A 57,671-nucleotide genomic window follows, 5' to 3' on the forward strand; every position below is an offset into this window, starting at 1 on the left:
TGTGGCCCGCAGCGCTGATTCGGCTTCCAGGCGCAGGGTTGCCAGTGGTGTGCGGATTTCATGAGAGGCATCTGCAGTGAAGCGTCGAATCTCGTGAATGGCCCGCTCGAGGCGGGCAATCAACGAATTCAGGGCGAGCGTGAGCTGACCGATTTCATCATCGGGATTGGTAACAGGAATCCGATGGTCGAGATTCGAAATATCGATGGTGTGTGTTTCATCCACAACCTGCTGTACCCGGCGGAGTGCCCGACCCGCCAGGAACTGACCGCTGCCGATTGCCACCAGGATCGCCACGGGTAACAGCAGGGCAACGACCCATTGTAAGGCCGCCTGGTCTCTATAGAGAGGCTGCAGCGAGGTCATGACGCGGACGTCCAGTTCTCCAAAGCTGCTTGGCATTCTGGTGCTGGCGAGGCGGTAAGGACCGAATCCCTCCAGGGTGACTGTCTGAAACTGGTTGCCTGATGAAGCAGATGTGTTTTGAGTAATTTCAGGGACCGGCGTGATTGTCGTCGCACTGGAAAAAATGATGTTTCCGTCGGGATCGGTGACAAGGAATTCGTAGAAATCATGTTGGGAAAAACGGGCAGCCGCCTGGGATTCGAACATGGTGGCGCTGTTCGCCAGGGCGACTTCGAGTCCGATTTCGCGGAGTTCTTCGCGGAGTCCGTTGTCGGTACGCGAGAGAACCTGTTCGCGGACCAGCAGGCAGAGCACGAAAGAAAAGATGCAGAGCATGATCGCCAGGGCGAGTGCATACCAGAGTGTTAATTGCCAGCGGATGGAAAGTCGCTTCATGGCTGTTCTCCCAGGCGATAGCCTTCTCCCCGGATCGTATGCAGAATGGGGGCCTGATCGGGGGCTTCAATTTTTTTTCGCAGCTGATTGATCTGGACTTCGATGACGTTGGTCCAGGTCGCGGTTGGTTCCTTCCAGACATCGCGGGCAATCATCTCTCGCGAGACCACCTGGTCGGCATGGGACATCAGATAGGCCAGCAGTTCCAGCTGCCGGTTCTGCAGGTCAATGGAGCGGCCGGCCCGCTCGACCGTGCGGGAGAGAAGATTAACCGTCAGATCCTGCCAGGTCACGATTTGTTCGACCGGATTCTTTTCCCGTCGCAGCAGGGCACGGATTCGGGCCAGCAGTTCATCCAGGGCGAAGGGTTTGACCAGATAATCATCTGCTCCCATATCGAGGCCTGTGACCCGGTCCTCGATGGAATCGCGGGCAGTCAGGATCAGGACGGGAGTCCGCGATCCCGTCTCGCGGAGTGCCTGGAGCCAGTTCAGGCCAGAACCATCGGGCAGCATCAGATCGAGGATGACCAGATCCACGTCGGCGTTCATCTGCCGTGACGCCTGGGACAGCGATTCTGCAGGTTCGGCCTGGTATCCCGCTTCGTTCAGCGCGCGGACGATGCTCCGCAGGAGATTCGTTTGATCTTCAACTACCAGTATCTGAGGCATTCCGGTGAGGCCCTGTTCCGTCTCTGAAGCTGCTGTGTTTGGTGACTGACTTGATTATCGACCAATGTAGGCGCAGTGAGAAGTCGCTTTCGCGTCATCTAAACTCGAATTAATCTCCCGGATTGAGCGAAATGGACGGGAGCCGGGAGACGATTTTTCGACTTGCCTGTTGACATACAACTGGCATGCCAGTAGCTTGAATGTCAGTTTGATTGATGTCTCCCGCCAAAGAAACGGTCCCGTCAGAGGAAACATCGATGTCGCAATCCCGTCCTGTCATGCAACGCACGTCGTCCCCGTTATCGCTCAAGGAGCAGGCTTACGGGGATCTCAAACGTCTGATTCTTTCTGGTGAGCTCCCCGCAGGAACCGTGCTTTCGGTGCGGCAGCTGGCGACGCAACTGGAGATGAGCCGGACCCCGGTGCATGCAGCCATTGAACGCCTGGAAGCGGATGGACTGGTAACACTCGCACCCCAGCAGGGAGTGGTGGTTTGCGAACTGAGTATTCAGGATATTGCCAATCATTATGAGATCCGTCAGGCACTGGAACCGTATGTAATGCGGCGGATGGCGGGCAAACTCTCCCCGGAACAGATCGCGTTGCTCCGCGACAATCAGGCGCGAAACAAAGCAGCCGTCAGAGAGCAGCGGATTGACGATCTGGTGAAGATCGACGCCGATTTTCATCAACTGATCTGCCATTTCTTTGGGAACGATGAAATCATCGATGTGATGCAGCGGCTCAGTGACAAAGTCTATCATGTGATTTATCGGATTACGCAGAAGTACCCCCAGCGCGCCAGTGAATCGTTTGACGAACATCAGGCGATTCTGGATGCCCTGGAATCCGGAGAGGCCGAGAAGGCCTCGCAGCTGGTCTATGATCATCTGGAAGATGGTTTACGTCGGTTTCGACCAGTCGATTCCCTCTAGAACAGGAAAGTGACAAGCATGCGCTCTACTCTGAAAGCGGTTGTAGTGGTGTTCTGTCTGTATGAGCTGTCTGGCGGTGGCTCTCTGCAGGCTGCGGAGGGTTCGCGGGTGACCCGTGATCTGCAGGTTCTGTACACGTTTGAAGCAGGCCAGGGGGATCTGATTCAGGATCGTTCGGAGGTCGGGGAACCTCTGGATCTGAACATTAAGAATCCGTCAGAGATCAAGTGGCAGGAGGGGGCATTGACCGTCAAGGGGTCGGCCCGGATTCAGTCCGCAGAGCCGGCCGGTAAACTCATCAAAGCACTTCGACGGGCGAATGCATGCACTGTCGAGGCCTGGTTGAAACCGGCCCATGATCGGCAGAAGGGGCCCGCGCGGATTGTTTCACTGTCGCGTGATCCGAATCAGCGTAATCTGACGCTGGGGCAGGAGGGCAGGCGCTATGATGTGCGTTTGCGGACAACATCCACCAGCGGGAACGGCATACCTTCCATGACGTCTCCGGATCGACTGGCCCAGCCGCGGCTGACGCATGTGGTCTATACCCGCGACCCGGCGGGAAAGGCACTGCTGTATGTGAATGGAAAGTTGCAGGCCGAGAAACGAATTCGGGGGAACCTGTCCAACTGGGATCAGTCCTTCTCACTGACACTGGCCAATGAAGCGACCGGCGATCGTCCCTGGCAGGGGGATCTGTTTCTGGTCGCCGTTTACAGTCGGGCGCTGACCAAAGCGGATGTTGAGCAGAATTATCGCGCGGGAGAAAAGGGGAAACCTTCCGAGCAGGATCTGTTGGCGCTGGCCCAGGCGAAGCAGAGAAAGCTGTTTGAAACGAAGGTCGCACCGCTGCTGGCACAGAACTGCCTCGAATGTCATGACGCCGCCAGCCGGAAAGGGGGGCTGGACCTCTCGCACAAAGCGACGGCCTTCGCGGGTGGGGAGAGCGGAAAAATCATCGTGCCGGGGTCAGCGGAGAAAAGTCTGCTGTGGGAACAGATCGTCTCGGGTGATATGCCGCCCGGAAATACGCCCCTCAAGCCGGCTGAGAAAGCGTTACTCAAAGAGTGGCTGAATGGCGGCGCACACTGGTCGGTGAACATGATTGACCCCGCCATCTATAACGGGAACAGCAGTGCGCAGGAGATCTGGGTGCAGCGGCTGACGATTCCGGAATACATCGAAACGGTCAAGAGCACTGTGGGGGTGGATATCAGTAAAGAGGCGTACGAACTGCTGCCGCCCGATTTGCGGGCCGATGGTTTCAGCAATACCGCGTACAATCTGAATGTGGACCTCAAACATGTGCAGGCTTATGCACGGCTGGCGGAACTGATTGTCCAGCGAATGGACGTCCTGAAATTCGCGCGGCGGTTTTCCAGTTCGCGGAGTCTGAATACGGATGCCACGATGCGAAAGTTCGTGGGGGCGATGGGACAGCGGCTATTCCGTGGTCCACTGGACGAGCGTGAGATTACGAACTTCAGCGGGATCGCGACGACCGTGGCCAGCGCTGGAGGCACCTATGAAGAGGGAGTCTCGCTGATTGTGGAAGCGATGCTGCAGTCGCCGCGGTTCATTTATCGGATTGAATCGCAACGAGGGGACGGGGTGGCGTTTACCGCCGGGAATTTTGAACTGGCATCGCGATTGAGTTACATCATCTGGGGCGGACCTCCCGATGAGGAACTGCTCAAGGCGGCGCAGGCAGGGAAGCTGACCGATGAGGATGTCTGTCGGAAACAGGTGGCGCGGATGCTGAAAGATCCGCGTGCGGTGGAACGCTCGGCTCAGTTTGTTTCCGACTGGCTGAACCTGGATCGGCTGGCCAACATGCGACCCAACGAGGTGCGGTTCCCGGAATGGGATCCGCAACTGGGGCTGGATATGCGTGAGGAGACACTGGCGTTCTTCAAGGAGATTGCCTGGAGGGAGAACCGACCATTGTCAGATCTGTTCAATGCCCAGGTGACCTTCGCGACGCCACAACTGGCCCGGCATTACGGTTTGACACCGCAGGGCCAGGGGCTGCAGCGGTACGATCTGTCGAAGGTTCCCGCACGAGGCGGCTTGCTGACGCAGGGGAGCATCCTCACGATGGGTGGGGATGACGCTTCGATGGTGACCCGCGGGCTGTTTGTTTTGAAAGATCTGCTGCGTGGCGTGATCGGTGCACCGCCGCCGGGCGTGGATACTACACCGGTGCCTTCGCGACCGGGACAGTCACAAAGGATGATCGCCGAAAAGCGGATGGCCAACGAGGCGTGTGCGGGCTGTCATACGCGGTTTGAACCGCTGGCATTCGGGCTGGAGCAGTTCGATGGCATCGGTGCGTTTCACGAGATCGATGAATATAGGAACCGACTGCGGAGCGATGGAGAAATCCTGGTTCCGGGGACGGCGAAACCGGTGGCATTCAGCACGCCTGCGGAGTTGATGGATCTGCTGGCCGAAAGCGAGCGAGTGCGTGAAACGATCACCTGGAAGCTGACGCAGTTTTCGCTGGGGCGCCCGCTGGGTCCTGCGGATGCGTCGACGGTACAAAAAATTCATGAAACGTCCCAGCAGGGGGGCGGTACCTATCCGAGTCTGCTCACCGCGATTGTGATGAGTGATCTGGTGCAGAAAGTGCGTACCGAGGTGAAGAGTGACTAAGCTGGTGGAACTTCTTGTTTGGAAATTACTGGTGTCCTGATCTCAGGCGTTTATCATATTTGCATTATCAACCACAGGCGGGAGACGTTTCTATGAGTCATGTGCTGCTCAATCGTCGGATGTTGCTGAAGGGACTGGGGTCGGCTGCGATCGGCTTACCGCTGCTGGAGGAGATGATTCCGTCCAGCCTGGCCGCTGCGGCGCAGCCACAGGTTCCGGTGCGGGCGTTTAACGTCTTCTTTGGTCTGGGAATTCCCGCTCCGCTGCAGACTGAAGGCTTCGACGATGTGCTGGAGCCGCTCAAACCGCTGCAGGACAAGCTGCTGATCATGCGGAATGTGGATCAGGTGCGCTGCGATGAAAAAGGGATCAACGCCCATTACGACGGTGCTTCCGGTGCCTTTACGGCTGAGCCGCCCGATGGGGAAGCCAAAGCGGGCGGGCCGTCGATTGACCAGGTGATTCGTCAGACGCACTACCCGAAAGGGCTACCGAGCGGGATGGTGCCGACGCTGATGGGGGGGACGTTCTTCCGCCGCAGCCGCGTGGGCCGTTATGTGCACAGTTACAACATGGACGGCACGGTGGCCGCGACGATTCAGGAAAAGCCCCGCGATCTGTTCGAGCGGGTGTTCGGGACGGTTTCTGCCGGAGGTTCGGGGAACGATGCAGCGCAGCGACGGCTGCGCCGGAGCGTGCTGGATACGGTCGTGGAGGATTACCGGTTCTATACGGGACAGAATTCGCCCCTCGGTTCGGCATCGAAAGCGCGGGTGGCCGATCACCTGGACCGGATTCGCGAATACGAACGGCGGGCGTTTGCGATGCAGCACAAGAACCGGAATGCACCAGAGCCGCCGCCCCGTTCGAAGATTCCGCATGGCGGTCCGGCTGATCCGGGCGGGCAGGGGATTGACATCACGGTGGATGAACTCACCAGCGAATGGCGACTGCTGGCGGACATTTATGCCCTGGCAATTCAGATGGATCGGGTCCGCTTCGGTTCGCTGACGTTCCTGGCGGCGGGCGAGCGGATTCGTCTGACCGGCGATTACGAGTATAACGGCGAGAAACGCTGGACGTTCGATGATCCGAGCCAGTTGAGAGCGAGTGGCGACAAAGGCTGCAGCCACGAGTGGTGGCATAAGTTCAACGAAAAGAAAAAGAACGAGGCCCTGCGGGCACACGCGCATCTGAAGATGCGGGAGGTTTCCTATTTCCTGCAGGCGCTGAACAGTGCCGATGCCCGGGAAGCGAACGGGCGGACGATTCTGGAGAACTCGCTGATCACGATCTCAACCGAATCCGGCGACGGGCGGCACAACGATGTGAAACGCGAACTCTCGGGCGTGTTCCATTGTATTACCGGTGCCAATGGCCGGTTCAAGACCGGACAGATCATGGACGTGGGCCAGGAGGGGCTGGACGTGTATAATACGCTGCTGGACGCCTTCGGTGCGAAGGTGAAACTGGGACCAGCGAAACGTGACGCGACGGCTGTGGATGCGATCCGTGCTTGAGGGGCGTGCCAGGCCAGTTACTATCATGGTGTTTGTGAATAACCTGTTCCTGATTTACTAAAACCTCCGAAATAGAATAGCCCCATGGTCGGTATTCAAGATGAATTTCTGCCTTTGAGTGTGATCTCGGGATTTCCTCCTGTACTAGCTCCGGAAGATGCTCTCGCGCTGATTCGTCGGTGCCGGGAACAGCAGGTGCGGGTGCTGGGGATTGATGGCTTTCATGTGTTTGATCAGAGTCAACAGCCTGACATGGGGGAAAGTATCGACTATTCCAGGCTGGGTGATACTGTTGAGGACTGCTGGAACGCAGCCGAACAGTTTCTGTCTGAGCGAATGCGGAGCGGGTTATATTTTGAAGTGGTGACCGCGGACCAGTAAGGGATCCACTGTCCTTTGCGGTGGTTGAGCTATCTGCCCTTGATATGTACTGGTACTGGGAATGCTTCGATTTCGAATTTCAAAATATGATCCCCGCTTACGAGATAACCAGGGGAGGTATCTTAAGCCAGAATGGACGAGTATTTCTGATATTGGACGAACGTTTGCAGGAGAGGTGCTTACGGCTGAGGCGTACTTGAAGGTCGAAGATGCCTATGTTGTGGCGATCAGGGATTTCCTGTCTGCGTGCCAGATTGACTTGGTCAGGGTGACGGATCTGGAAACGCGGGCGGATCTCAGTTCCGACTGCGACAGACTCACGTTGGCTGCCCGGGGAGTTTCCCTTTCGGATGTGCAAGCTCTCCGAGAAGGGGCATTGATACCTGTCGAGACGCTGGAGCCGGTATTGCGGGCGGCCCTGCGGGAACTGATCTGGTTTCGCTTGTCAGGACGCGACGGGGGCTATGTGCATTTCGGGTATGACTATTATGTCTATTTCGGATGCGAAATTGATCCCGGGGAAGTGACCCTCACGGAACCTCCCGCGGACCTTTTTCGCGAAGCGTTTACATCGCCTTATGCTTGAGCTGCGCGAAACGGACTCTGATTGCCGTTCCTGCTTTGACTGGCAGGATGCATTTGTTTATTATGGGGCAATGTCTGGCCAGCAGGCTGGAATCTCGGTTCGAAGACATCTTTCCTGAAAAGGTGATGTCGGTCAATCAGCAGTTGTCTGAAACAGGGGGCAGGGAGTGATGGAAAACGAGCGGCCTGAGAAAATTGCCATTGAACATGATGATTATCATGCCAGGCACATTGGTCGGACCGGCGATGGTCGTCAATTCTTTCTGACGACGCCGTTTGAACCAGCTTACCCGAACAGGGAGGGATGCGAGTATATCGCCCTGTTTCTGTTTGACCTGGACGGGAATTTAATCGAATCCCGGGTTGATACCCTGGGCCCGCGGGCGACCCTGGATGCCGATGCCTGTCGCGAAAAGTATGATTCGCGTCTGAATGAACTGGGGGAAGTGGACTTTCAACGAATCGAAGTCAAGCCGTTCGCGATCAATCACAATGGTGTCGAGATGGGGCTGATTGTCCGCGAGCCCGAAGAGGAAGAAGATGAATGGGCGGTCGAACTTCAGCCGGGAAACTATATGGCTTTTTTCGAGCCCTGGGACAGTGGTGTTTATGATACCTGATTTTATTATTCAGACTTAACAGAACTGCAGTCTAGCTTGATTCCAAAAAAGGGATGTAGGGAATCTGACTGAGGGGGTTTGGAATGTCCTTTATCCATGTTGAACGCCCGACAAACGGTCATGTTATTACCAGGTTTTATAAATGGCACAACTACAACTACCGCTTTCCCGATGGATGCGAACTGCCTCTGCAGGTCCAGTATGCCTGGTGTCATGGTTGCGAGTTATTTGTCGAAGCAGAGAAGCTATTTACAACGCAAGAGATACAGCAGAAAATTGAGAATCTGAGTATCAAGCCGGAAGAATGGCTGCAAGACATTCAGAGTAAAATGCCGGAGTTCGCGGAATGGATCCAGACGCAGGAAATCGATGGAAGACCAATGTTGGAAGTTCGAGTTGAAGAACGCAGACAGCGGCGCGAATCGTGGATCTCTGCCCTGAACTGGTTCGATAAACGGAAGTCGACAGCACGTTGTCTCGAATGTGGCTCGATGACGGCGATCAAGGTGCTCCCTTGGCATGAAGTGATCCCCCACCCCTATGGTGAGGGGGTGGTCGAACTCACATTCGATGCTACGATTGTAGACGGACCTTTACCGACATGGACTCCGCCTCCAATTTATTTTGATTTAGAGGGAAACAGGCTGACTGCTGCAGAGGACGATTCTGATAAGGGTTAATCAATCCTTCCCCACGTTATTGCAGACCGGTAAAATGGTTCCTGTCGGCAACTCTTTCCTGATTCTATTAAAGGCGTGGATGCCGCTGATGGAGCGTTTTCTTTTTCTGCTGCGGGTGCTGTGGGCACTGCCGAATACGTTGCATGGGCTGGCGATCGGCGGGGTGGGGCTCTGCTTTGGTGGACGGGCGCGTGTGCGGGGGCCGGCGATTGAGTTTTATGATGGTGGAGTCAAATGGTTGATTCAGCGGCTGCCGCATGGTCAGTTTACGCTGGCGTTGACACTGGGGCATACGATCCTGGGACAGACGGATGCGTCGCTGGATATTTCACGGAAGCATGAAGCCGTGCATGTCAGGCAGTACGAACGCTGGGGGCCGTTCATGCTGCCCGCTTACTTTCTGTCGTCGGTGTATATGTGGCTGACTGGCCGTCGATTCTATCGTGATAATCCGTTCGAGCGGGAAGCCTATGACGCCGACGGCGGGGGGCAGGATGCCTGATTTCCTCCGTGAAGATGACGAGAAACGTTGCGAGGCGATTGTCGCGTGGGGCTTTGAGTGTTAATCTCAGGGGCAGGCTCGCACATCTTTATGCCAGGTAGTGGTTCTTATTTCGAACGGTCCAGACCAAAGTCGTTTCAACCGGGGCTAAGGCCCTGCGGCTAATTTGGATATTTCTGTAGATGCAGTCCGGCAATCGAGAGTAACAGCAGACCCCTGGACTCGTTGCATACAACTAAATAAACACTACCGGGGCGATTCCTGGTCTCTAACGGAAAACGAACGACATGTGGCTGCACGCTTCCTGTAAACTGGACTTTGAAATTCCCGTCGCGACTCCCTTTATTCTGATGCTGCGTCCGCGGAGTGGCAGTCAGCAGTGGGTGGCCCGCGAGCAATACATGTTGAACCCCGGTACCGAGGCGGTTGAGTTTACCGACCAGTTCGGTAATCTGTGTCAGCGGCTGGTGGCGCCGGCGGGTTTCTTTTCGATTCAGACCGCCTTTGATATTGAAGTGGCCGACAGCTCTGATGTCGCGCACGGGGCACCGTTTGTGCCTGTGGAACAGCTGCCGGATTCGACGCTGCCGTTCCTGCTGCCCAGCCGGTATTGTGAATCGGATCGCTTTACGCAGATGGCAGCGACACTGGTGGAAGGTGTGAATCCGGGTTATGACCAGTGCGCCAAAATTGTGGAGTACATTCAGAATTCACTGGCCTATACACCGGGTGAGGGGCAGGAAATCATCAGTGCGACTGAGGTAAATCAGAAAACACAGGCCGTCTGTCGTGATATGGCACACCTGGGCATCGCCTGCTGTCGGGCGCTTTCGATTCCCGCGCGGATGGTGGTGGGCTACCTGGAACCACTCCGGCCGATGGATCTGCATGCCTGGTTTGAAGCGTATGTCGGCGGTCGCTGGTACACGTTCGATCCAACACAGACGACGCTGGCCGGGGGACGCGTGGCGATTGCCTATGGCAGAGATGCCGCGGATGTCGCCGTCTATACGCAGTTTGGAGATCCAGTGGAGATCTTGAATATGGAAGTGCATGTGGAGCAGATTTCGGCACCGACTGACTGAGGTGGGGGCGATTGACTCACTGAACTTTTCTCAGGCAGGCGTGTCAGAGACACATTGTGCAGGTGAAAAGAAATGAACCCCGTGAAAGTCAGAGAGAGAACAGAGATGTCTGATCCGATTGATCCGAATAAAGTTGTGGTGTTGACGGGGGCCGGGATCAGTGCCGAGAGCGGGTTGGCGACGTTTCGGGATATGGGCGGTCTGTGGGAGCAGTACGAGATCACCGAGGTGGCATCGCCCGAGGCCTGGGAAGCGAATCCGCAACTGGTGCTGGATTTTTATAATGCGCGTCGCACGCAGGCGGTGGCGGCTGAACCGAATGCCGCACATCGCGCGCTGGCGGAACTGGAGAGTCGGTATAACGTGGTGGTGATTACGCAGAATGTGGATGACCTGCATGAGCGCGGGGGTTCCTCGAATGTGATTCACGTGCATGGCGAACTGGTGAAAGCCCGCAGTACGGCTGATCCTTCGCTGGTTTATGAAATCGGCGGTAAAGAGATTCAGCTGGGCGATCTCTGCGAAGCGGGTTCGCAGCTGCGGCCGCACATTGTCTGGTTTGGGGAATTCATCCAGAACCGTGATCTCGCAGTTTCGGAAATACGGAGCGCGGGTAAGGTGCTGGTGGTGGGGACCTCGCTGTCGGTGTACCCGGCTGCCGGCCTGCTGAAGCTGGCGCGTTACCAGGCGCAAAAAATCATTGTGAGCCCGGATTTGGACCATGAACCTTATGGTTTTCGCTGGATCAGGGGGACTGCGGTGAAACATGTGCCGCGGATTGTGCAGCGGTGGCTGGAGGGGTAGGGAGGAGTTCTGCGGGTGTTGCCTGTGATCTGCGACTGCCCCTGAATCTTATCTCCAAAGAGAGATTGATCAGGCTGCCTGTCGCCAGGCGGGCGGCCACACAGGGCCGCACCCTACGAATGGGGTTGGTGATCTGATTCTGAATTGTGCGGATTAGCTGGGACCTCCTGTTGCCTGTGGCAATCCCGGATTGCATCCGGGACCACCCCCTGATCAAGGGGATGATTCTGGTTGTGGAGTTTTTTTGATTACGGCTGGTAGCCGGCAGAGTTCCTCATTTCTCTCGTTACTTTGTCGAATCAGCCCCGATACGCTTTCCACCAGGCAAGGCATTCGTCGCAACACGAGGATGTAATGTGGGTACGATTGCCCCAGTACTCGCTGTCCACGGAGAATTCCTGGGGAGTAGGGGGCGTTTTCAGATCTGGCTCGCTCGGCTTCGTCAATGTAACTGATGTCCCAGACTCCTTTATAAATGGGAACCTCGACCTGTTTTAAGGGAATCAGGTGCACGTGACAAACATGAAACGCGTTACGGATTGCCGGCGCATCAAGGGACGCGTATTCGGGATACTCTTTGATGAAAAGATCCCAGACCGGTTGCTGCCAGTATCTGAGCTCTCTGTCCTTTGAGTACAGGTCATTGCAGGCTGTGATGAACTTGCGATACCGGGCGTCGTCATTGAGGAACGACCGGAACCGTTCACGGAGCGCAGCATGGATTGCAGCCTGGATGGGATCGTTCCTGTCGTTTTCAGCCGGTTCTTCGGGGGCTGGCATGTTACGAATGTTCTTTTGGATGAGTGTCTGGTTTCCTGGATCGCCAAATCAAGTATAGCATCCGACCGAGGTAGGCCCCAGAAAATAGAAGTAAAGCCACGGTGAGAAAAAACAGGACCAGATAAAGCCCGCCCGCCGTCAGTTTCAGCAGGCCCGATAAATCGGCACTATCTGGAAGCAGACCGATGGCTGACGGGGCCGTGAGGAGGCCTGCCAGCAGGATGCCGCCGACTGTGACAAAGTCGAGTTTGTGACCCATCGTTTTTCGTTCCTGCCAGAGAGTTTGCTGTCTGTTGCCGATGAAAACGTAGAGGATGACCTACCAGAACATGAGTTATTTAAGAGCGTTGACGGTTACTCCACTGCGCCAGATTCCGTCTTGTTGTCTGCAGTAGCGAAAGTCAGTTCTGCGATGATCTGATTGCACTCCGAGTCAACTGATGTGAGCTTAACTCTGATCTGATCTCCGGGTTGCAAATGATGGCTTTCAGGAAGACGAACTCCGACAATGGGCCCCTGGGGAAGCCGGGCAAAAAGAATGTCCCGTGCCAGACGCTCAACCGTTGCCTGATGAAATGAACCGACCTGAGATGCTTCTGGAAAGTCTGGTCGTTCTGCTGAAACCACTCGCTTTAAAGAGCCCAGATAACAGGCACGTTCGTAAGTCGGGGCATCCATGATCTGTAGCTGAACCCGATCTCCCACGTTAACAACTTCTTCTGTAGTTCGAATCCGGGACCAGCTTAATTCATTGAAGTTGATATATACCGTTTCCTCCTGGTTCGTCTCTGCGTAGGCACCCCAGCTGCCGGTTTCAGTGATTCTGCATGTGACTTGATCGCCTGTGTGCAAGTTGTTCCTCCTCGGTGCTGTGTCGTCGTTCAGGAAACTCCTCTGGATTATACCAGAATCGGCAGGTGAAAACGTACTTATTTCTGAGCCACTCAATCCGGCGAATCAGGCACCCATCCTCCGAGGAAGGGAATCGGCATTTCTCTGCGGATTCTTCTACTGCTGAGACCCAGGTTACGGGCCGCAATCGCCAGTCGGTCTGCGGTCAGTAATGCTTCCTTGCTACGACAGAATAATAGTGCGAAATAACCGTTTCTGATGTCTTCTCTGCAGTCGCCAAATTTAGCACAGCGTGCGGCAAAGAGTTCGAGTGGTTTTTCCAGAGAGGAGCCCAGGAGCTTTCGGGAAAGAGAAAGCTGTGCTGGCTGCTCCAGATCATCAAACTGTTCCAGCAGTTGGATACAGAAATGGTCCTGGGCGTTGGGCCAATTGCTCTGACACCAGTTTGCCTCGTCGAAATCGTTGAGCCGCTGAAAGCTCTCGTAGAGGTTATTAGAATCCATAAGCGTTTCTACATGATCAAAAAATGTCTGTCAGAGTCGTAGAGACTCCTGCAATCATGACGTGCTCTGTCTGTTCGATCGCTTTTAGCACCTGGCGATGAATGCCAGTCGCGGCTTTCGAGTCTGCAAAATCCACCTGGAGATTAATGGCTGGTAAGTTACGAGTGCCTGTCTGTTCTACAGAGAGCACACCTGCCAGCAACGATAGTTTTTGGACGAGCTGTTGAAGCGTGTCTGTCTGACCTGTTGCATCATCCGGCCCTGTGTATCTGAGATCAAATTTGAAAACGGTCTGTTTCATGATCCGATGTCACCAATCTGGGATTCGCTCTTCTGTTCTGGTGTTTTATTCATTACTGATGATAGTCAGTGGTATCTCATGAGTTCCCAGTTCTTTCATGAATGAAGGGGGAAGTTCGAGTTCCAACTGATCTGCATCGATCCATGTTTCAATAATGTAAAACAGCTGAAGGCCGTTTGATTTCAACTCTTCAAATGCTGAGGCCGGAATGGCTGCAGCCAGTCAGCGATCTCTTTCATTTTAAGCGCCAACTCGTGTTCGAGAATCTCATAAGGTTCCGCGTCGCTGATTTCGGAGATATTTCTTTCGTAGAAGACAATCAGCCCGCTTCTACCAGGTTCCCTGTCTGCTATACATTGAAAACCGGTTTGGCCGAGACTGGAAGCGCGATTCAGTGGTTCCAGGAAAATTTCAGATGTAACGATGCGTCTATCGCGAGACTGAGCCGAGAGTACCAGGTTGATAGCTTGGATTGACATGGGGAATTACCTGATTTGTAGATAAGGTTCCAGGAGAGGCTCGCTGATTAAACTTCGTCAAGTCTGTAACTGTTCGCTGTTGACCGTTATTCATTTCTGCCGGTTCTACCCGAAATCCGTTGCCTTGATACATGGCCATTTATCGCTTGATTCTCCCTGAAAGTGATCGATTTTCAGCTCGCCTGGCTGGTGCCGATCTGTAGGATGCGCTGGTTGTCTTTTTTTATGGAGTCTGACCGGCTATGGAAGCGTTTGTTTTCAATCTGTTCTGGATTCTCTGTTCTCGGGTGGACTGTCTGTTGGGGGCGAGTGTGTTGGGGGCGAGTGTGTTGACTGAGGACTCTGATTTTGTGGAAAGGCGCGGGGGTGTCAAGCGAAAATTGTGCTGTGGGCTGCGGGTGAGTGTGCCTGAGTTTTCGGTGAGTTGCATTTCAAATGCTCTGAAAGTGCTCCGAAATGATTTGAAAATGTACGAGACAGTTCGAACCGGTTCTGACTGTTCCGGTGAAAAACTGGAAAAATCGACGGCGATTCAGGTGCATCTGAATGACTTGTGGGCGGTGTTCCAGTGCACGCATCGTCCGCCTCGCGCGCGAAGCACAATTGCAACACTTTATGGTTCGGGAAGTGGGAATCAAGTCTAGTTTGTGCACTGGAAGAGCGAGAACCGGGGGGCAAAAGAGCGGGTGCCTGATGCAGATTTGAAGCTGGGCGCAAAAAAAATGCGTCCGTCGAAGGAAGACACGGACGCATTCCAACACTACGAGAAATATGTTAGCCCTGGTCGTCGAAACCGTAGTGTTAGCGCTCAATGGTACTCCGGAAATCCTGAAGAGCAGAGTACCACATAGACCAGTATCGTCATCAGGCATCCCGGGGGATGAGTGAGATAGTTAATTTCATTACCAATCAGATCAGGGAATGTGAATCAGTGCGAGGCTGTAACCTCCGGTTCGCCTGCGAGTGGGGCCGATTCGATGTCCTGCCGGGGACCGAAAAATTCGAAATGAATTCGATCTGCGGGGACATTCAAGGCTTTCAGGCTCGCGTAGACGTTCTGCATAAATGGTTTCGGTCCACAGAAGTAGAAGTTGGCTTCGTTAAAGGGTGTCCATTCACGCAGGATGTTTTCACTCAGGATTCCTGTTTCGTCGCAGTTCTGATTTTCCAGATCGTCTGCCAGCGGCTGATCGTAGAGTGTGAGCGTGCGGACGTTGGCACCCTGATTGCGGAGTTCCTGAATTTCTGCAGCAAATGCGTGGGACTGGCTGTTACGGGCTGCCTGCAGGAAATAGAGTGGGACTTCGGGCTGAGCCGCGATCAGCGACTGCGCCATCGAGAGCAGGGGGGTCACGCCGACGCCGCCGGCCAGCATGACGGTCGGTGTCTGGCGAGGTTCTGCGGGATCGAGGGTGAACTCACCACAGGGGGGACCGATCTGCAGTGTATCACCCACCTGGACCTGATCGTGCAGGAAAGTAGAGATCAGACCGTCGGGAGCGGCCGCGGTGAGACCGGGTTCGCGTTTGACGCTGATGCGAAACGAGTCCTGTCCCGGCTGGTTGGAGAGACTGTAGTTGCGGGGCGAAGTAGGGGTAGTCGGGTGGTCGATTTTGACCGTGATGTATTGACCCGGGAGCCAGGCAGGCAGCGGTTCGTCATCAGCGGGTTTCAGATAGAAGGAGGTAATGACATCGCTTTCAGGCTCTTTGCGATCGACAACAAAGGAACGATAGCCATTCCAGCCGCCGGCAGCGGTGCGCTGTTCTTCGTAGATCTGCCGTTCGCGTTCGATACAGACGTCTGCGAGCAGCTGATAAGCTTCGCCCACGGCTGCCAGGATTTCGTCGGTGGCAGCGTCTCCCATGACTTCCTTGATGGCAGCCAGCAGGTGTTTGCCGACGATGGGATACTGTTCGGCCTGGATACCCAGCGAGCAGTGTTTCTGAGCGATCAGTTCGACGGCAGGGGTGAGGGCGGCGAGGTTGTCAATATGGGTGAAATAGGCACAGATGGCACCGGCGAGGGCTTTCTGCTGGCCGCCAGAATGCTGGTGGGCCTGGTTAAAAAAGGCTTTGACTTCGGGGTTCCCAGCAAACATCTTCTGATAGAAGACCCGTGTGACGGTTTCCGCGTTGGCGGCGACAACTGGTGTGATTTCCTTGACGATGGCGATGGTTTTGTCACTTAACATTTATGGTTCTCCTGAAGAGCGGCTTGATACCCAAGCGGAAACAGATATACTATACTTGGATGTATAGAATAGATAATTCTATACGTCAAGGTGTATAATTGGAGCTTTTCGTATTTTTTAGGAAAACAGATGCTTTCAAAGACTCATGAATACGCTTTGCGGGCGGCGGCCTGCCTGGCGGGGCAGCCTGGCAAGCCTGCTTCAGCCGATTATCTGGCGGAAAAGACGAAGGTTCCCCGGCGTTATCTGACACGGGTTCTGCAGGATCTGGCGGCAGCGGGGATTGTGAAATCGCGGAGTGGTCCCAAGGGGGGCTATGAGCTGATTCACGATCCTGCAGAGTTGTCGATTCTGGATATTGTCAATGCGATCGCCCCGATGGAGCGGATCAATAGTTGTCCGTTAGGTTTGAAGTCGCATACCAGTCTGTGTCCGTTGCATGCGGAGCTGGATCGCGTGTATGCGGAAGCGGAAGCGGCGTTTGGCAGAGTGACCATTGGGCAGCTGCTGGAATCGACGACAACGATTGTGCCTTTGTGTGAGAGTTAAAGTCTCTCAAGGACAGAGGGACACACTGCGAGGTGATGATGCAGCAACCGATTACGGATTATCAGCAGGACGAATCAGGACACTGGGTGGCGCAGCTGGTTTGTGGTCACAATCAGCATGTTCGCCATGCGCCGCCTTTGGAATCGCGTCCATGGGTTCTGAGTGCAGCAGGACGGGCCGGGATGCTGGGATATCTGCTGGAGTGCAGGAAGTGTGACGAAGGGGCACCCACCGATGCGCGGCCGGGCTGACGTCCCGGGTTTCTATTCCCATTGAAATATTGTTGACAAAATGGACAGGCAGGTCTATATTCGGCAAAAGATGTATCACTTATGCATCTTTGTGAAAAGTATGTAAGAATGCGAAAAGCGACACAACTATGCGAACTTGTGTTAGTGGCTGATGTTACTCTTTCAATGCGCCAGTTGAAGCGGGTGATCTGATCAGGCCGTGGTTTTATGAGATCGACGATATCGTTGATCTCCCCGTTTTTATTTTCTGAAAGGAAACTTCATGCTCAAGACAGGATTGGTTACCAGCCTCGCAGTGACTGCTCTGTTTCTGTTCAATCTGAATCTATCTGGCGCTGACCCGCAGGGGGATAAGGGGGGAGCGGAACAGCCTTCCCCGGCAGCGGTCGAACGGACACGCGACACCGTCAAGATGCTGGATGACATCTACAAGAACGCGGTGGTGTTGATAACGGACAAGTACGTGAATGACGAGGAAGACTTCCCGGCAGGGAGTGCAGCGGTCGAGTTGTTCAGGCGGGTGGGGAAAACCGGTTTTCATCAGGTGCGTCTGATTGATGCGACGGGAGAGCCGTACGAACCCAAAAACGTTGCGAAGAGCAAATTTGAAAAGCAGGGGATCAAGCAGCTGAAAGCGGGCAAGTCTTACTATGAGGCGGTGGTGGTCAAGGATGGAAAACCATACCTGCAGGCGATGACGCCGATTCCGGTGGTGATGAAAAAATGCGTGATGTGTCATCCGCATTATAAAGACGCCAAAGAAGGAGAAGCGATCGGTGCAATCAGTTACGAACTGCCGATCCGGTAATTGGATCGAGTGACACAACGGTTGTCATTCTGAGTGAATGAACGCTGATCCCTGCTGGAAGGTAACAAGCGGGGATCAGCTTTATTCGGTGAAGCGCGGGAAGTGCGTGAAAAATAAGAAGCCGTTCATGTTTTTCTGTCAGCGGCCGCTTTGCGGATGGCGAGGGCTTCGGGAACTTCTTTTTTGGCCGGCAGGCGTACGGCGTGTCTCAAGACCCAGCGGCGATTTTTAATCTGTTCCGGTTTCTGCATGGCCTCAATTTCTGACAGCCATTTATGACAAACTTCGTAGGCGACTTCAGGATGATCTTTGGCGATATCAGCCAGATGATTGGCTACCGAACGCCGCACATAGAGTTCGGAATCGTCCTTGAGACTTTCCAGCAGAGGCAGTGTGTAACCGGGGTCGTCCTGAAAGTCCCGTAACCGCATCGCCCAGGGAAGCCGGGGCCGTGTCCCTTCACTGACGAGACGCCGCACATGGGGGTTGGCATCTTTCGCCCAGCGTTTGAGCTGTTTCAGACTCTTGTCGCGGTGTGCGATCAGAAACGGGCGAATACAGAATTCCGCGGTGAAGCGTTGCGTCAATTCGTAACAGACTTTCAAGCCGCTCTCCAGATGGTCGGCACCATACTCGGCGATCAACTGTGAGTGAGGGAAATAAAAGAACGGCGCCAGCCCGTTTTGCTCGGTCGCCTGCAGCCGGGGACCGAGTGACTTGATGAGTAACGGTGCCAGCTCGTCAAAATCTTCCGGCAGCTGTTCGGCCATCGCGTGTGCGATGTTGAGGGCCCGTTCTTTCAGTTCCAGTTTGTTTAAATTACGTTTGGCGCGTTTCTGGAAAGTGGGGGTGTCGAAGCCCGGGGTTACGTCGGCCAGTGAGACGCCGATCAGCTTCACCAGCTGGCCGTTCATGATTTCTTTAAGAGGCGTACCCTTCATGATCGAGGGGCCGACAGCAAACTGTTGTGCGGGGTGCGGTTTCATGCTGGATATTCTAGTTCAGGTTGCCTGACTGCTCAATCGTTCAATCCGCGGTCTGTCTGTTCTGCTGAGGGAGGCCGCTATTCGTCCGGGGCCGATTACTGTTTATCGTTTTTCTGCTTTTCATTCAGCCAGCGTTTCCCTTCCATGAACTCCGTGTGAAAGGCGGCATAAGGAAACTCACGATCGATCTGCTTTCCTTTTTCGGGAGTTACTTTTGTTCCGGGAGCATTTACGTATCCGTCCGGATGATTGCGGAATAATGCTGTTAATCCCTGATCTGAAAGGTCCGAGTCGGGCAGTTTAATTCCACTGCAGAGTCGTAATACGGGAACATTCGCCAACAGGTCCGCGTTTCTGAGATTCGGTGCTTCTAATCCAGAAAAATCGGGCAGTCGCGACAGTGCCTCTGCATTTTCTGGTGTGATTTCGAAGTCACGCGGTAAGATGACACGAATGGGACGAAACAGTTCGGTTTCTGAGGGCAGAAGAGACTTGTCATACATTTGGGCACTGATCTCGGATTTGTTAATGCTGGTGACAATTTTACATCCCTGCTCAAGCAGTTTGATGGCAGCCTCTCGCGCCACGGGGATTCCCAGGTAGCGATTCATTGAGCCGCCATCAGTATCGATTACCGTCATACCCGGCTGGATTTTTTGCAGTTTGGCAATCAGTTCCGGTTCAAATTTGAGGCCGAAAGAAGCTATGTATAGAAACCGCAGGTTCAATTTTGCAAAACCGGGCGCACGCGCCAGTCCTTCCAATTCCTGAGGAACGGGACTGTAAAGATGCAGTTCTCGCAATCGCGGCATTAATTCCAGAAAACGAAATTCATCATCGACCTGAGCGGCACCGAGTATGAAAGTATCAAGGTGTTCCAGTCCCATGTTGAGGTTCAGGTTTGACGTTTTCAGAGGAGTGCTGTAGATATTAAATTCAGTCGTGTTTTCATTAAAACGCAACCCTTCCAGAGCCTTGGGTTCCAGGTCACAGTTCATCAGATTGAGTGAATGCAGGGTCACCAGACGGCTTAACCGAGACAGACTGGGAAATGTGATCTTCTGATTTGACCTGCTGAAATCAATATCGAGAAGCCGAAATGGTTCTTTCGGAAGTGGCCGTGGTTCCAGCCGACTTCTCAGATATTCAGTTCCTCTGGCTTTCTTGAAGCTGACTTTTCCACCCAGATTGATCACCCATTCTGCTGTTTCCCGTTCGAATGCCAGTTGTGCGTCATCTAAGCGGGGGGACGTCTCTGTTTCAGTCGGCTTGACCTGATTCGGTTTTGATAATTTGAGTTCTTCATAGACAATTTCCAGCCAGCGCCAACCTTTGCCGAAGTTGGAATAGAGCGACAGATAAGGCACATCCTGGTCAAGTTGCTGAGTCAGAGATTTTGTGACTTGAGTGTCCTTGATGTTGAAATATCCGTCGGGATCCTGTTCGGCCAGTTTCAGGAAGGCAGTATCCGTCAGATCTGAACTTTCCAGTTCCACTCCACTGGCGCGTCTTAAACCGGGAACCCCGGTCAGCAGGTCGGCGTTTCGAATTCCCTTCGCTATGAACTTATAATAAAAAGGAAGGGCAGCCAGATCCTCTACAATTTCAGGGGTCAGTTTCATCTCGGGAGTGAGAGAGACTCGACTCAACGAGAAAGCGATCTCTTTCGAAGGCAGATTCTCCCTGGAAAATGTCTGGCTTCCTCGACCTGGTTCGTGACCTTCCATGGTACAACCCAGTTCCAGTAATCTGACAGCCGCGTGTTGAGCGACGGGTTTGCCAAGGTACTGTTCTTCTCTGCCGGAATGGTTTGAAGTAATCGTCATTTCAGGTCGTGCGGTCTGCAGACGTTGAACGATCTCGTCATTAATCTGACCAATTGGCCGCAGTCTCAAAAACCGCAATTTCGATTGTCGTAACAGAGGAGATTCGCCTAGTTCTTTCAGTTCCGCAGGTAAGATATCAACGATTTCCAGAGCTCTGAGGTTTGGCATCTGTTCCAGAAAGGCAAAGTGATCATCAATCTGGGAACCACCCAGTTCCAGTGTATCGACGAATTCAAGTCCCTGAATCTCTTTCAAGTCAGATACTTTTAATTCCGTTTGCAGGATGCGTAAGGTTTCAAATGCCTGTTTCAATACGAGCCCTTTGAGGGCAGCCGACGATACTTTTGCTTGATTCAGGTTCAGTTCCTCAAGTGTCATTAACTGACTGAGGCTGCTCAAATCTGTGAGTGGTTTATTCCGGGATCTTTCAAATGCGATTTCTTTCAGTCGGAATGGTTCATCAGGGAGTTCCTTGATGTCTTTGATGTTAAATTTGAAGTCATGTGCCATGTTGAAACGCACGATGCCCCCCTGTTTGATCAGCCACTCTGTGACTGCCCGTTCCCGGGCAAAGGGTTCGGCAGGATCAGCGACCTGTGGTACAGGTGACCCGGTCTGGTCTGGGGCCGGACTGGTGACCTTTGCTGATTTATCCGGTGTCTGGGACGGCAGCCAGTTCAATCTGATTTCCGCTGATTGGATATCTGCGGGACTGATCTCAAAGCGACCGTTTTTGATGTGAAGACCATTGACTGACGCCAGCACTCTCTGTTCGCTGTCATTGACTTTGATGGTTGTCAGTTCTCCCCAGGGAAGCCGCTGTTCACCAATGCGGAGACTGAGTTCATGTGAACCCGCTTCCTGGGGCCCGTTCCAGCTTCCTGACTTCAGTTCCAGTGGTTGCCCGTCGAGCAGCACCTGGGCCCGCTCGTCGTTTAGAGTTACATGCAGATTACCCTTTGAAGCTGTGGGTTTCAGAAAGGTGATTCCCAACAGTAGTACGGCGATCAGTGCCATGCCTGCGAGAACTCTTCCCGGACTCAGACCTTTTCGAGATGAGACCGCCTGATCGGTCTCAAGCCAGTTTGTGAGGACTTGAGTGACATCCTGCATTGTGGCGTAGCGTTGCTCAGCTGAGCGTGCCATCATTTTGCGACAGATCTGATCGAGCCGCGAATTGATGTCGGGCTGAATGTTAGAGACAGGCCGCGGATCTTTTGTCATGATCTGCGACAGGATCGATGCCGTCGTTCCCTGGAAAGGACGTTGTCCGGCGAGCAGTTCGTACATGATGACACCCAGCGCGTAGATATCGCTGGCCGGGCCAATCTTTTCCAGATCGCCCTCCACCTGTTCGGGTGACATGTAAGACGGGCTCCCCATGATCTGGCCATGTTGCGTAATCTGAGTTGCCTCTTCGTTCTGGCTCATCAATGCCAGTCCGAAATCGGTAATGATGGGCGTACCATCCTCGCGGATCATGACGTTGGCGGGCTTGAGGTCCCGATGCACAATTCCCTGCTGATGCGCGAGGCCCAGCGCCTGGGACAGCTGTTGAATCAGCTCGACGACTTCGACCTGATTGAATTTCTTCCCCTCCTGGAGCAGCGCTGCCAGAGATTCTCCTTCGATGAATTCCATCGTGATATAATGCACGTCATCAATTTCGTCGACGTCGTAGACCGAACAGAGATTGGGATGATTCAGATTGGCAGCCGCCCGTGCTTCGCGGTAAAAGCGGGCAATAAACTGGGTATCGGCGTGTTTGTCGATCTGGGGTAGTTTCAGTGCGACTTTGCGTTCAAGCTGTGTGTCACGGGCCAGGTAGACGCAGCCCATGCCTCCCTCACCCAGGCGGGAGAGGATCTGGTAGCGTCCGAAGGTTGCGGGGAACTGTTCGAAGTGCAGGCGTGATTCTTCCACCGTGCGCAGTCCGGAACTGTCTGCCTGGCCGGAATCGGATTCACCGGCGATCCGGGTTTTCGTTGCGTGCGTTCTGGCAAACAGCCGAGACAACTCGTCCGCGATTTCAGGATGCTCCTGAATCAGCTCCTGCTCACTGATGATTTTACCGGAATCCCGCAGGCGATAATAACGTTCGATCAGAATCAGTTCCTGCAGCAGGATTTCCCGCGTGGGCTGTGCGAAGTCGGCGATCGTGTCTTCCAGAGATGGAGTCTGTCCGCTCTGCCAGGAAAGTTCATATTCCTCGCAGGATTCTTCGATGCGGATCTGGATCTCCGCGGTCAGGTTTTCCAGCTCTGATGGTTGATTCATTTATCCAATCCTTAACTCGTACACTCCGAGTTATCAGCTGGATCGCCTTTGGTTGCCTGTTCCCGACATGTTCTTCCCACAAAAATGAGAAACGAAACAAAAAAGTCGGGACTGGACTCAGACCAGCTCTGATTCCACTTCTTCAGTCCAGATCTGACGTATCAGGACCAGACGCCGTTCCACGCTCCGCTCCATGACACCCACTTTGGCTGCAATCTCTGCATTGGTATAACCTTCCAGCTTCAGCCGGGCGACATCCCGCAGTGAATCTTTACCGAGTACCGCCAGCATCCGATTGGCTTCCTCGGCGGCTTCAACTGCAAGTTCCGGACTGGGGCTTTCCTGAGCCAGTTGATCCAGCCAGTTGTCGGACTCCTCGTTTGATGTACCGGAAACGGTGCGTCTGACGTCCCGTTTCTGTGCGCTCTGACGTCGGTACAGGTTTCGCGTTTTACAGAGAGTGATATTTACTAGTAGCGGCCAGAGGCTGGTGCGGTCATTCAGATTGGGGAACTGACCCGCTTTGAGCCTCACAAAAAAGCTGTTGAATGCGCTGAGGACGGCGTCCTCCTCATCTTCCACCCGACAGAGATCCTTCTGCAAATGCGATCGCGCCAGTTGGACCAGTTGCTCAAAATAGCGGTTCCAGAGCTGCTGCTGCAGGCTGTCTGCTTCACCCCGTTTGAGTTGATCCAGCCAGTTAGTGACAGATCCCTGATTCTCCATGCCCGCTGCCATCGTCTATTCTGAGTAAGGTCGTATTGTGTTGGTCAATTTCAATGCCATCGTCCGCAGACAGGCTGCGCTTTTCCCGGAAAATTCAATTCTTTCAGCTGTCATTCCCTGAATGCCGGGTAAAGCCGTTTTATACCAACTCTTTGACCTGGCGGGATTTGCGACAGCTGGTTTCGAGAATTATCTGATTTCATCAGAAAAAAGAAATCTTCAGCGTCGGGATTGCTGTCGGCACTGCGATTGTACAGCAGGAGCAGAGCAGGCACAACATTTTGATCAGTAATTTACTCGTCAGAAGCAGTGCGGAATTTCACTCAAATCTTGGGTATGACACTTGAAAACGGGAGCTGATACGATGCAGACGGGACGAAGCGCACATTCGATCAAGAGACAGACAGGTTGTCGGGGTCTTCGCTGCTTACTTTTGCTGGTGGTCATCAGCCTGGTTCCCTCACTGGCGTGGGCTGAACATCGTCTCTGGACCAGTGCCGATGGAAAAAATCAGGTGCGGGGAGAACTCAAGGGAACCAATGGAAAGCTGGTCATCCTCGAAAAAGAGTCTGATGGCAAACTGCATCTGCTGCCACTCACAGAGCTCAGTCAGGCTGATCAGGATTTCGTAAGACAAAAATATCCCGATATCTTTGCCAAAGAGAATAATGGCTTACCGCAGGCGACACCTGAGGGGAAAGCAGCTCCTATGGCTCCCGCGATGAATGGAGAGAAACCGGTCCCGACGGGCACTGCACCAGTGGACGGTCGATTCAACTGGGCTCAAGTCCTGGAAGCGTTGCCTCAGTTTAAGCTCAAGCAGCTGGAGGGGGCAGCCATCCTCAGTGATAACGCAGGCCTTTATACACACGAAGAGCAACGTACGCTTCGCACCTCAGCCGATCACATTGGTGCCTTAATGAGTTACCTGGTTGATCGAGAAGGATATGAACTGCTGGCGAAAAAAATGGAAGAGAAAGGTTTTGAGGGGGCGTTCAATACCACAAATGGTAGAGAGCACCAGCGGATCGAGGATTGTTTTCACCTGTTCGAAGACGGCTATAAACTCTTTTATTCGAAAGATGATAAAAATCAGTACTACGATCTGCGTAGTTCACGCGTCAATGATTTTGACAAAGGCGTCCAGGTTGCCAGTGTAATTCGCAAGTATGCTCAGGATTTTCAGATAATCAAATATGCGGGAGAAGCTATTCCCCTGGCGGTCTTTTCACCCGCGACTCTGGATAACTATCTGGAAGATCGGGGAGAATTCCCGTTGCGAGTCAGAGGGAGTTTGAAGCATCTCAAGTTGCGATCGATTTTGAGGGAAGTCTACCTGAACTCCCCTGAAATGCCCTCCGGAATTAAAAAGACTCCTGCAGAAGCACGGGAATTTGCCCGCCAGATCGAAGGCAAGAAGCTGGCATTCCGCAAAGATGTCCTGTTGTCGAATCTCCGCTTCGAGCAGCATCGTCGATTTCTTGGCATGCTCAGAGAAGACTACCTGGTGAATGTGCAGATTATCCGCCTCTCACTCGTAGACGCTGCAGATCCAACCCAGGTAATTCAATCATGGGATGTCAAACCAGCGATCGAAAAGCCGACTGCACCACCGGCTGAAGAAAATCAGGATCTCGCGCAGAAAATGCAACAGCTGGCCAAACAGCATGGCCTGGTAATGTGGAAAGGTTATCCTGCTGTTCGAGCTGATCTGACTTTTTCAGATGAAGTTTATCTGGGTAGCGATCACCGGCGGTTTACCGGGTTTTTAGACCGGGTAGCTCTGGGCTTGAATCCAAAGCATGTGAGTCCGGTTCTCCTGGCGACTCATTTTCCGGAAACCATTGGAACACTCGTCAGTATTCAAAAAAATCGGGCTGGCGGAATACATTCTGCAGACTGGCTGGGAACCAATGAATTCGACAGACGGGATATTCTTAAGCGTTTCGAGCAGAACTATACGGATAAGCTGAGCAAGTACGCGGTCGAGCTGCCGATCCGTTTTGTCGAGATTCGTAAAGTCCTGTTAGGGTTTAATCGCCGGTACGATTTCGAGCGGGAAGGGGTCTTGATAGATCTCCGCAGCGGCAATGAGAATTTTCCGGGGCTGACATCCGGCTCTTTTGACCAGCGGGATGATAAGATCAAGGAGTATTATAGACCCTGCTATGAACAGCAATTCCTGCCTCTGACTCCCGAGCAGGCACGTCCCATGTTCAGCCAGGCAGGGCCGGGAGGTTGTGAGGCCTATCTCACTCGCGTTGTGACCTGGGATCGTATGCAACTGAAAAATGATGATGAAAATAAGCTTCCGCCCGTATCAATTACCACCGAATCCCTTGAACTTTACCAGGACCCCTTTCTGAAAAATCAGCTGGCGACTCTGGAATTTAAGCAGCTGCCTCCTTCAATTTTGAGTGAAGCGAAAGGACAGCTTCTCCCCGGTCCCGATCAGCCGGGCAACCTGGATCAATATTCGCTCTTTCTACTCAAGCACGAATTAGACGGCAAAAATGTCGATCAGGCAGAGCTGGAAAAACTGTTTGAAGATTACCGTTACAATTTTAAATCTCAGGCTCACTCCTTTGGCAGTGATCTGTATCAGCTCAAACAGGCGGAAGAGGCTTATTCAGCTCACGGCACGGCCGACTTGAATGCGGCTCCGCGAGATCCCGCAGAAAAAGCAAAAGACATCAAGGAATGGCAGGACGCGAAAAAGAAAGTGGAACAGCATTTTGTGAATCCCAGTTCGCCCTTCTTTCCTTTGAGTACTTCTCAGCGGAACCTCGATCAGAAACAGCTTCCCGAGTTGAGCAAAAAATGGCACGACTGGATGCGTCAGTGTCTCAAATCCACCGGGCGACGCTTGATCGTTCATGCCGGCATTAAAGTCGATCCTCAATTGCGCGATGTGCAACTCACGGTCTCCCACGGCGGCATACAGAACCCTTATACCTGGGGGCCGACCAGGCCGCTCATCGAACAGGGCATTCCCGCCGATCGGCTTGTAATCCTGCCTTCCCAGGACCATCTGAACCTGGTCAACCTGACTCCCTGTCTGCAACTTGAACAACCTCTGGAAACAACCTTCAAACAGATTCCCGACGACATTCGCGACCATATCCTCGAACGTCTTAATCAGACAGCTCGACTCGAAATGGTTGTCTCCATCGGCGAACCCAGATTGCTCCCAGATTCCTCAGGCAAAGGCCAGGACGGGCTCCTGCTCCCAGCTCAGCTGCATGGGATCCAACTCTTCAACGATCAGAAACTGATTTTTGAATACCGCCTGCCTGAAACCGGTAAGCAGAACAACACAGATCAAACCGCCTCCGTTTCCAAGACTCCTGCTTCAATGCCGGCTGAGAAGAACGCGGTCCCCGCCGACTCCGGTCAAATTGAAACCTTCACCCCCGCAACCAGCCTGCGCTTGATCGCCCGCTACCTGCCCGAATTCGCATCAGCGAATGGCGGCTCGCTGATGTTCAACCGCTGGCGACACGAATCCGATTTCCGTGCCGTCGGCGAACGCTCGAAGTTCGGTCTCAATCCACAGCGTGGCGTTTATTTTCGTCCGCAGGCACCGCGACCCGAAGTCGAGCAGCTCCAGGCCGAATCCGCTGCGTTCGCCAAATGGCTCAGTCGCCCTGAATCCTTACCCGGGAACCGCTATACGCTGCAATTCCCCGCCCGCTTTCTCCCTCTCACCGAAGACGTCAAAGGCCACCGTCGCGCGATGCCCAACGCGAGAGGTTTCACAGCCCTCTCCAACTATGGCAAAGTCCTCTCTTCCATCCGAAGCGAAATCAGCAGCCGCAAGCGAAGTATCGATACGGAAAACTTCATGAACGGCAACGGTTCCGGTCGTTCCAAATCCGGTGGCGGTGGTGGTGGCATCGGCGGCGGTCTCTATATCGGTTCCCCCAATAACGGCACCACAAACACCAAAGAAAAACCGGAAGCGAAAAACAGTAAGCCCTCTGCAAAAGTACTCAAGTATCGTCAGGAAATTGAAGAACTGACGCGTCTCTTAAACTACGTTGAAAGTGCGCAACAGAACTTTTATCTGCACCATATCAGCAACGATTATGGCTTCACCAACCTGCAGGGCAATCTCCAGGCGTATGGCAACAACGATCTCGATGTCATCCGTTTACAGAAGATCTACGAACCCATCTTCCCCGTATTGAATCTGAGTCACCAGATCGTCCTTCCTCAGTCTCTCAACCTCGAACCCGGTCGACGCGACTGGCCCATCGAACTCGAATTCCATATCACAGGCGCCTCCTCCCAGGAGACACCGGTCCAACGCCTCGATCCTGAGATCACAGGCAAATACAGCGAACAGCTCAAACTAGAGGATCACGGCAAATACGTCGTCTTCAATGTCGAAGTCAAAGGGGCCTGGCTCATCGACCAGAAAACAGGCCAGCGATCTCACGCACTGAACCTCGTTCCCCTTACCGAAAAACAAACAGCAAAATAAACTCCGAAGCTGAAACTGCCTCAGCTTCCAATCGAGACGGGACCGTGAAGGGTGCCCCCGTCTCGATTTTTTTTCTCCTCGCTCAATCTGCTGTCTTTTCCCGCGAATGACTCTCCAGAAAAGCGATCAGGTCCCGCAACTCGCGATCCGTCAACGCATGCACGAGACCCTGAGGCATGAAGGAAACCGGCGACTCGACAATCGCTTCCACATCATCCCGATCAAACGTCTTGTTCTGACCGTGAGCATCACGAATCGTCTCCTTCACGTATGACCGCAGCCGGATCCCCGTAAACGTCCTCCCGTCCGTCAGAATGATTGTTCGCGGCTGATATTCCGGAGCCATCTCCCGGCTCGGTTCGAGAATCGAACGCAACAGCCACGCCCGATCCTGCCGATCACCCAGGCTGCTCAAGTCAGGCCCCACCACGTTCCCGCGACCACTGTGTCGATGACAGTGCGCACAGTTCGTCAGCCGGGAATGATGAAACAGCCGCCGTCCGCTCTCCACATCTGCTGCCCCTTGAACCCCTTCAACCGCTTTCAGCCACGCGCCGGTATCAGTCAAAGCAGGGCGGTCCGTTTTCAGTGCGCCCGGATTCACGGCCGCCTCGAACGCATCCTTTGAATCGGGATACGCTTTCGCCAGCGTCTTGATTTGTTTCTTCTGCGCATCGGTCAGTTGGATCGAACGCAGACACCGCAGCGACTCTTCACGAACCACCTGGTCGGAAGAATCCGCCAGCTTCAGCATCAACCCGACCTGCTGTTCCGCCAGCGGCGCCAGGCCCGCAATCGCTTCGGCTCGCAGTACCGCATCCTGTTTTGGATCCGCGGCCAGCTCCGCCAGAATCTTCTGTGACACAATCGGATTCCCCGACAGCGTCCGCACCGCTTCCAGCGACAACTCCGCATCATTCACCGCCAGCAGTTCTTCCAGCATCGCCAGCGTCAGCCCCTTGGGAAACTGTGTCACCACCTGCTGTCCCGCTTTCGGAGCAGACCGCGACTGCGTCGGCAGCATCCGCAAGGCGTACGCCCGAATCTGCGGGGCACTCTGTTTGTCCTTCACGCGGGCCAGCAGCATCTCCGGATTCCGCACGCCGTCCAATGCCTTGCCGTTCAACGTGTTCCACGCCTCAATCGCTGCTTCAAACCGCTGATAATCCAGATCACTCTGCGCCAGCACCTGTTCCACATCAGGCAGATACGCTTTCAAACCCATATCCGAAATCCAGCGGATCGTCTCGAACTGCACGTCCGCGTTCTTGTCCTTCAGGAAGACCGGAATCCACGTTTCCGGCTCCACCTGGGCCAGCTGCAGCGCCAGTACCGCCTGCACCCGTTCCGCCGGCGACCACTTCATGACCTCCGCGGGCGTCCACTTAGACGCTTTATGAGACAACGCCACCAATGCCGCCCGGGCGACAAAAGGATCCTCGTTCTGCGCCAGCTTCAACAGTTCTTTCACAGACTGTGTCGCATGTCCGCTCCGCAGATCCGCTGCCAGCTTCGCCTCTTGCGTCGGCGGTTCCAGTTCCAGCGGCCCCACCCAGTCGGCTTTCGTCAGATCAATCTCAAGCTTCCACACCCGTCCGTAACCATGCGCCTGATACCGTCCATCAACCCAGTCACACAGATACCAGGTCATCACTTTCTGATTTTCTTTAGGAGAAGCCCCGTCCCGTGGGGCGGCCCCGACCTTCGGGGCGGCAGCGATACAACTCGGACGAAAATATCGGCCCCCTTTCACAATCGTGATCGGCTTCGAGGTGAAACTCGCTCCCTGTTGCGTGAGCGGAAAAAAGTCAACGCTGTGATCGCCCCACGAAGGGACCAGCAGACCTCGGCCCAGCGGTGCGATCCCACACGGTGCTTCACCCGAAGGATGAATCATCGGCAGCGTGCCCCGCAACTCACCATTCCAGGCCACAAACGGATGATGGGCTTCCGAACCGTAACCCCTGTCGTAACCATAATCGCCCCCTTCGACAATATGCAGCACGCGACACGGCGGCCGTTCTCCGGGATCGTTCTCCGCAGCGAAGATCTCGCCATCCGCCCGCACACAGATGCCAAACGGATTCCAGAATCCCTCCGCAATCCGCTTCAGCTGTTTGCCGTCTGCAGTACAACGGAAGATGCCCCCTTTGCCCGCGCCGGTAATCTTCGTCCCGTCGGTCCCCGTCAGCGTCCAGTCCTTGGCGAAGTTTTCACCGATCGCAAAAATCAGCTTCCCCCGGTTATCCCACGCCAACCCTTCCAGACCGTTGTGCGGATAGTCTGCTTCACTCTCGAGCACCGCGATGTTCTCTTCGACGTCCGCCTTCCCGTCGCCGTCAGTATCCTTGATCCGCAGAATCCGATCCCGCTCCGCCAGGTACACCCAGCCATCCGGCCCCAGTTCCAGGTCCATCGTCGCATCGGTTGCGTTGTAGAACACCTGTCGCTTCTGTGCCCGTCCCGCTTTGTCCAGATCGGAAAAGATGAGAATCTCATCGTGCTCCGGACCTTCATAATCGTCGGGCCGAAAATGCGTGTGCGTCGCCACCACCCAGACCCGCCCTTGTTCGTCCACATCCACGCCGGTCGGAGTCGACAACTGAGGCTGCTCAGCCACCAGCGACAACGTCACTCCCGGCTGCACCGCTTTCACCTGGGGAGGACGGTCGTCTGCCGGACCTTTGTCCGCGGGACTCTTGTCCGCAGCTTGAGATGACGAGACCAGCATAGACGTAACTAACAACACAAACAGCGACAGCGATTTCATGATGATCTCTCTTTTGAGGGCAGGGGGTGGGCAGTATCTGCAGGCAGCCATCAACGGCTCCTTATAAGCTAACGCACCGCTCCACCCGAGGCAACCGATTCTCACCGCCCGGCGGATGATCATCGTCGCACCACTGACGAAACCCGCACTGCGCACCGGGCACATCTGCACTTGCTGCTGAAATTGAACTTGATCGGCCCCCACCGAAGCGTATGGTAGTTCCCTTCTGGCTCGCGCGCGAGGCACGTCCCCGAGCACCGAAACACGCCCCACCTCTGACCGAAGTTCACCTGCACCTCCGCCGATTTTCACCCCCTGTCTACCGAAACACACCGCACCACTTCGCAATGTCAACCTCGCCCAGTTCAGGGCACACCAGGACAAACCCCGGCCGAACAAGGACAAAATCCAGGCCACACCAGGACAAAATCCGGCCACATCGGGACAAAATTCTGTCTTGACCCCCTCACGCCGATGAAGAAGATAACAGCCAACACCCAGGCCAACCTCACCACATACCCGCACAGCCCAACCCCGTTTCAAATTACAGATCATGTCAACCAACAATCCCATAACCAACTCCCTTCAGGATCAGAGGTTCAAACTGAAAGTTTCAAATCGCCTCATATCGTATTGACCCGTAGGGGCAGAGCCTGCGTGCCTGCCCGCCTCGCGACATTGTCCAGCAACAAGCCTCCAATGGAACGACATCCAGTCCCCCCGTGAGCGGCAAGGCACAATCCGCCGGTAAAAACGGTCGACGCTGCATAAAACACCGGTGGCTAGTGCCATTCCGCTCACAGAAACGAAGTCATCAACCCGTGAGCGGCAAAGCGCTAGCTGCCGGTAACCAGGGTCAACACCGAACACAACACCAGTCACAAAAGTTATCCCACCCACTCACAGCTCCACCCAAAACCGTTTCGTGCCTTTCGAAAATTTCGTGGTAAAAAAAACGGGTAAGTCCGAATACAATTCGGGCCGAGCGCAGCGAGCAGGAAATTGACAGTGTTGCGTACCTGAATAGAAATCCTGGTTTAAAGTCATCCCCTCAAATCAGCCACAACCAGATTCACCAACTCCCCACCCCCAAAAGAAAATCAGCCGCAGGGCCTTAGCCCCGGTTGAAACGTCTTAGTTAAAGCCCATGGAAAATCAGAACCACCACCAACTCCCGAGCGGAAAGGCACAACCCACCGGTAAACACGGTTGACGCTGCATAAATCACCGGTGGCTAGCGCCATTCCGCTCACAAAAACGAAGCCACCAGCCCCTGAGCAGCAAGGCACAACCCGCCGGTAACCAGGGTCAACACCGAATATAACACCAGTCATAAAAGGTATCCCACCCACTGACAGCTCCAACCAGAATCGTTTCGAGAATTTCGTGGTAGAAAATCAAACTCCAAACACCCATTCTACCCAACGGCACCGCCCCACCAACGTGAACATCGCGCATCATTTCCGCCGCGACTGATACCGCACGGCCCCCGCCAGGCAGGCCAGCAACAACACCCCGGCCGTAATCACGGCCGTCATTTGAACCAGAGAAACCAGGCTATTCATAATTCACTCCCGCGTGTCAAAAACCATCAAACAAGTCTGCAGACAGTATCGCCCCGACAGGTAAAACCACGCTGAAGCAAATCTAAAATATCCTTCATCTAAAAAAATAAGCCCCCAGACTGATTCCCAAACGTAGGGGCAGCCCTATGTGGCTGCCCGCCGAACGAAATGACCCGTATAACTCCCCCCACATCTCAATCAGACAACGCCTGTGAGCGGCAAAGCGCCAGCAGCCGGTAACCAGGGGCGACACTGAATACAACACCAGTCACAATAGTTATCCCACCCACTTACAGCTGCAACCAATCGTTTCGTGCGTTTCGAGAATTTCGTGGTAGAAAACAAACTCCAGGCCGCCGCATTCTACCCAATGGCATCTCACCACCAACGTGAATATCGCGAACGACTCAATCCCGCGTGATCTCTGCATAGATCCCGTAATGGTCAGAAAGACTCATGCCTTCGGCGGTTTTCCTGTCGAGCACTTCAATATTCGTCACCTGCAGATCAGGTGTGGCCGCGAGATGGTCAATTAGATGCTTCTCCGCGGGACCCAGCGGGCCGGCCGTATGCACCTTCAGTCCCAGTGACAGCACTTCGTTTAATTTCTCATAAGCATACTTCGGCTGCCGTGCTTTCGGGATTCGTTGATTGAAATCGCCGGTAACGACGAGGGGCCCCTGGCTCAGCAGATCACTCAACAGCTCCTTTAGGGCGTCCAGGTAGAGCAGGTGGTCTTCCCAGGTCTTTCGGTCCTTACGTCCGCCTGAAACATGAGCGGCACTCCAGGGGATACAGATACCCACAAACCGGACTCCGCCGGTTACTCCGCTCACAATGCGTCCCGAGGGAAAACTCAGGTCGTCATGAATCGAAACTTCATCCCAGGGCTGGGCACTCCACAGCAGCACCTTCCGGCGGCCTTCTTTGATGGGATAACCATAATCAGGCCCCGATTCAATCAGATGGCCACTCTCAGGTAACAGCCCCACTTTGGCTTCAGTTAGACAGATCATATCTGGAGAGCGACTCTGAATCAATTCCTGCAGTCGTCTCCCCCGTTTTATATGAGGGATCGCCCATGCTGTATTCCAGATCACACACCGCATAGTTAACTCGCCTGATAACTCTCTTCGATCAGGGGCAACGCCCGTACCAAGTCTTCCTGAGAATGAAGTGTGATTTCCAAATTACCAGTTCCAAAATGGGCGATATCCCGGACATCGCGTGTGAATCCTTCTTCCAAGTCGACAGTATCTGGATTCACCTTAACAAAAACGAGAAGTGTATTGATTGTAGCACGTACATCTACACAAACGAAATTCTTGAGACGCTTAAATGCGATGTATCGTTTGGGTGTCTTTATCTGGACATCATCACCGAATCCCAGGCAGGTCTCTTTGAGAGTTTCGAAGACGTCACGGAGTTGAGGACTAGCCTGTTCAAGTTGTTCCACCACCGTTCTATCTTTGGATTTTGACTTTGATTTCTCATTGTCTACAGCACTTGTGTTCTCAGACGCAGATGATGCTTGGACTGCATTTAGTAACTCCAGCAGTAGAAGTTCTTCATCGAATCGAATGTATCGTAGCAGTTCAATATTTCGGTTCATCTGCTGTACGGCGTGTGAATCGTATTTATTGAAATCCCCGGCTATACAGAGCAGACGGGGGTTCGACCATTCTATGTTTTCCGCCATTTCCTGGCCGAACTGCTTGATCACCATCAGTTCGAATTCCGCCCGGTGATCCATCAGCCAGTCCAGGTAAAACAGCCCCTGGTTGATCACGTTTTCATTACTGGTCCGCTTGTATTCGATAATACATGGGCAGCCGTTCTCATCGATCCCCAGCGTGTCAATCCGCCCAGCGTGCGTTTTACCGGTGGAATATTCACTAGCCAGAAATTTTATTCCCAGCAGTGTCTCGAGATGATTTTCGATCAAGATCTGCAGCGATTTTTCCAACGCCACCGTCTTACCTTCCAGTTCGGTGACGGCATCGCCCTGCGTACGAAATAATTTAATATCACTCATGAGGCTGCCCAGTATTCTCCGGAAATCGCGGTCAGTTTTTTAAATACGTCTTTGTGCTGTTCGATCGTCTTTTTATCCGAAGTAAAACGCAGGCGTTTGGATTTGGAGATATACGTAATACTGATCGAGTCCAGCAGCTCCTTAGCTTCCTCCAGTAAATGATCGGGAATCCGGAACTCAAACAGACTCTTGCCGTCGCTCCGCTTATGCAGAAAGCAATAGCTGTTACTGTTTAACGTGATCGCGATATAGAACTTGGTATAGTTCAGTTCCGAATGCTCCAGGATCTCCTCGCTGACTTCCTGCAGCGCTTTCGCATTCTCAATCACCCACGAAGCCCGCTCCTTCCAGTAACTCAGATCGTATGACTTATTATCCGGAGCGGCACCGTCGTCGATCTCTTCGTAAGTATCCAACACCTTCGTGAAATGCAGAGAACGCACCCCGCACACCTCGATGATATTGGCCTGAATCGCAATGATCGGGATCGAATGGCTCAGCAGATGAATCACGTTGAAAAACCGACGCGTGATTGACTCCGCTACCAGCACCGCCGTATGCTGTCGCTGCGGCCAGCGTCGTTTTTCGTTATCCCAGTATTCGATCGTGCGGATGATATGCGATTCATCGGTATCCCCGAGCATGATTTCGACTTCATACATCGCATCATCCTCGGCGTTTTTCATCAACAGATCCAGCCGCCCGCCGCTCGACTGCCGACGTTCCTTGTCGATGGCATCCAACTCACCCAGACCGAGACAACTAGGGTTTTCATAGATCTGATCCTGCAGCCAGTATTCGTTATAGCCACACTCACGAATCGAAAGCTTGCTGGCAATCGGTAGCGGCGTCGGTTCCATTCAGGTTCTCCTAGAGATTGTCTTCTGACTTCACTTCGATTTTTCCAGGGCTGAATGTCCCTGTTTTACCTAACTTGTTTTCCTGCCATCATTTGGTACACTTAATGACTGTACACTCATCCTACTCGGACGACATTCAAAAGTCGATCATGAGAAACCATTGATTTGAAATTCGAACACTCCAGGAACCAGCCGGCACTGTCTGACTCAATCGCACCATCCAGACCTTTCGTGCTTTTCGCGTCTTTCGATGTAGAAAAAAACAAACGAGTCGACCTCAGCCGGATCTTATAAGATCTGCGGATGAAACTCTCTTGCTTAGTTCTTACTTGAATACTGCACTGACGTTCGCTATTTTTAGAAGTGTTACTCGGTGATCGCAATTCTTTTTCAATACATATGATGGATTCTGAGATGCCCTTTGCTTACTGCCTGGATCTTTTTCGTCCGTGTCTTGCCTGTGGTGGTGTTCGTGTACTGCTGGTCTGTCTGCTGATTGTGTCCGCATTGGGGACATCCCCGGTCGAGGCCAGCCAGAAACGCAGTGCTGCCGTGCAGCCGACGGTCTACCTGGATCTGCAGAAGCAGGATACGAACGTTCGCGTTCCTGGCGTTCTCATTCGCGAACTGTTTCGGCAGGCCTTTCTGATCGCCGCCCGCGAAGAGTTTGGCGCCCGCACACGCGATGCCTCTCTGGGCGAACCGCTTCCGGCTCTGAAAGACAAAGATGTGCCGGTCTTCAATATCCATGTCACCATCACTCGTCGTGGGCGGTATGTCGTTCAGGTCATGCAGCGGGACGGTGAAAAATTAAAGCAGATTGAAAAGCGGGATCTGAAACTGACCAATCGGAGTTCCGCCACCGAGGCCGTCCAGTTGGCAGAGGAGTACTCGCGTACCTGGTTTAAGGATCTGCTGCAGCAGGCCGGTTACGTCCCGCAGAAAAGGAAAGCCACCAAAGAGGCGATTCCCACCGAGCCGCTCCGTTTTATCAAGGTGGACGATCTGAACTTCCGGCAGCAGTACGGGCAACTGATCGATGCGCACGCCGCGATAGCGAAGCAGGGGGAGTCTCCCGCACTTTTGGCGCAACTGGCTCGAAGCTATGCTCTGTTTGGAACACTGACCGAACAGTACTGGAGCCTGATTCCCCTGGCGACCAAAGCCCGCGGACTGCTGTATGCAGAACGCCTGCAGCAGAAGCATCCCGACACCGCCTACGCCCTTTCCAATCGGGCCCTGGTGCGGGGGCTGCTGGGACTGGATCGGATGGCACTCAAGGACATCGAAACGATTGCGGGTCTGAAGTCACAAACGAATGTGCCCGCAGAATGGCTGCCGGTCGTCGAAGCCCACTGTCGGTACGACACCCGGAAACTGAAGGACCAGAAGCTGACTCCGGAAAATGAACTGCTGCGGGACTATCTCGCTCTGCTGCAGGTCACTTATTTCGGCACGCCTCAACAGCAGAACGATATCGCCGATGTGCTGCTGGCCCGGGACACCCGCTCGGTGCGGGCCTTTTATACCAGGCCCCGAACGCTCGACGACCGTCAGAGCCTGGTGATGATTCATGATGTGAACATCAGGCTGCTGCATTTTTGTCAGCCTCGTCTCAAAGGGAAAAATGTCCGCAAACTGCTTCCCGAATTCGCCGGCACCAGACTGCAGAACCTGGTTGAAAGCCGCGATGCCCTCGTGGCGGTGCTCAAGGACCGGGGAATGGATCCGGCTGAGAAAACCGAGCCTTCCTTTTCGATGCTGGCCAGCACGGTGCAGGATCTGACCATGCTGCAGGCCTGGGATTTGGTCAGTCGCAGACAGGAACTCAGGTCCGTGAATGCGGACCAGGAACTCAATCTGTTTTTGAAATCGCTGGACAAGCATCCCTTCAAGCCGTTCCTGCAGACCTTCGGCTGGCAGCAGGCGATCGCACTCGAGGCGTTTAACGAATTGGGCCAGGTCCCGGGAGAGTACTGGACCACGGCGACGCATCAGATTCTGGCCCGCGACCGCGAAATCGGTCTGCCCAACGAACCGCTGGAAACGGTCCGCGATACCACCTATATCCGTAACGGCAGTCATGTGATTTCCGAGCTGGCCTTCGTAATCGACTACGCAGTTCCCGAAGAGGAAAAGCCGCAATGGGTCCCTCACTTGACAGCCGTCAGTCCGGATTCCCCTTACACCATCATTCAGGAACTGACTTTTAACTGGAAGCAGAACGAGCCGCGCGTCCCCGAACTGCTCAAGAGATATGCCGATGTCGATCAACTGACCCATGCGATTGCCTACCAGTATTCACTGCGATTCGATTATCCCCGCGCGGAAACGATCTATCAGCAAGTCTTCAACCAGCGTCCGACTTACGAGAACATCTACCCCCTGATTAAAATCGCCCAGCTGCAGGGGAAAGACGAACAGGAACTGAGGCTGCGTAACGAAGCTCTGGCGCTGGTACAGAGCGTGATGGAACGCGCGGGAGTGGAGGCTGAGATCGCCCGCTATTACATTAAGAAGAAAGACTACAAAGAGGCTTTAAAGCATGCCAAAGTGGCTGCGAAAACGTACTCTGGCTGGGGCCTGAGACTTGAGGCGGAGTGCCATGAACTTCTGGGCGATCTGGACAGTGCCCTGGAACTGCGCAAACAGGAAGCGGTCCGTTATAACAATCAATTTGATTTCCATACCTGGTGCCGTTCGCGGGGACTCGAACCGCCCGCGGAAATACAGACGTTTCTCAAGCCTTATGTGGATTATTATTCCAAAGTGCCACTGTCCGATGACCGGTATCTTGTTTCTGATCAGCTGATGTACAAACAGCTTTCTGTGGTTGGCTGTTATCAGTATCTCGAAGGAAATCCGCAGGCAGCCATGAAAGTCTGGGACTACACTGCGGATGAGTACCATTTTGTAGCCGAAGCGTTTCCGGCAATCATGGCGGCACTGATTGCCGATGAACTGGGTATGACGAAAGAACGGGATGAGTATCTCTCGCAGGCGATTAACATCGAATTTCTCTCCCGGGGCAAGAAATATCATCTGCCGCAGCTCAATCAGATCCTGCTCTGCAAACGGATTCTCACCGGGAAAGATGCTCAGGCCCTCTCACCCGAGGTGATCGACTGGTATCTGCAGGAACCGGAAAGTCACCAGGCTCGCATTTTTTATCAGTATTTCGTCGGCAAGGCACTGCTGCAGAAAAAACAGAACAAACTGGCAATCCGCTATCTACAGCAGGCTGCCGAATCGGAAGAGATGACAGGCCTGCTGGCAGCAGCGGTGCTCCGTAAACTGAAACACAAACCGGAACCTGTCGAAACACAGGCTGCGGAGCAGAGTACAACAGACTTACATGAACTGTTAGATCAGGTTTACGCTTACGAATATCACAAACGTCGCGAACTGCAACTGGTGACGTTAAATCGGGCGGCAGAACTGTTTCCTGAATCCAGTCTCGTTTTCATCAGACGAGGCAAGCTGCAGGCGCTCCTGAAACAGCGGGATCGCGCCCGACAGGATTTTGATAAAGCCATCGAACTGACACCAGAGGTGCCGGAGGTTTGGATTAGCCGCGGTGAGTATCTTGAGTCCACAGGTCAGGATCAGGCTGCTGTCAAAGACTTCGAAGAGGTGGTACAACGCGATCCCCAGAACAGCTTCGCACCGCAGGCTGCCGCTAAACTGCTCGCCTCCAGCCCGGACGACAAGGTGCGTGACGGCAAACGGGCACTCGAATATGCACAGCAGGCAACCCGGCTCATCCCCGAACAGAAATCTCTAAACATGGCGCTGCTGGCAGCCGCGTATGCTGAACTAGGGCAGTTCGATAAAGCGAAAGAATATAATCAAAATGCGATCAAATACGAACAAAATTATCGCAGCAAAAAATCTTACCAGAGTCGACAGAAGCTCTATGATGCTGGGAAGCCCTATCGATTAAAGAAGCGTTCCTGAAAAACTGTTTTCAGAAGACCAGCAATCCGGAGTTAAATTCCCGGGAACTCTGCACTCCGCCGGCGCGTCAGGAAATTGCTGTGAAAGTTGTTGACAGTCGCTGAGGGGCACTTTTAAGATATACTGTGCCCCTGTTTATTTGTGGGCACTTTTGTCTAGATCGCCAGCGCCATTCGGTGACAGGCAGCATTTCGCCCTGCTGCCCGCGGTTTCTGCAACTGAGTTTCTACCTACTCTGCCCCAGACACAATCGATTTCCCGTCAGCATGGAACGATATCATCTATGAACAGCTCCGCTGCCAGCCAACATGAGGTTTCGGAAGAAGTCCTCAAGAATGCCCAGTTCATCCAAGCCGTCCGCGACCAGGTCGCCACGGTCGTCGTCGGTCAGGATGAGGTCGTCGAACGCCTGTTGATCTCGCTGTTTACCGGCGGTCATATTCTGCTCCAGGGGGTGCCGGGACTGGCGAAAACGCTGCTCGTGTCGGTTCTCTCCAAATCGATCGACCTCGATTTCTCCCGCATTCAGTTCACCATCGACCTGCTGCCCTCCGATATTCTGGGTTCGCAGATCCTCGATCAGAAAACCAACGAGTTCGTCACCCGCACCGGGCCGATCTTCACCAACCTGCTGCTGGCCGACGAAATCAACCGGGCCGCTCCCAAGGTGCAGGGGGCGCTGCTGGAAGCGATGCAGGAACGCAAAGTGACCATCGGCAACGAAACCTTCTCACTCCCCGCGCCGTTCCTGGTGATCGCCACGCAGAACCCGGTGGAGCAGGCCGGAACCTTTGAACTGCCCGAGGCCCAACTCGACCGCTTCATGCTTTGTCACCGCCTGGACTATCCCGATCCGAGTGAGGAACGCGAAGTCCTCAAACGCAACATGGCACTCGGCATTCGTCGCGAAGACCGCGGGGCTGTGGTGAATACCGAATTCGACGTGATGCAGCAACAGCCCGTCGGCACAGCCGATGACCTGGTCGCCTGCATGCAGGCCGTCAACGACATTCACGTCAGCGATACCTTCGTGGAACACGTGATCGAAGTCATCAACCGCACACGCAATCATCCCAACATCGAACTGGGCTGCAGCCCGCGTGCCGGCATCGCGCTGGTCAAGGCCTCCCGCGCCCGGGCTCTGATCCAGGGACGCAACTACGTGATTCCCGAAGATCTGTTCGTGCTGGCCGAAGATGTCATCCTGCACCGCATCCGGCTGAATTACGAAGCGCTCGCCGACGGACTCACCGGCAAAGGAGTGCTGCAGGATATGCTCCGCGACCTGGGGGCGACGCCATCCCTGGTCGGGCGGGAGGACTAATCGCCGCTGTCTCGAATCACGTTATCGAATACTCTCACAGATTTAAAACAGGTGCTGCATGGAAGGCTTACTGGAACAGATTGATCCGCTGGACGCGCGGCAGTTCTACATTGCCGTCAAGCGACTCGCGGACAGCCTGAGTTACGGGACCGACAAGTCGCCGTTTCTCGGTTCCGGGCTCGAGTTCTTTCAGTCGCGACCCTACCAGGAAGGGGACCCGATTAAAAGCATCGACTGGCGGGTTACCGCCCGCACCGGGAAGCTGTTTATTAAGGAATACGAGACGCCCAAGCGGCTCCCCTGTTATCTGCTCATCGACACCTCTGCTTCGATGATGATCAGCTCCACCGCGAAAAGTAAATACGGTCTGGCCCTGCACATCGCGGGCGGACTCGCCTTTGCCTGCCTGGAACGCGTCAGTCCCGTCGGCGTTCTCGGCGTCGGCGAAACCGATCTGCGGATTCATCCCAGCCTTTCCAAAGACCAGGTCATGCAGTGGCTGGTCCGCCTGAGACGTTTCCGCTACGACGAACAGACCACCATCGGTCAGCGGGTGGCCGAGTTCAGCCCCAGCCTCAAGAGCCGGGCGCTGATTATCGTCCTCTCCGACCTGCACGATCCCAAAGCGGTTCCCGCCCTCAAGCAACTCGCCCAACGGCACGACACCGTGGTGATCCAGTTTCGCGATCCGGCTGAGACCGGGCTGCGCGGAGCCGGACTGATGCGGGCCCGCGAAGCAGAGACCGGCAGCGACTTCGTCACACACGGACGCAAGGTCTGGCTCGACCAGGAGCAGATCGACTTCCAGCTGAAACGCAGCGGCATCGATCATCTGTTGATCGAAACGGACGAGCCGTTCGTCCCCCATTTAAGGCAGTTCTTTTCTTCCCGCGATATTCTCTCACGAGGGAGCCGTTAATGAGAGACCGGCAGGCATTTTATCGAACTCTGATTCTGCAGCCACTCGCGCTGGTCCTGCTGACCTGCGTCTACGGAGCCGCGCCGTCTCCCTCCGCCGCAGCAGAGGAGCCCTCCAGTGCGTCGGTCGGCATGTCGCAACGCATCGAGGACATCATCCTCCCCGGTTCCGAACTGCAGGTCAAACAGATCGCCGACGACGATCCGATCATCTTAAGGATTGTCAGCCTCCACCCGCACGGCCCGGACATGTTCCGCTATGAACTGGAATACTACGGCCTGAAACCCGGTGAATATAATCTGGCAGACTTCCTCGAACGCAAAGACAAGAGTGCATTGGGCGAACTGCCCGCGATCCCGGTGAGTATCAAGTCGATTCTCCCCGCCAGTCGCGTGGAACCCAACAGCCCCTCGGCCACGTCGATCCCCCGGATCGGCGGCTACCAGTTCTGGATGACCATCATCTTCCTGCTCTGGGCAGTGGGCGCCTTTCTGATTGTCTTCGTCAAACGTAAATCAGCCACCGAGAGCGACGAATCACAACAGCCGCCTCCGTCGCTATCAGATCGTCTGCAGCCCATGGTCGAAAAAGCGATCGCGGGGAAACTGACTCAGACACAGATGGCGGAACTGGAAATGATGCTGGTTGCGTTCTGGCGAAAACGACTGCATCTGGAGCAGACCGACGTCGCCGAGGTGACCCGGATTTTAAGACAGCACGAGGAAGCCGGTCCGCTGCTGCAACAGCTGGAAATTCTGCTGCATCGCCCCGACGCAGATCCGCAGTTGAACAGCCCGCAGATCGCGCAGATTCTGGAACCGTATCAAAATCTGCCCGCCGATGCCCTCGACGAGGAGCTGGCGTCACTCGCTACCTGAATACAGACTGAGTTGGAATTTACTGAAACCGAAATCAATACAACCAAAGGCAAACTGGTAAATCGACGTTATGAGTTTTTCACATCCCTGGGTACTCCTGTTCTTAATCGTGCCGATCGCGCTGCTGGTCTGGATCTGGCGGCGTGACGGGGGACACGTCGTGCTCCCCTTCGACCACGGAGTTCAGACGCGCGGACGTGCCTGGGGAACGCTGGTCAATCTCGCGCAGTCACTGCCCGCGTTGATCCTCGCGGTCGTCGTACTGATTCTCGCCGGTCCGCAACAACTGAGTGCTCCCAAAACCAGGCGGGTGCTGACCAACATCGAATTCTGCGTCGACGTCTCCGGCAGTATGACCGCCTCCTTCGGTGAAGGCACACGCTACGATGCCTCGATGGCGGCCATCAACAAGTTTCTCGATTACCGTGAAGGCGACGCCTTCGGCCTGACGTTCTTCGGCAACGAAGTCCTGCACTGGGTTCCCCTGACGACCGATGTCTCCGCGATCAAATGCGCGCCCCCGTTCATGGATCCCATGAGCCCCGGGCATCCGCACTGGCTGGGAGGCACCGAAATCGGTAAGGCCCTCCGCGCGTGCCGGGAAGTACTCATCTCGCGCGAGCAGGGGGACCGGATGATTGTCCTCGTCTCCGACGGCTACAGCTTCGATCTGGGCAACGGACAGGATGTGGAGATTGCCGAAAAACTCAAGGCGGATGGCATCGTGGTTTACGCGATTCACATCGCAGCCAGTGAAGTGCCCGGTCCGGTTGTGAACATCACCGGTCTCACGGGGGGCGAGGTCTTCGAGCCCGAAAGCCCGCAGGCACTGGAAACCGTGTTCAAGCACATCGACGATATGCAGGAGACGCGTCTGGAACGGACGGCGGCGGAATCGATGGACAACTTTTATCCCTACAGCCTGGCAGGTCTGATCCTGCTGGGGAGCAGCACACTTTCACTCTTTGGATTGAGGTTTACACCGTGGTAGCAGGACTGGCGGCAATTGTGATCCTGGTGGTAGCCACCGGTGCGGAAATGCTCCACGCCCGGCGCATCAGGCGGATTGCGCCCCTCGTCTTCGGTCCCTCCGCCCAACCCGCGGCCTGGGCCCGTATCGTGCCTGCACTCCGCGTGCTCTCACTGACCGGGCTCTGCTGGGGACTGATCACCCTGCTGCTGCTCCCTCCCAAAATTCATGCTGCCCAGGCCATTCCCGATAACGAAATGAAACACCTGCTGATCGTACTCGACGTCTCGCCCAGTATGCGGCTCGAAGACGCCGGTCAGAACAAGGATCAGTCCCGCATGCAACGCGCCGCGCGGTTGATGGAATCCTTTTTCGAACGGGCCAATATGAACCGCTACCAGACCAGCGTGATCGCCGTCTATAACGCGGCCAAGCGGGTCGTGGAAGATACCCGCGACCTGGAAGTGATTCACAATATCTTCAATGATCTCCCCATGCACCACGCGTTTGTCTCCGGCGAAACCGATCTGTTCTCGGGACTGGAAGAAGCCGCAGAGCTGGCGAAACCCTGGAATCCACGCAGCACCACGCTTCTGCTCATCAGTGACGGCGATACCGTGCCCGGCGTCTGCATGCCCAAAATGCCCGTCTCGGTCGCCAATGCGGTGGTGATCGGCGTGGGAGATTCCGTCAAAGGCTCCTTCATCAATGGACACCATTCCCGCCAGGATGTCTCTACGCTGCGACAGCTGGCCATTCGTCTGAACGGCACTTATCACAACGGCAACGAAAAACATCTCAGTACCGACCTGATCGATCAACTGGCGGTAGGCGGTGAAGAGAACCCCTTTGAGAAACTGACCCGCCGCGAATACGCCCTGGCGATCTGTGGTCTCTCGGCCTTGATCTACGCCCTGATTCCCTGGCTGCTCCATTACTGGGGCACCGGCTGGAAACCGGGAGTCTTCACCAGTCGCAAAGAACGGGCACGGGCCCGGCGGGAAGCGGAACGAAAACAGAAGTCAACACATCTGCATCCGACGGTTTCATGACCGACGGATAACGGAATACAGGAAACCAGTTTTGTCACTTGTGCAATGGAAACTGATTGCAGGAAGGAAAGTCCAATGAGAATTATGCTGCTACTTTGCTGGGGGCTGGTCCCGCTCTTTCTGGGCGCCTATCATTACGGACCAGGACAGGCACAGCTGAAGCTCGATGATGTGGACCGGAGAGTCAAAGTCGCTCAGACCGCCGAAGAGCACGGCAACTGGAGTCGGGCCGTCGCGCTCTACAACGAAGCTCTGCCGCTGGTTCCTGCAGAGAATGTGAAGGAATCACGCAAAATCCGTCTCGCACGCGACAAAGCGATGATGTTCTCCGGAGAACTACCCGAAGCCTACCTCGATCTGCAGGCCCTTCTGGGAGAACTTCAGTCCGATGAGAAACCCGATGCGGAACTGTTGAAAGAAACACGCTCCGCGATGGCCAATGCGGAATATTACGTCACCTGGACGCTGCGACTCGAAGGGGTTGGCAAAGATGGCTGGGAACCCATCATCGAGTCATCGCGTCAGAACTATCGTCTGCTCGCAGAAAACGCAGAGAAAACCGGCGACAAAGGTGACCTCAAAGAACAGCAGGAGAATCTCGAAGCTGTCATCCGGCTCGCGAATCTTGATCTGACCGATCTGCAGGGCATGCCGATTCCCAGGCAGTGCAAGTGCAAAGGCTGCTGTAACGGCGTCTGTAACGGCAAGAAGCCGGGGAAGAAGCCAGGAAAAGGCAAGGGAAAGAAAAAGGAAAAGGACCATCGTGGCGCCAGTGCCGGACCACCGCCGGATAAAAGTGGTTCGTAATGTCTGACGGAGAAGGGGGGATTCGTCGGTGAATCCCCCGGACGACTGCTGAAACGTAATTGATTCTAAATTCAAGTAAAGGTGACTTCCGATGCAGCGACTGCAACTCGCTCTTTCGATCACAATCGCGACTCTGCTCTGTGCAGCTGACGACCACTCCAGCCTGGCGCAATCTAGCGCGCGAACTTCGTCGGGACAGGTTTCAAAACTTTTAGCGGTCCCGGTCCAGGCACCCGTCCCAGTGTCGGGCAGTCTCACGGTCACGACCGCACCTGCCAGTGTGCAGACCAGTTCCGCAGCCGCAACACAGAGTGCCTCGTCCTCCAGCACGGACGCCCAGCAGAAAGCCTACGAACAGAAACGGCTGGCCGCGATCAAAAAACTGAAGTTCGATCGACGTCCTTCTGCTCGCATCCAGGCCTGGGCTGCACCGGAAAAAACAGACAAACAGCAGCCGGAAGAGAAACAGCAGCCGACCGAACAGCCCCTCGTCGCACAGAAACCGCTGACTCCCGAGCAGCAGGCTGCCGCCGATAAAAAGGCACAGCAGGCGAAACTGGATGCCGAACTGAAAGCCTTCGAAAAACAACTCGCAACGTTGCAAAGCGATGTCACTAAAGGGAACTGGAAGGCCGTCAAAACGTTTTTCAAGACCCTGCCACAGGATGAGTATCAAGCCCTCTACCTGCAGTTGCTGACTTCTCTGCAGAATCCGGAACGTCCCTCGGGAACCCGTTATCCCCAGTTCGCCGAGAAAAATGTGATCTCCATCGACGACTTCTTCCAGCTCGCAGCGCTCCTGCCCGAAGATGCCACGGAAAAGATCGATGCGAAAAATCTGCCTTCAGGCTCGGTCAGTTCCGCACAGCTTCAGCAGATGATTCAACAGAATCCGCAGCTCGCGGCACAGCTTCAGCAGAAAATGAATCAGAAAAACACGTACTTCGGTCAGCTGACAGGCATCTTCCGCATCTCGCTGGGGAACGGGTACGCGATTCAGGAGTATCTCAAAGCGTTTAACGAACAGTTGCAGAATAAAGAGCCCGTTCTGAGCAAACGCCAGGTCGCACAGTTACTGGCCGATTCCGGACAGGCGCAATATATGGCCGAGTACTTGCCTGCATTGGCAGATGCGATCAAAGAAGATGACCGCGAAGCCTTAAACCTGTTGTCGCGTTATTATCTGGCGCTCCCCTCCCACGAGAAAAAGAACGAACATCTGGAGAAAGCCTGGGAGGCCCTGCAGGCGGTGCTGGCGGTCGGCGAAATTTCCACCGAAGAAAAAGAAGAAGCCCTCAAGCGGGCCGTCGAACTCACACCCCGTATCAAGGATGAACTGGGGCAGGCCTGGCTCAAGGAAAGTTTCAGCAAGCGTCCCGAACGGGGGAAGGAAATTCTCTCCACCATCGGCTCCGCGGTGGCTACGGGGATGTCGACCCAGATCAGTAACAGTTCCTTCCGTCAGCGGAGTCTGGAACTGCAGAAAATCGCCGTCGAAGCGCTGCTGACTGCGGCTCCCGAACAGGCGCAGGAATGGCAGTCGACACTGCAAATGCTGGCGACCAACTGGCTGCGGGAAGCAGAAATTTCACAGACCTATGACTACTCTACCCGTCGCGGACGCACCATGCAGCGCGATTATTACGGCAACTTCTACTACACCGAAAGCAGTATGATGCAGCCGCAGATGGCGCGGCAGAACCGCATCCAGGCCATCTCGACCGGCAAAATCCTGGAGATGATTCCGGACGAAAAATGGATGAAGCTCGTCGATCCGCCTCTGCACCAGGATTTCATGACCACCATCGCCCGGCTCTATCTCAAAGTCGAAGAGGAAGACGAAGCCTTCCCGTACATTGAGAAGCTGGCTCCCCTCGATCCGCGGGAAGCGAAATCTCTGGCCGAACAGTTCCTGCAGGTCTGGACGAAAAATCACAATCCGAATTCCGAGCAGCAGCGGACCAATATCTATATGTTCGCCTGGGGCTTCAATCAGCGGGCCCAGGGAATTCCGCTCACCCGTTCCAAGCAGGTTCGTAACCTCGAAGAACTCGCTAACTGGATCAAGCGAATCAACGATCTTCCTATTGAGCCGATCAACGAAAGATTGATCACACAGGCTTTTACCCAGGTGCACAGTGCCGCCGAGGTATACCAGCTGGATGCGATCGAAAAAATCTACGGCACCGTCGATGGCCTGAATCCCGAAACCCTGGCTTCTCTGATTGAGACCATGCGGACGAACCTCGCTAAGGTCTGGCGGATGCCCGCGACTCAGAAGGCGGCCAAAACCAATCGCAAACAGAAAGACATCGAACGCGAAGTCATCAAAGGCTACGCGACGGCCCAGCAGGTGCTGGAGAAAGCGATTCAGAAATATCCGAAGTCCTGGGCGGTGCAACTCGCGAAAGCAGCCCTCGATCATGATGCCAACGAGTTCCGGCAGGAGCTCAACCGCACGACCGAATTCTCCGAGCGCCGTCAGCATTCACTGGATGGATTTCAGAAGGCGGCCGAACTCTACGCCGCTGAGGTCGAATCGCTCGAAGAGGACAAGCAGGAGTCGACCGTCTACGAGACCTGGTTCTACGCCAGCCTTGGGGCTCCCGATTTAGGCAAGATCTCGGATACCACCGTCTCAGATCCCACACAGTATCCCCTCATCCGCAAGGCGATTGAAGAACTGCCCGGCGAACTCGCCAAACGACATATGGACAAGTTTGCCAACTCCCTGTTCGTCCGGCTGAGTGCCCTCAATCCGGGAGTCAAATTCCGTTACCTGAAAGCGGGCTTTGAAATCGTGGGCGACCATGAACAGGCGCGGGAAGCGAAAAAAGTTTACGACTACTACAAAGACCTCGTGACCGAAATCAAACTGGAAACTGAAATCGACGGTTCGGATGTCGTCGGTCATGGCGAGCCGTTCGGCCTGTTCGTCAATCTGCGACACACGAAGGAGATTGAACGCGAATCGGGCGGGTTCTCCAAGTACCTGCAGAATCAGAAGCAGGGGAACTACTTCTATTACAACTACGGTCGTCCGCTGGAAAACTACCGTGAGAAGTTCGAGGAATCGGCCCGTCTGGCGCTGGAAGAACATTTCGAAATCCGTTCGATTACTTTCCAGAGCGAAGATGTGAACTCCCGCGCCGCCGAAACCTACGGCTGGCGGGTTACTCCCTACGCTTACCTGTTATTGAAGCCTAAGGGGCCTGAGGTCGACAAGATCCCCAGCCTTACACTCGACATGGATTTCATGGACACTTCCGGCTACGCCGTGATTCCCGTGGAATCGGCGCCGCTGCCTATTGATGCTTCGCCAGAGCAGGGCGATCCGCGTCCCTATGAAAAAGTGACCATCACCCAGACTCTCGATGAACGCGAATCAAAAGAGGGCAAACTCAAGCTGGAAATTCGTGCCACCGGGATCGGCCTGATGCCCGACCTGGATCAACTGGTCGATCTGAAACCCAAAGAATTCAACATCACCTCGATTGAAAACGAAGGCGTTTCGGTCTCACAGTTTGATAAGACAGCCCCCGGAAATGCCATCGATTCCGAACGGATCTGGATGGTCTCCATGGAGGCCCGTCCCGATCTCACCAAACATCCGGAAGCATTTACGTTCGGCTTACCGAAAGACGAGGCCCACGAAGTCACCTACCAGCGGTTCGACGATGCCGACCTTGTCTCCGTTGATCCGGAGATCATGCTCCAACAGGAGTACGGCACTCCCGAACAGTCCTGGGTGATGCCCATCCTCGGCGGGATTGCATTGCTGTTGCTGCTCGGAATCGGTTTTAAGCTGGTGACGCGGGAAACACAGTCCGTCAGCACGGCCCGTTACCAGATGCCTGAGCACGTCACTCCCTTTACTGTTCTAGGTCTGCTCAAGGACATCGAACGTAACAACGGACTCAGCCCCGCAGGCAAAGCCGAGCTCGACACGTCCATTTCTCGTCTGGAACACTACTACTTCGAAGCCCCCACGGGAGAAGAGCCCGACCTCACCGAGGAAGCCCGTCGCTGGGTCAACCGGACGAACTGAGACCGGCCAGGAAGAGTATATTTAATAGAGTTCGGTGTGATCGTAAGGTCGACAGCGTCAACTCTATAATGATTCATTGTAGCCGATGGTATGCTGTTACCCTTGTGATCAGGACTTCAACAACAGAGAAGCCAAATTAGCCGTAGGGCATTAGCCCCGGTTGAAACGACTTTGGTATAGACCATCCAGATTCTCAAACACTAACTGGTACTAGAGACGATCAGGAATCCGCCTCTGACGGTGCGATCATCGTTTTCAGTTCGCGCTTCAGTTCCGCCAGGCGGGCCAGCATCTCGCGGATCGTCTCCTGGTGATGTTCCAGGTTGGCCCGTCCCTCGCGAAGTGGATCTAAAACGATCGCTTCGTACTTGAGATACTCGGCACAGGCGTAAGGCACTGCCGCTGCGATTTCTCGCGGGATCGTTACAACACCATTACAGTCGCCGTGCAGCAGATCACCGGGCTGGATGGTCAAGCCGCCGACCTCCACGGGAATACCGGTCTCTTCGAAGTGACAGTAACCGTGTCCACACATGATCCCGTGACTGAAACAGGGGAAGTCGAGTAGTCTGACATTATCGATATCCCGGGCGGCTCCCGACGTGATCAGACCGACGGCTCCAAAGGTTTTGTACGTCAGGCACATTCCGTCACCGAACGTGGCTCCCGCGGGGGGATCGTCCAGATCCTGGAAGACAACAACCGCCGGTCCAGGCAGTTCTGCGAACGAACTGATCAGCCGCGCAGACACGCCGGGATCGATGTCCGCTGCAGGCGGCGCGGAAGAGCGAAAGGTCGCAGTCGCCGCATAACCGACCATGGGAGGCAACTCCGGAAAGCAGGCTGCGATCTCCCGTTGCATGTAACCCGCGGTCCGCGGTCGCACCTCAAACAGCTCAATCGCGTTGCAGATCGTCGGCGTATCAAACTGCTGTAACTCAGTCAGGTCAGGTAATGCAGACATCAGAGATTTCCCAAATAAGGTTTGACATCAGGAATTGAATAGATACTATTTAATCAGAAAAAGACACGGTGTAAATCAATAATGTGACCAAATATGTTTAATAAGTAGTATCTATGGCCGCCGAAACCAGTATTCAGTTGACCCAGTCTGACGAGCTTGCCGAGCGGATTCGGGCCCGTATTCAGGACGAACGGCTCACCGACGGGGCTTTTTTCATGACCGAAGCGGACCTCGCGGAAGAGTATGACGTTTCGCGAACCGTTGCCCGGGAAGCCGTCAGTCGACTGGTGGCCATCGGTCTGCTCGAAGCCCGCAAACGGCTGGGGCTGATTGTCCGGCGTCCCGATCCGCTCCGTCTGCTGCAACTGGGGCTCCCCTCCTTATTCGACTCCGACCAGGATATCGCCGAACTGTCGATGCTGCGTTACGTGGTGGAAATGGGGGCCGTCGACCTGGCCATCCGCAACGGCAGCGACGAACAGTGCCAGCTGCTTTGTGAACTGGCTCAGGAAATGGAAACCGCCATTCGCAGTCACCGGCCCGAGAAGATTTCCGAACTGGATATCGCCTTTCACTCACTGCTGCTGCAGATGACATCGTCCACATTGATCGCCGGCATGCAGCGGGTGCTGGTCAACTTCTTCGATACGGCCTATCAGGATTACCAGTCCGACGCGGCGACCGGCGAACGGATGATCTGGGAGCACCAGGAACTCGCCGCCGCCATCCGTGATCGTGATTCGAACCGGGCCCGCACCATGATGCAGATGCAGTCCCGCTTCTGGCTGGATCAGAAACCAACAGACTCAAAATAAATCATCCGCGCTCAAATCAGGAAGCAGCCTTATGCAGGGGAAGTCAGACAACGCTCAAACACAGCCGTCAATCGGCACGCATCATGTCAGTCCTGAGAGCAGGGCAGGGACATGGTGTTATGCACTGTTCATGCTCTTGCTGTTTACAGGCACCAGTCTGGCCCGCGACATTCACGTTGACCCGGATAACGGAAATGATGCTGCCCAGGAAGGGCCGCTCAAAACAATCCGCCAGGCGATCCGCAACGCACAACCGGGCGACACGATTCATCTGCAGCCCAAAGTCTATCACGAATACGCCGGCTTTTACGGCAAGCGCGGAGAACCGGGCAAACCGATCACACTCGACGGGCACGGCGCCACGCTGGAAGGTTCCGACCCGCTCGACATTACTCAATGGAACGAAGTCAAACCTGACCTCTATCGTAGTGAGCAACTCCTGCCTGCGGTCAGTGATGCCATCCTGCAACGCTGGTTTTTCGTCTGGAACGGCAAGATGGTTCACATGGGCCGGACCTCCAAAGGACCCAGTCAGGAACTCAAACAGCCGGAGGAACTCAAAGCGGGAGAATGGACGTTTGTGAAAGCAGGGCCCGCCGATGAAAAGTCATCCCAGATCAAGGGGGCCTTTTATTTGAAAGTCTCTCCTGGTGCCCAGCTCAGCGAACAGCAGATAAGCGTTCCCGTCCGTTCCGCGGGAGTACAGTTTGGCGGTTCGAAAGACAACTACAATGCGCACCTGGTAATTCGCAACCTGACCTGCACGCATCCCTATAACGATGGTTTCAATATCCACGGACATTGTGAAGACGTACTGTTCGAAAATATCCAGGCCATCGAATGCGGCGATGACGGCATCAGTGCTCACGAGACGGCCGAGTACAAAGTCGATGGCTTTGTTTCGATCGGAAATTCGACCGGCATCTGTGACACGGGAGCCAGTCGGACCAGTTACAATCGGGTCTATATTCGCGACTGTCTCGGTTTTGATCTCTTTTTTCTCGATACGGGACGCTACGAATTGACCAACGCGGTCGTGCTTTCTTCCGCTGTCCGCACGCTGATGCTCACCGGTCGTGCGGAAGAGACTGAACCCTGCACGCTCACGATGAAGAATGTCTTTATCCGGCGGGTCAGGGGAAAGAACGAAGTCCGTGTCTCCCGCAATTCGATTCTGGATGCCAGTCATGTCACGCTGATGGGACTCAACTTTCAGGCGACCGGCGGCGAAGTCCGTCTGTTCGATTCCCTGATTGCCGGCGCGACGGCTCGACAGATCGAGGAAGCGGAGTACGAATATCTGAATGTCTCCCGTTCTGCCGATCCCCTGACAACAGAGATGTCGATCTGGAAAGACGTCAAATGGACGGGCGACCGCAACCGCTATCAATTGCAGAGTCTGCGCCTGGATCGTACCTTTTTCGCTCCCCAGGACTTCGCCACATTCCAGCAGCAGATCGGCCAGGAACAGGAGTCCCAGTGGTTGTCCGACGTCTCCCGCGTTACCGGCTGTGGTGCCGACCTGTCGAAACTGAAACAGACCGTGATCCCCGAACGTGAACTGAAATCTCCGCGAATCCAGTCACTCCTCCCCTGATGAATGTCCTTGAACACGAAAGAACCAGCATGCACGCCCCTCATTCCCGTCAACTGTCAGGACTCCTCGCCTGCTCCCTGATCCTGGTCTGTATTGTTACTCTGAATGGACAGCTCGCGGCACAAACGCCGGGTCTGGTCTCTGTCGACCGGGGACCGGCTGTTGAAGAAGCGGTCTTTTTCTCATTCGATGACCACGCGATTCCCTGGCGTCACAATCTGGCACTGACGCCGCAGACGGCAAAAAAACATCCCGCCAATCCGGTGCTCCGCCGGGGACCGGAAGGCGCCCCCGATCACGGACATGCGATTCTGTATGGCAGTGTGCTGTATCTGGATGGGAAGTTCCGCATGTGGTACCTGGGCATGTTCGAGACCGCGATTAAAAGCGGCCAGGCGCCCGGCTGGTGGCGGCCCATGTGTTACGCTGAGAGTGACGATGGCATTCACTGGACCAAACCGAAACTGAACCTGGTCGAATTCAACGGTAACAAACAGAACAACATCTGCCTGATCAAGTCGCAGGTCCCCTCGCTGGCCAAGGTCAATGATTTTCTGACGGTCCTGTATGACGCCAACGATCCCGATCCTCAGCGGCGTTATAAGTGTGCCTACATCGCGCATCCCCCGTTCGCCGACGTACGCGGCGGACGCAGTCAGATCGGTCCGGATGAACGTCGCTGGGGGGCCTTCATCTGCGCGACCAGTGCAGACGGCCTGACCTGGAATGTTGTCGGAGACCGGCCGATGAATGCGGGAGGCGAACGTTTTGAAGTTTCCAGTCTCTACCGATACGGCAACTTCTATTATGCCAGCGGTCAGTTGATTTCCCCCTGGACCTGGCGGATGGATGGTTCGAAAATTGGTCGCGTGATGCTCACTTACCGTTCGCCCGACTTCGAGCACTGGTCCGGTGCGAAAGCACTCTCATTTGCCCGCCCGGGACAACTGACGGCCACACCCGTACCCGGTCAACAGACCCACATGGGGGCTGGGATCTGGAATCGCGGCAACGTGCTGGTCGGCCTGTACGGCATGTGGCAGGATGCGCCTGAGAAACCCAAGGATGGCCGCTACTGGAATACCGGCGTCAGTGTCGATCTGGGGCTGATCGTCAGTGACGATGGCGTCCATTTCCGCGAACCGGTGCCCGATCATCCGGTTATCGCCCGAGGGCAAAAAGGGGAGTGGGATGATATCGCCCTCCTGCAGGGACACGCGTTCGTCAACAAGGGGGACCAGACCATGATCTGGTATTCTCACTGGGACACCGGCGGTAAGCTCAAGAACATGGAGATCGGTCTGGCCACCCTCCGCCGAGACGGCTTTGGTTATCTCTCCCGCAAACTCGAAAAGAACGCCGCCCACTTTGTGACCGCTCCTTTTACAACCGAGGGAAAGCTACAACTCTCCGTGAACCTGGAAGGGGTCAGCCAGGACAGGCCGCTGACCGTCGAGCTGCTGGATGAATTCGATCGACCGCTGCCCGGATACTCGGGAGATCAGGCAGCCCAGGTGACACAACCCGGCACACGGACGCCCGTCGTCTTTCCAGGTCAGCAGAACAGCACACTGCCCGCAGGGAAACCGCTGGGGTTACGCGTCACATTCCCGGATTCCGAGGAAGTCAAAGTCTACGCCCTGTATGTGGGGCAATAAGGGAGTCATGGCTTCACCGCTCTCACTGGAAAAGCCTGTTCCTCTGTTGAGCGGAAACCTGAATCCAATTTGCGGGCGCCCCCGGGTCTATGATATAATCAAGCTTTGATTCATAGACGAATTTCCCACCTGCAGCAGGCTCGCCCGATGAAATTACGTTTTGTTCTTCCCCTGGTAGTCGTGTTCCAGATCACGATGGCCTCCGCCGTTCAGGCAAAGCCCATCGATTTTGCACATGATGTGGTACCGATTCTGAAACAGCATTGCGTCGCCTGTCATGGGGGCCGCGAAGCGAAGGGCTCGTTTTCACTGAATACCCGCACGCTCTGGATGGAGTCCGGCTTTGTCGATGTGAAAGACCCCGCCGCGTCCTATCTGCTGGAACTGGTCACCTCCCAGGATCCGGAAATGCAGATGCCTCCCAAAGGGAAACCGCGTCTTTCAGCGAAAGAAGTTGCGACGCTCAAACAGTGGATCAGCGAAGATCTGCCCTGGGAAGCCGGTTTCACATTCGGGAAAAAGGCATACGAGCCTCCACTCAAACCGCGGCGTCCTGAGCTCCCAGCCGCCGTCGATAATCGCACGCATCCCATCGATCGCCTGATCGATCACTACCTGGCCGAACACCAGCTGCCCCGGCCCGGTCCGATCGACGATGCGACCTTTCTGAGACGCGTTCGTCTCGACCTGACGGGCCTGCTCCCTACGCCGGAAGAGTTAAATGCGTTTCTGGAAGATCCGTCCTCCGATAAACGGACACGCAAAATTCAGGAACTGCTCGCCGATGACACCGCTTACGCCGATCACTGGCTGTCGTTCTTCAACGACCTGCTTCGTAACGATTACAGCGGAACCGGTTTCATCACCGGGGGCCGCAAACAGGTTTCCGCCTGGCTGTATGAATCGCTGCTCTATAACAAGCCCTTCGACCAGTTGACACGCGAACTGATCGCGCCGCCCACCGATGCCAGCCGCGGGTTCATCGATGGCATCAAGTGGCGAGGCAATGTCTCAGCCGGACAGACTGTCGAGATTCAGTTCGCCCAGAGCCTGGGGCAGGCCTTTCTGGGGATTAACCTCAAGTGTGCCTCCTGTCACGACAGTTTCATCGATCGCTGGACGCTGGAAGAATCGTACGGGCTGGCCGCCATTTACTCGGAACGTGCACTGGAAATCCATCGCTGTGACAAACCGATCGGCAAGACAGCGAAAGCCAGCTGGCTCTTTCCGGAGTTGGGGACCATCGATGCAGGCGCTTCCCGCGCAGCACGTCTGCAGCAGCTGGCCCAGTTGATGACCCATCCGGACAACGGGCGGTTTACCCGCACAATTGCGAATCGGCTCTGGCATCGTCTGCAGGGCAGGGGGATCGTGCATCCGCTCGACGCCATGCAGACCAAACCCTGGAACGAAGACCTGCTGGATTATCTGGCCGTTTACCTGAGCGACAACAAGTACGACCTCAAAAAAGTCCTGGAACTGATCGCGACCTCCGAGGCGTACCAGTCGCAGGTGGAAATTGTCGAAGGCGGAGAAGACGCCGATTACCTGTATCGCGGTCCCCGCTCGCGTCGTCTGACGGCAGAGCAGTTTCTGGATGGCGTCTGGCAGATCACGGGTACCGCTCCGGCCAAGTTCGATGCCCCCATTTTCCGCACGCGGATTGAACCGGATCAGAAGCAGGATTTTGACCTCAAAGCCAAATGGATCTGGGGCGATTCCGCGAAGCAAGTGCCCCCCGCGGATGAGACGATTGTGGTCCGCAAAATCATCGAGCTGCCCGCTGCAGTCAAACGGGGAGGCGCGGTTCTGACCTGCGACAATTCGCACGTCCTGTTTATCAATCGCAGGGAAGTCGACAAAGGTGACAACTGGGCCCAGGTTCGCACGCTCCCCCTGCATACTTTATTAAAACCGGGCAAGAATGAAATCACAGCCATCGTACATAACGGGGGAGGGGCTCCCAATCCGGCAGGCTTCTTCTTTGACGCACGACTGGAACTCGAGAACGGGGAACAGCGCGAAATCTCTTCTGACGCTTCGTGGGAGTGGAATCCGAACGCACCTGCGACGAAGGAAGGTCGCCTGGGAGGCATTTCCGGAAAGTGGGCTCCCGTCACCATCGTCAAGCCGGTCGGCAGCTGGACGAACGCAGTCGACTCGCAGGCCCGCAGTCTGCTGGCAGTCGCCGCGGAAGGCAAACAACCGATGGTCCGGGCTTCCTTGCTCAAAAATACCGCGTTGATGAAATCACTGGGACGGCCGATGCGGGAGCAGATTGTTTCGATGCGACCTGGCCAGCTGACGACGCTGGAAGCCATCGATCTTTCCAATGAAGCGACCCTGGCCCAGGCGTTTGCCCAGGGGGCACAGCGTCTGATCACACAGACCGACGGCGATCCCCAGCGGCTGACCGAGCATCTGTACCAGTTCGCGCTTTCCCGCAAACCGACGACCGCCGAGACCGAAATCATCACACAGATCCTGGGCGAACAACCCCAGCCGGCCCAGGTCGAGGACCTGCTCTGGTCGGTCTGTATGCTGCCCGAGTTTTTCCTGATCCGTTGACGACTGTTATAATACCTGTATTACGCGTCTTTAATGCACCTCTCACAGTGAGAACGACCGATGACATTTGAAATCGATCCCACCGCACCCGAACAGATTGTCCGCCGCGATTTCCTCAAGCATCTGAGTGCCGCCGGCGCTGCGGCACTGATGTCGGGGACGCCACGTCTGCTCTCCGCGAATGAAACAGAGCCGGTCAAACAACCCGAGGCTACTGCAGACAGTTGCATTCTGCTCTGGATGGGAGGCGGGATGGCGGCACCGGATACTTTCGATCCCAAACGCTATCTGCCGTTCAAAAAAGGGCTCAAAGTCGCCGATATGCTGAGCACCTTCCCGGCAATCCACACTGCCGTCGATGGACTGGAAATCTGTGAGGGACTGGAAGGCATCGCTTCGGTGATGGACCGTGCGACGCTGATCCGCTCGGCCGTACAACCCGACCTGGGCAGCATCCTGCATTCGCGACATCAGTATCACTGGCACACCGGTTATGTTCCTCCACAGACCGTCGCCGCTCCGCATTTAGGCGCCTGGATGGCCCGGGTGATCGGCCCCCGTAATCCTGTGATGCCGGCCTTCATCAATGTAGGCCAGCGACTCGAAGGCGTCGGGGAGAGCGAAGAG

The 57,671-nt window shown here is 54.9% G+C and carries 44 protein-coding genes (2 of these 44 running past the window's edge); 27 read left to right on the forward strand and 17 right to left on the reverse strand.

Annotation, left to right across the window (positions count from 1 at the left end; genetic code table 11):
• Together HG66A1_RS09010 and HG66A1_RS09015 are read right to left on the reverse strand one after the other, a co-directional pair.
• On the reverse strand, window positions 1-801 hold the 5' portion of the coding sequence (locus HG66A1_RS09010; protein WP_145182340.1) for a sensor histidine kinase. The gene continues 654 nt to the left of window position 1, outside the view; only the first 801 of its 1,455 coding nucleotides appear in the window; its start codon is at window positions 799-801; its stop codon lies off the left edge, out of view.
• Window positions 798-1,472: a response regulator transcription factor gene (locus HG66A1_RS09015; RefSeq protein ID WP_145182343.1), complete on the reverse strand. Its 675-nt coding sequence runs from the start codon at window positions 1,470-1,472 to the stop codon at window positions 798-800. The genes HG66A1_RS09010 and HG66A1_RS09015 overlap by 4 nt, the downstream gene beginning before the upstream one ends.
• Before the next feature lie 257 nt (window positions 1,473-1,729).
• On the opposite strand from HG66A1_RS09015, the gene HG66A1_RS09020 reads away from it, so the two are divergent.
• From HG66A1_RS09020 to HG66A1_RS09065, 10 genes are all read left to right on the forward strand, one after another.
• Window positions 1,730-2,407, forward strand: coding sequence for a GntR family transcriptional regulator (locus tag HG66A1_RS09020; RefSeq protein WP_197997056.1), 678 nt, complete (start codon window positions 1,730-1,732; stop codon window positions 2,405-2,407).
• 18 nt (window positions 2,408-2,425) lie between these two features.
• Window positions 2,426-5,062: a DUF1592 domain-containing protein gene (locus HG66A1_RS09025; protein WP_145182349.1), complete on the forward strand. Its 2,637-nt coding sequence runs from the start codon at window positions 2,426-2,428 to the stop codon at window positions 5,060-5,062.
• A gap of 92 nt (window positions 5,063-5,154) precedes the next feature.
• Window positions 5,155-6,582 carry a DUF1552 domain-containing protein gene (locus tag HG66A1_RS09030; RefSeq protein WP_145182352.1) on the forward strand — a complete coding sequence of 476 codons (1,428 nt, stop codon included), beginning with the start codon at window positions 5,155-5,157 and terminating at the stop codon, window positions 6,580-6,582.
• 84 nt (window positions 6,583-6,666) lie between these two features.
• Window positions 6,667-6,963, forward strand: coding sequence for a hypothetical protein (locus tag HG66A1_RS09035; RefSeq protein ID WP_145182355.1), 297 nt, complete (start codon window positions 6,667-6,669; stop codon window positions 6,961-6,963).
• Window positions 6,964-7,024: 61 nt separating this feature from the next.
• Window positions 7,025-7,549: a hypothetical protein gene (locus HG66A1_RS09040; protein WP_145182357.1), complete on the forward strand. Its 525-nt coding sequence runs from the start codon at window positions 7,025-7,027 to the stop codon at window positions 7,547-7,549.
• A 169-nt stretch (window positions 7,550-7,718) separates the two neighbouring features.
• Window positions 7,719-8,168 carry a hypothetical protein gene (locus HG66A1_RS09045; protein WP_145182360.1) on the forward strand — a complete coding sequence of 150 codons (450 nt, stop codon included), beginning with the start codon at window positions 7,719-7,721 and terminating at the stop codon, window positions 8,166-8,168.
• An 83-nt stretch (window positions 8,169-8,251) separates the two neighbouring features.
• Complete coding sequence (locus tag HG66A1_RS09050; RefSeq protein ID WP_145182364.1) at window positions 8,252-8,848, forward strand: hypothetical protein; 597 nt, start codon at window positions 8,252-8,254, stop codon at window positions 8,846-8,848.
• Window positions 8,849-8,936: 88 nt separating this feature from the next.
• Window positions 8,937-9,350, forward strand: a complete 414-nt coding sequence (locus HG66A1_RS09055; RefSeq protein WP_232106784.1) for a hypothetical protein — start codon at window positions 8,937-8,939, stop codon at window positions 9,348-9,350.
• A 287-nt stretch (window positions 9,351-9,637) separates the two neighbouring features.
• Window positions 9,638-10,435: a transglutaminase-like domain-containing protein gene (locus HG66A1_RS09060; protein ID WP_145182367.1), complete on the forward strand. Its 798-nt coding sequence runs from the start codon at window positions 9,638-9,640 to the stop codon at window positions 10,433-10,435.
• A 105-nt stretch (window positions 10,436-10,540) separates the two neighbouring features.
• Complete coding sequence (locus tag HG66A1_RS09065; RefSeq protein ID WP_145182371.1) at window positions 10,541-11,239, forward strand: SIR2 family NAD-dependent protein deacylase; 699 nt, start codon at window positions 10,541-10,543, stop codon at window positions 11,237-11,239.
• A gap of 213 nt (window positions 11,240-11,452) precedes the next feature.
• On the opposite strand, the gene HG66A1_RS09070 is transcribed toward HG66A1_RS09065, so the two are convergent.
• The 7 genes from HG66A1_RS09070 to hmpA form a co-directional block, all read right to left on the reverse strand.
• A complete protein-coding gene (locus HG66A1_RS09070; protein ID WP_145182375.1) occupies window positions 11,453-12,019 on the reverse strand; it encodes a hypothetical protein in 567 nt (188 codons plus the stop codon).
• Window position 12,020: 1 nt separating this feature from the next.
• On the reverse strand, window positions 12,021-12,278 hold the full coding sequence (locus tag HG66A1_RS09075; protein ID WP_145182378.1) for a hypothetical protein: 258 nt from the start codon (window positions 12,276-12,278) through the stop codon (window positions 12,021-12,023).
• Window positions 12,279-12,373: 95 nt separating this feature from the next.
• The gene (locus tag HG66A1_RS09080; protein WP_145182381.1) at window positions 12,374-12,871 is read right to left on the reverse strand and encodes a hypothetical protein; all 498 of its coding nucleotides are present in this window, start codon (window positions 12,869-12,871) and stop codon (window positions 12,374-12,376) included.
• Between the two features lie 92 nt (window positions 12,872-12,963).
• The gene (locus tag HG66A1_RS09085) at window positions 12,964-13,374 is read right to left on the reverse strand and encodes a hypothetical protein (protein WP_145182384.1); all 411 of its coding nucleotides are present in this window, start codon (window positions 13,372-13,374) and stop codon (window positions 12,964-12,966) included.
• Window positions 13,375-13,390: 16 nt separating this feature from the next.
• Window positions 13,391-13,675, reverse strand: coding sequence for a hypothetical protein (locus HG66A1_RS09090; protein ID WP_145182387.1), 285 nt, complete (start codon window positions 13,673-13,675; stop codon window positions 13,391-13,393).
• Window positions 13,676-13,857: 182 nt separating this feature from the next.
• Window positions 13,858-14,154: a hypothetical protein gene (locus HG66A1_RS09095; RefSeq protein WP_145182390.1), complete on the reverse strand. Its 297-nt coding sequence runs from the start codon at window positions 14,152-14,154 to the stop codon at window positions 13,858-13,860.
• A gap of 928 nt (window positions 14,155-15,082) precedes the next feature.
• On the reverse strand, window positions 15,083-16,348 hold the full coding sequence (gene hmpA / locus HG66A1_RS09100) for an NO-inducible flavohemoprotein (RefSeq protein WP_145182393.1): 1,266 nt from the start codon (window positions 16,346-16,348) through the stop codon (window positions 15,083-15,085).
• Between the two features lie 129 nt (window positions 16,349-16,477).
• On the opposite strand from hmpA, the gene HG66A1_RS09105 reads away from it, so the two are divergent.
• The 3 genes from HG66A1_RS09105 (at window position 16,478) to HG66A1_RS09115 (ending at window position 17,956) form a co-directional block, all read left to right on the forward strand.
• Window positions 16,478-16,897, forward strand: coding sequence for an RrF2 family transcriptional regulator (locus HG66A1_RS09105; RefSeq protein ID WP_145182396.1), 420 nt, complete (start codon window positions 16,478-16,480; stop codon window positions 16,895-16,897).
• A gap of 35 nt (window positions 16,898-16,932) precedes the next feature.
• Entirely contained in the window at window positions 16,933-17,148 is a 216-nt protein-coding gene (locus HG66A1_RS09110; protein ID WP_232106859.1) for a DUF3565 domain-containing protein, read from the forward strand.
• A gap of 262 nt (window positions 17,149-17,410) precedes the next feature.
• A complete protein-coding gene (locus tag HG66A1_RS09115; RefSeq protein WP_145182399.1) occupies window positions 17,411-17,956 on the forward strand; it encodes a DUF3365 domain-containing protein in 546 nt (181 codons plus the stop codon).
• Window positions 17,957-18,081: 125 nt separating this feature from the next.
• Here HG66A1_RS09115 and HG66A1_RS09120 read toward each other — a convergent pair whose 3' ends face one another.
• The 3 genes from HG66A1_RS09120 to HG66A1_RS09130 form a co-directional block, all read right to left on the reverse strand.
• Complete coding sequence (locus HG66A1_RS09120) at window positions 18,082-18,942, reverse strand: DNA alkylation repair protein (RefSeq protein WP_145182402.1); 861 nt, start codon at window positions 18,940-18,942, stop codon at window positions 18,082-18,084.
• Window positions 18,943-19,037: 95 nt separating this feature from the next.
• Entirely contained in the window at window positions 19,038-23,045 is a 4,008-nt protein-coding gene (locus HG66A1_RS09125; protein WP_145182405.1) for a serine/threonine protein kinase, read from the reverse strand.
• Window positions 23,046-23,162: 117 nt separating this feature from the next.
• Complete coding sequence (locus HG66A1_RS09130; RefSeq protein ID WP_145182408.1) at window positions 23,163-23,783, reverse strand: ECF-type sigma factor; 621 nt, start codon at window positions 23,781-23,783, stop codon at window positions 23,163-23,165.
• A 352-nt stretch (window positions 23,784-24,135) separates the two neighbouring features.
• Between HG66A1_RS09130 and HG66A1_RS09135 the strand changes: the two genes are divergently transcribed.
• Window positions 24,136-28,257: a hypothetical protein gene (locus HG66A1_RS09135; protein ID WP_145182411.1), complete on the forward strand. Its 4,122-nt coding sequence runs from the start codon at window positions 24,136-24,138 to the stop codon at window positions 28,255-28,257.
• Between the two features lie 82 nt (window positions 28,258-28,339).
• On the opposite strand, the gene HG66A1_RS09140 is transcribed toward HG66A1_RS09135, so the two are convergent.
• The 4 genes from HG66A1_RS09140 to HG66A1_RS09155 all read right to left on the reverse strand — a co-directional run bounded on the left by HG66A1_RS09140 (window position 28,340) and on the right by HG66A1_RS09155 (window position 35,487).
• Entirely contained in the window at window positions 28,340-31,078 is a 2,739-nt protein-coding gene (locus HG66A1_RS09140) for a PVC-type heme-binding CxxCH protein (RefSeq protein ID WP_197997058.1), read from the reverse strand.
• 1,921 nt (window positions 31,079-32,999) lie between these two features.
• Window positions 33,000-33,701, reverse strand: a complete 702-nt coding sequence (locus HG66A1_RS09145) for an endonuclease/exonuclease/phosphatase family protein (protein WP_145182418.1) — start codon at window positions 33,699-33,701, stop codon at window positions 33,000-33,002.
• Window positions 33,702-33,703: 2 nt separating this feature from the next.
• Window positions 33,704-34,627 (reverse strand): DUF5655 domain-containing protein, encoded by a 924-nt coding sequence (locus HG66A1_RS09150; RefSeq protein WP_145182421.1) that lies wholly within the window; start codon window positions 34,625-34,627, stop codon window positions 33,704-33,706.
• Window positions 34,624-35,487, reverse strand: a complete 864-nt coding sequence (locus tag HG66A1_RS09155) for a hypothetical protein (RefSeq protein ID WP_145182423.1) — start codon at window positions 35,485-35,487, stop codon at window positions 34,624-34,626. Before HG66A1_RS09155 ends, HG66A1_RS09150 begins: the two co-directional genes overlap by 4 nt.
• A gap of 414 nt (window positions 35,488-35,901) precedes the next feature.
• Between HG66A1_RS09155 and HG66A1_RS09160 the strand changes: the two genes are divergently transcribed.
• From HG66A1_RS09160 to HG66A1_RS09195, 8 genes are all read left to right on the forward strand, one after another.
• Window positions 35,902-39,444, forward strand: coding sequence for a tetratricopeptide repeat protein (locus HG66A1_RS09160; RefSeq protein ID WP_197997059.1), 3,543 nt, complete (start codon window positions 35,902-35,904; stop codon window positions 39,442-39,444).
• 283 nt (window positions 39,445-39,727) lie between these two features.
• Window positions 39,728-40,768 carry an AAA family ATPase gene (locus HG66A1_RS09165; protein ID WP_145038704.1) on the forward strand — a complete coding sequence of 347 codons (1,041 nt, stop codon included), beginning with the start codon at window positions 39,728-39,730 and terminating at the stop codon, window positions 40,766-40,768.
• A 58-nt stretch (window positions 40,769-40,826) separates the two neighbouring features.
• Entirely contained in the window at window positions 40,827-41,687 is an 861-nt protein-coding gene (locus tag HG66A1_RS09170; protein WP_145182429.1) for a DUF58 domain-containing protein, read from the forward strand.
• Window positions 41,687-42,565 (forward strand): hypothetical protein, encoded by an 879-nt coding sequence (locus HG66A1_RS09175; protein WP_145182432.1) that lies wholly within the window; start codon window positions 41,687-41,689, stop codon window positions 42,563-42,565. The genes HG66A1_RS09170 and HG66A1_RS09175 overlap by 1 nt, the downstream gene beginning before the upstream one ends.
• 70 nt (window positions 42,566-42,635) lie before the next feature.
• A complete protein-coding gene (locus HG66A1_RS09180) occupies window positions 42,636-43,556 on the forward strand; it encodes a vWA domain-containing protein (RefSeq protein WP_145182435.1) in 921 nt (306 codons plus the stop codon).
• Entirely contained in the window at window positions 43,550-44,587 is a 1,038-nt protein-coding gene (locus HG66A1_RS09185) for a vWA domain-containing protein (RefSeq protein WP_145182438.1), read from the forward strand. Before HG66A1_RS09180 ends, HG66A1_RS09185 begins: the two co-directional genes overlap by 7 nt.
• A gap of 75 nt (window positions 44,588-44,662) precedes the next feature.
• Window positions 44,663-45,394 carry a hypothetical protein gene (locus HG66A1_RS09190; RefSeq protein WP_145182441.1) on the forward strand — a complete coding sequence of 244 codons (732 nt, stop codon included), beginning with the start codon at window positions 44,663-44,665 and terminating at the stop codon, window positions 45,392-45,394.
• Window positions 45,395-45,485: 91 nt separating this feature from the next.
• Complete coding sequence (locus HG66A1_RS09195; protein WP_145182445.1) at window positions 45,486-49,442, forward strand: hypothetical protein; 3,957 nt, start codon at window positions 45,486-45,488, stop codon at window positions 49,440-49,442.
• A gap of 220 nt (window positions 49,443-49,662) precedes the next feature.
• Here HG66A1_RS09195 and HG66A1_RS09200 read toward each other — a convergent pair whose 3' ends face one another.
• Window positions 49,663-50,406 carry an RraA family protein gene (locus HG66A1_RS09200; protein ID WP_145182448.1) on the reverse strand — a complete coding sequence of 248 codons (744 nt, stop codon included), beginning with the start codon at window positions 50,404-50,406 and terminating at the stop codon, window positions 49,663-49,665.
• Between the two features lie 113 nt (window positions 50,407-50,519).
• On the opposite strand from HG66A1_RS09200, the gene HG66A1_RS09205 reads away from it, so the two are divergent.
• The 5 genes from HG66A1_RS09205 to HG66A1_RS09225 all read left to right on the forward strand — a co-directional run.
• Window positions 50,520-51,221 carry a FadR/GntR family transcriptional regulator gene (locus HG66A1_RS09205; protein ID WP_145182450.1) on the forward strand — a complete coding sequence of 234 codons (702 nt, stop codon included), beginning with the start codon at window positions 50,520-50,522 and terminating at the stop codon, window positions 51,219-51,221.
• A gap of 31 nt (window positions 51,222-51,252) precedes the next feature.
• Complete coding sequence (locus tag HG66A1_RS09210) at window positions 51,253-52,818, forward strand: hypothetical protein (protein ID WP_145182453.1); 1,566 nt, start codon at window positions 51,253-51,255, stop codon at window positions 52,816-52,818.
• 29 nt (window positions 52,819-52,847) lie between these two features.
• A complete protein-coding gene (locus HG66A1_RS09215) occupies window positions 52,848-54,476 on the forward strand; it encodes a hypothetical protein (RefSeq protein WP_145182456.1) in 1,629 nt (542 codons plus the stop codon).
• Between the two features lie 147 nt (window positions 54,477-54,623).
• Window positions 54,624-57,044, forward strand: coding sequence for a DUF1549 domain-containing protein (locus HG66A1_RS09220; RefSeq protein ID WP_145182459.1), 2,421 nt, complete (start codon window positions 54,624-54,626; stop codon window positions 57,042-57,044).
• Window positions 57,045-57,104: 60 nt separating this feature from the next.
• Window positions 57,105-57,671: the 5' end (the start) of a DUF1501 domain-containing protein gene (locus HG66A1_RS09225; protein ID WP_145182462.1), read on the forward strand. The gene runs 891 nt beyond the window's last position; only the first 567 of its 1,458 coding nucleotides appear in the window; the start codon lies at window positions 57,105-57,107; its stop codon lies beyond the right edge, outside the window.

The sequence above is a fragment of the Gimesia chilikensis genome, from assembly GCF_007744075.1.
In the GTDB taxonomy this organism is placed as follows: Bacteria; Planctomycetota; Planctomycetia; order Planctomycetales; family Planctomycetaceae; genus Gimesia; species Gimesia chilikensis_A.

What these genes read in the sequence shown, in the direction of transcription:
- HG66A1_RS09125 (WP_145182405.1), bottom strand. Translation starts at nt 23,045, where the DNA reads ATGAATCAACCATCAGAGCTGGAAAACCTGACCGCGGAGATCCAGATC.
- HG66A1_RS09105 (WP_145182396.1), top strand. Translation starts at nt 16,478, where the DNA reads ATGCTTTCAAAGACTCATGAATACGCTTTGCGGGCGGCGGCCTGCCTG.
- HG66A1_RS09155 (WP_145182423.1), bottom strand. Translation starts at nt 35,487, where the DNA reads ATGGAACCGACGCCGCTACCGATTGCCAGCAAGCTTTCGATTCGTGAG.
- HG66A1_RS09115 (WP_145182399.1), top strand. Translation starts at nt 17,411, where the DNA reads ATGCTCAAGACAGGATTGGTTACCAGCCTCGCAGTGACTGCTCTGTTT.
- HG66A1_RS09175 (WP_145182432.1), top strand. Translation starts at nt 41,687, where the DNA reads ATGAGAGACCGGCAGGCATTTTATCGAACTCTGATTCTGCAGCCACTC.
- HG66A1_RS09025 (WP_145182349.1), top strand. Translation starts at nt 2,426, where the DNA reads ATGCGCTCTACTCTGAAAGCGGTTGTAGTGGTGTTCTGTCTGTATGAG.
- HG66A1_RS09210 (WP_145182453.1), top strand. Translation starts at nt 51,253, where the DNA reads ATGCAGGGGAAGTCAGACAACGCTCAAACACAGCCGTCAATCGGCACG.
- HG66A1_RS09045 (WP_145182360.1), top strand. Translation starts at nt 7,719, where the DNA reads ATGGAAAACGAGCGGCCTGAGAAAATTGCCATTGAACATGATGATTAT.
- HG66A1_RS09200 (WP_145182448.1), bottom strand. Translation starts at nt 50,406, where the DNA reads ATGTCTGCATTACCTGACCTGACTGAGTTACAGCAGTTTGATACGCCG.
- HG66A1_RS09130 (WP_145182408.1), bottom strand. Translation starts at nt 23,783, where the DNA reads ATGGCAGCGGGCATGGAGAATCAGGGATCTGTCACTAACTGGCTGGAT.
- HG66A1_RS09090 (WP_145182387.1), bottom strand. Translation starts at nt 13,675, where the DNA reads ATGAAACAGACCGTTTTCAAATTTGATCTCAGATACACAGGGCCGGAT.
- HG66A1_RS09215 (WP_145182456.1), top strand. Translation starts at nt 52,848, where the DNA reads ATGCACGCCCCTCATTCCCGTCAACTGTCAGGACTCCTCGCCTGCTCC.
- HG66A1_RS09095 (WP_145182390.1), bottom strand. Translation starts at nt 14,154, where the DNA reads ATGTCAATCCAAGCTATCAACCTGGTACTCTCGGCTCAGTCTCGCGAT.
- HG66A1_RS09060 (WP_145182367.1), top strand. Translation starts at nt 9,638, where the DNA reads ATGTGGCTGCACGCTTCCTGTAAACTGGACTTTGAAATTCCCGTCGCG.
- HG66A1_RS09085 (WP_145182384.1), bottom strand. Translation starts at nt 13,374, where the DNA reads ATGGATTCTAATAACCTCTACGAGAGCTTTCAGCGGCTCAACGATTTC.
- HG66A1_RS09120 (WP_145182402.1), bottom strand. Translation starts at nt 18,942, where the DNA reads ATGAAACCGCACCCCGCACAACAGTTTGCTGTCGGCCCCTCGATCATG.
- HG66A1_RS09170 (WP_145182429.1), top strand. Translation starts at nt 40,827, where the DNA reads ATGGAAGGCTTACTGGAACAGATTGATCCGCTGGACGCGCGGCAGTTC.
- HG66A1_RS09035 (WP_145182355.1), top strand. Translation starts at nt 6,667, where the DNA reads ATGGTCGGTATTCAAGATGAATTTCTGCCTTTGAGTGTGATCTCGGGA.
- HG66A1_RS09055 (WP_232106784.1), top strand. Translation starts at nt 8,937, where the DNA reads ATGGAGCGTTTTCTTTTTCTGCTGCGGGTGCTGTGGGCACTGCCGAAT.
- HG66A1_RS09150 (WP_145182421.1), bottom strand. Translation starts at nt 34,627, where the DNA reads ATGAGTGATATTAAATTATTTCGTACGCAGGGCGATGCCGTCACCGAA.
- HG66A1_RS09015 (WP_145182343.1), bottom strand. Translation starts at nt 1,472, where the DNA reads ATGCCTCAGATACTGGTAGTTGAAGATCAAACGAATCTCCTGCGGAGC.
- HG66A1_RS09135 (WP_145182411.1), top strand. Translation starts at nt 24,136, where the DNA reads ATGCAGACGGGACGAAGCGCACATTCGATCAAGAGACAGACAGGTTGT.
- HG66A1_RS09160 (WP_197997059.1), top strand. Translation starts at nt 35,902, where the DNA reads ATGCCCTTTGCTTACTGCCTGGATCTTTTTCGTCCGTGTCTTGCCTGT.
- HG66A1_RS09205 (WP_145182450.1), top strand. Translation starts at nt 50,520, where the DNA reads ATGGCCGCCGAAACCAGTATTCAGTTGACCCAGTCTGACGAGCTTGCC.
- HG66A1_RS09195 (WP_145182445.1), top strand. Translation starts at nt 45,486, where the DNA reads ATGCAGCGACTGCAACTCGCTCTTTCGATCACAATCGCGACTCTGCTC.
- hmpA (WP_145182393.1), bottom strand. Translation starts at nt 16,348, where the DNA reads ATGTTAAGTGACAAAACCATCGCCATCGTCAAGGAAATCACACCAGTT.
- HG66A1_RS09145 (WP_145182418.1), bottom strand. Translation starts at nt 33,701, where the DNA reads ATGCGGTGTGTGATCTGGAATACAGCATGGGCGATCCCTCATATAAAA.
- HG66A1_RS09050 (WP_145182364.1), top strand. Translation starts at nt 8,252, where the DNA reads ATGTCCTTTATCCATGTTGAACGCCCGACAAACGGTCATGTTATTACC.
- HG66A1_RS09190 (WP_145182441.1), top strand. Translation starts at nt 44,663, where the DNA reads ATGAGAATTATGCTGCTACTTTGCTGGGGGCTGGTCCCGCTCTTTCTG.
- HG66A1_RS09030 (WP_145182352.1), top strand. Translation starts at nt 5,155, where the DNA reads ATGAGTCATGTGCTGCTCAATCGTCGGATGTTGCTGAAGGGACTGGGG.
- HG66A1_RS09180 (WP_145182435.1), top strand. Translation starts at nt 42,636, where the DNA reads ATGAGTTTTTCACATCCCTGGGTACTCCTGTTCTTAATCGTGCCGATC.
- HG66A1_RS09070 (WP_145182375.1), bottom strand. Translation starts at nt 12,019, where the DNA reads ATGCCAGCCCCCGAAGAACCGGCTGAAAACGACAGGAACGATCCCATC.
- HG66A1_RS09020 (WP_197997056.1), top strand. Translation starts at nt 1,730, where the DNA reads ATGTCGCAATCCCGTCCTGTCATGCAACGCACGTCGTCCCCGTTATCG.
- HG66A1_RS09065 (WP_145182371.1), top strand. Translation starts at nt 10,541, where the DNA reads ATGTCTGATCCGATTGATCCGAATAAAGTTGTGGTGTTGACGGGGGCC.
- HG66A1_RS09040 (WP_145182357.1), top strand. Translation starts at nt 7,025, where the DNA reads ATGCTTCGATTTCGAATTTCAAAATATGATCCCCGCTTACGAGATAAC.
- HG66A1_RS09075 (WP_145182378.1), bottom strand. Translation starts at nt 12,278, where the DNA reads ATGGGTCACAAACTCGACTTTGTCACAGTCGGCGGCATCCTGCTGGCA.
- HG66A1_RS09110 (WP_232106859.1), top strand. Translation starts at nt 16,933, where the DNA reads ATGATGCAGCAACCGATTACGGATTATCAGCAGGACGAATCAGGACAC.
- HG66A1_RS09220 (WP_145182459.1), top strand. Translation starts at nt 54,624, where the DNA reads ATGAAATTACGTTTTGTTCTTCCCCTGGTAGTCGTGTTCCAGATCACG.
- HG66A1_RS09140 (WP_197997058.1), bottom strand. Translation starts at nt 31,078, where the DNA reads ATGGCTGCCTGCAGATACTGCCCACCCCCTGCCCTCAAAAGAGAGATC.
- HG66A1_RS09165 (WP_145038704.1), top strand. Translation starts at nt 39,728, where the DNA reads ATGAACAGCTCCGCTGCCAGCCAACATGAGGTTTCGGAAGAAGTCCTC.